A 56,028-nucleotide genomic window follows, 5' to 3' on the forward strand; every position below is an offset into this window, starting at 1 on the left:
GCTCGAGACGCGGGGCCTGCTCGAGCGCCAGCCCGACCCCGGCGACCGGCGTGTCAAAATCCTGGCGATCACGGACACCGGCAGAGAGATGGCCGCAGATCTGCTCGATCGCCTCCGCTTCGCCCGCGAACCGCTCGCGGCCCTCGACGAGAACCAGCGACGCGACCTGCGCGACCTGCTCCAGCTCATGGCCGGCCTCTAAGACGGTGTCCTACGTGGTGAGGCGGACGAGCCGTTTGTAGCAGCACAGGGCTGCGGCGAGGCCGAGAAAGGCCAGGTAGTTGCGGGAGTGGCGTTCGTAGCGGGGGCTGAGGCGGCGGTAGCCGGACAGCCAGGAGATCGTCCGCTCGATCACCCACCTGCGGCGGCCCAAGCGTTCGCTGGACTCGATGCCTTTGCGGGCGATGCGTACGCCGATGCGCTTACTTCGTAACCATTTGCGCAGGTGGGGGATGTCGTATGCCTTGTCGGCGTGCAGGCGCTGAGGCTTGAAGTGGCGGCCGCGGTGGGGGTCGTGTCTCGTTTGGTAACCCTCGGCCATGGGCTTCAGTGCTTCGCTATCGTGGGTGTTGGCGGCCGAGACGCCGACGACCAGGGGTAGTCCGTTCGCGTCCGACAGGACGTGCATCTTGGAACCCGGCTTACCCCGGTCCACGGGGCTCGGACCTGTGAATTCGCCCCCTTTTTAGCCCGCACGTGAGCGGAGTCGAGGACCACGCGCGAGACGTCGATGAGGCCGGCGTCATCGAGTCGGTGCAGCACCGCCTCATGCAGCCGGCCCCACACGGAGCATGGTCGCTCCCTTGCCCAGCTCGGCCCCGAAGCGCTGCCCGCACACCTCCTGTAGATGCCGACCGCGCGTCCTAGGTGATCAGCTCATCCGGGGTACCGGGCGAGATGCCCTGCCGCGCTTTGATCAGGTCGTATCGGTCCTCCATTTCCCTGACGAGCACGGGCAGCAACTCGGCCGCCTGCTCCGGATCGGTCGCCAGAGCCGAAAGCCGGTGAGCGAACGGCGCCAGCTCCACCACGCGCTTGCAGTCGATCCCGAGCAGGACCACCCACTGACGGCCAACCCGACAAGCAGGTTCCGCAGGAACATGGACTTGCCGGACAGCGTGGCCCCGAGCACGAGTTCGTGAGGTACAGCCCGGTAGTCCATGCGGCAGCCCTCGCGGACCTTCCGGCTCGGCGCAACCGCCTCAGGCGAAGGTACGGAGGGCCGGCGTCCAGGTCCGGCCGCGGAAGACGGTGACCGTTCGTACCGAAGAATGCTAACGTTCACTAAAAGAGGAGAAATATAGCGATTTTTACTGTTCATCCATCTCCCTGAGCAGGAGGTGAGCAGTGCGAAATGGCAGCTGGGAAAACCACCTCCGGGGGCTCCTCCGGTCCGCTGACGTCGGGGGATCTCGGGCTTTCGTGGGCCGCTGAGTCCCCTGATGGAGGGCTGCCGGACAGCACCGCGGCCCTGGCTTTGGCTCTGGCCGTCCGGCAGGCGAGGACCTGCCTTGGTGGCCTGGAAGCCTTGGCGCACTGGCGTGAGCCCACTGACGATTGGCTACGGCTGGTGGCTTCCGACGGACTCGCCCCAGCGAGTGCCGAGGCATGGTCGCAGCTGCGCGGAGAGCAGAACGAGGTGCCCGCACGTGCCGTCCGGCGCGGCGGCTACGTGTGGGTGGACGGCGACGCCCTGGGGATCGGGGCATCCGGTGCGGCCGCAGTGCCGTTCCTCGGTGCCGAGGGTCCCATCGGGGCGTTGTCCGTGTTTACGGGCGGGGCCGGCGAGCCGGACGAGATGCAGCGGTCTTTCCTGCGCGCGATCGCGGCGTGGGCTGCGGCGCAGGTGCACGGTGTCCCCCAGCCGTCGGCCCCTGGTCCGGTGGCCATGGTCGAGCGTTCCATCCTGATGGGCGAGCTGACCGCCGCGCTCGCCGAGGCCGTGACTTCCCAGGACGTTGTGCGGGTCGTCGCGGACCGTGTGATGCCCCCGTTCGGAGCCGACGGGCTGCTGGTCCAGGTGCTCAACAAGGACGACCGGTTGTATGCCGTCGGCTCCGCCGGATACCCGCAGGAGTTCACCAGGATGATGGACGGGTTCCCGCTCTCCGACTACGCCACGGTCCACGACGTCGTACGGACCCGTACCCCCCGGTTCATCGAGTCGAAAGCCGAGTACAACCGGCTCTATCCCTCGATGGGCCACGTGAGTGCGAAGTCGCCGAAGGAGGCGTGGGCTTTCCTGCCCATGATCGCTTCCGGCCGGACCATCGGTCTGTGCACGGTGTCCTTCAGCGAGCCGCGCCCCTTCAGAGACGAGGAACGCACTCTGCTGACGGCTCTGAGCGGCCTGGTCGGCCAGGCCCTGGAACGGGCCCGCCTGTACGACATGGAGCACGCCCGCGCCCGGGAATTGCAGCGCGGTCTGCTGCCCAGAGCGCTGCCCCGGCTGCCCGCCGCCTGCGCCGCCGCCCGCTACTTGCCCGCGACCCAGGGTGAAGAGGTGGGCGGTGACTGGTACGACGTGATCCCGCTGTCCGCCGACCGGGTCGCCATCGTGATCGGCGACGTCATGGGACACGGCATCGCGGAGGCGGCCACCATGGGACGGCTGCGCACCGCCGTGAGCACCCTCGCCGACCTGGACATGCCTCCCGACGAGTTGTTCGACCGCCTCAATGACCTGGTCTCCGAGCTGGGCGAGGACTTCTACGCCACCTGCCTGTACGCCGTATTCGACCCGGTCGCTCGCACCTGCTCATACGCCCTGGCCGGCCACCCACGACCGGTCGTCGTCCATTCCGACGGCACCGTCCACAGTCCTGTCCTCGCCGCCGACCCACCGCTGGGCGCCGCACAGCCGCCCTTCGAGACACACCAGCTGCAGCTGCCCGACGAGAGCCTGCTCGTCCTGTGCACGGACGGGCTCATCGAGTCGGCCACCCAGGACGTGGAGCAGGGGCTGGCCCGCCTCCAGCAGGTCCTGACCCAGGTCGCCTCCCCCACCGCGTGCTTCCAGGTCGCGAACGAGGACGACGATGTCCGGCACCTGGAGGAGCTGTGCGACACAGTCGTCTCGGCTCTGCTGCCCGACGGCAGGCAGACCAACGACGACGCCGGCCTGCTGATCGTGCACACCCGGTGCACCGACCCGTGTGACGTCGCCGGCTGCGACCTCCCCGAGGATCCTCGGGCGGCAGGTCACGCCCGCCAATACATCCGCGCACAGCTCGCCGCCTGGGGACTGGCCGACCTTGTGCTCACCACCGAACTGCTGGTGAGCGAGCTGGTCGGCAACGTCATCCGGCACGCCAGAGGCCCGATCCGGCTGCGTCTTCTGCGCAGCCGGACCCTGATCTGCGAGGTCTACGACGGCAGCCTCAACACTCCCCGCATCCGCCATGCCGACTACACGGACGAAGGCGGACGCGGCCTGCAACTCGTCGCAGCCCTCTCCCGGCGCTGGGGTGCCCGGTACCTCCAGGACGGCAAATGCATCTGGACCGAGCAGGAGCTGCCGAACGGTGAGCCTCGGGGTGCGGGATCCGCTTCGCCGCCCACAGGTCGAGATTGGCCGCGTGCACAGTGGCAATGATCACCGTGATCGAGGACACCGCCTACCCGGTTCTCGGGACAATGCGCATGACCAGGTCGGAGGCCACATGACCGGCCGAGCGCACCGTGCAGGTGAAAGAGCCACAACGGACCGATCAGGCCAGGATCGAAGTGCCGCGGCCGAACACGCTGCAGCAGACCGAGGAGTTCCACCTCTGTGAGCGGCCGTGGTGCTGTACAGCCGCGAAGTACAGCAACCACCGCAACCGCAGACAACCTTTAACGGCCGACCGACCAGCCCACCAGACCCCGATGCCCTCCCGGCCGAGCGTTCGGAACGAAGAGGTCGTGCCAGATCCGTGCCAGATCGTACGGGGACCCACGGGGAACAGCAGGGCCTGGTCGAGGACGGCGAGACCCCGGAGGAAGCGGAGGCCCGTGAAGTCCTGGAAGAGACCGGCTGGCGTCCCGGCCCCATCAAGCCTCTGATCTACGCCGAGCCGGCGAACGGGATCACCGACTCGCAGCACCACGTCTTCCGTATCGACGGCGCCACGTACGCCGGTCCGCCCACGGAGAAGAACGAGTCCGACCGCATCGAGTGGATTCCTCTCTCAGAGGTGCGCGGGATGATAGACCGCCGCGAGGTCGTGAGTAGTGGATCTCTTGTCGGCCTGCTCTACCTGCTCATGGACGAAGCGATCCGCTGACCGGCGGGAGGAGTTCCCGTAGTCGCGCCTCGAAGGCAAGGGCTACGGGCTCCTGCCTGTGTGGCGCCAACTGGTCGTAGAACTCCCGGAGATGCCCAGACACTCGCTCCGAAGCCACCGCCGACGCGGGCTCAAGGGCTTGCGTGGCGGTGTGGCACGCCTGGTCGAGCTTGCCCTGGTCCAGCTGCGTACGAGCCAGCCAGAACGAGTGGAACGCGCGGCCTCTCTGGTTGGTGTGGTGCTCCCGCCGCAGAGCATCGGCGATCAAGGGTTCGGCGGTTGCCGCTTCGCCCAGACGGCCGTGGGCGATGCCGTATCCACGATGAGCTTCGGCTCATCGAAGTAGGTCACCCATGAGGGGTCCGGATCGCTCCCCCCGATCTGCTCGAATTGGCTGCGCTTCCCCGATCGCCCGGTGCGTGTCATCACGGTTGCCGAGTGTGGCGTGGGCGAATGCTTCCCGCATGGCCAGCATCGACATAACGCGCGGCGTGCTGCCGAGTGCTGACCGAGCCTGGTCCTGGGCGGCGGTCACGAGTGCCATTGAGTCCGCGGGCTTGTCCTGGTAGGTCGCCTGCAAGCTCATGCAGGCAAGGACATTGGCCATGAACTGTCGGTCGTCGATCTCCTTCGCCAGTTGCAGGGCCTCAGTGAAGTACGCGCAGGCTTGGTTGTACTGGCGGGCGTCGAAGTAGGTCCAGCCAGTCAGGCGGGTCAGCTCGGCCGCGATGCCGTACAGGCCGTTCTGGATCGACGGCAGCCGCGCAATCTGAACCGCTCCTTCGAGGCCCTGTGCGTCCGCGCCGGCGTCCGCAGGGTCCGCTTCCACGACCTGCGCCACACCCTGCGCCTCGCTGCTCCACGAACAGGGCGCCGACGCCCGCATGATCATGGAAGTCCTCGGCCACAGCTCCATCCGAGTGACCATGGACCTCTACACCTTCGTACGGCTCGACTCCCAGCGGTCCGCCTTCGACCGCGTCGGGGACGCACTGAGGGGTGACGGCAACGAGCCGGATGATGACGGCGGCGCGGTCGGTGTCCCGGTAGCCATCTGATCGACTCGCAGAAACGGTTGCCGTCAAACACTGCCGTCAAGACAAAAGCCAGAGGCCCTGTGGAGCGATCCACAGGGCCTCTGGTCTGCTGTGCACTCGGCAGGATTCGAACCTGCAACCTTCTGATCCGTAGTCAGATGCTCTATCCGTTAAGCTACGAGTGCTTGTTCTGTTTTTTCGCCGCTCTCGGGCCTTCCGGCTCGCTCGCGGCGACAGGAAGAACATTACATGACTGCCGCCGCCATGTGAAATCCGTTAGCCGCACCCCTTGTGAGCTGCGAAAACGGCACTTCCGGCCTCCTTCCGGAGGGCAACGACAGCGAAGCCCCGGTCGGGTGACCGGGGCTTCGTGATCGAGTGCGGAGGCGGAGGGATTTGAACCCTCGATGGGCTTTAAGGCCCAAACCGCATTAGCAGTGCGGCGCCATAGACCGGACTAGGCGACGCCTCCAGCATCACTCCCGCGCGAGCGCGAGCGGTGCGTGCCGATGATGACACAGTCGAGCGTGCTGTCACCAATCGACCCCCACGGTACTAGGCGGGAAGGGCGCAGGGCAAAAGCCTTGTCAGGCCCGCGCGGGCCCCCGCTCGCACGGCGGCGCGCAACGTCCCGGCCCGCTTCGCGTTAGTCAGGGCATGTTGCGTACCACTCCCCGGGCCACCGCCCGCCCCGTCCTGCGGCGCCTCCTCGTCGGTGCCGCCGCCTTCGCCGCCGCCGCCGGGTCGCTGACCGCCGTGCCCCCGGCCGCCTACGCCCAGGCCGACGCCATCGACCTGCTGTCCCCGGCCCGGCCCGGCGGCGGCCCTGACCGCGATCACCTCACCGTCACCGTGCGGAACGCCGGCGGCGGGGCCGACGGAACGTTCGAGCTGTACTGCGATCCCGACGGCGGCAGCCACCCCGACCCGGGCGGCGCCTGTACCGCCCTGGAGCGGGACACGCGGTCGGGTCAGGACGTCTTCGCGCCCACGCCGGAAGGCGGCTTCTGCACCATGCAGAACGGCGGGCCCGCCACCGCGCACGTCACCGGCACCTGGGCCGGACGGCCCGTCGACGCCACGTACGACCGTCGCGACGGCTGCCAGATCTCCCGGTGGGACCGGCTCGTTCCGCTGCTGCCGGACATGAAGGCCACGGGGAAGGGCTGACACCGACCGGGAGGGAGGGGGCTCGGTCGTTCCGGGCCCCCTTTGCGCCACACTCCGCCGTCATTCCGCCAGCTCGGGGCGGCTCGGCCGAAAGGTACAGAAACGCCGCTCTCGTAAAGGTCCCGCGAAGGTCCCGCGACGTCGTCGCAGGAGGGCGGGCGGTTGACGGTTACTCGGTCGTCAGTTCGGGGTCACTTCCTCGTGCGACCTCACTCCCATCCGGCGTCGCGAGCGCAACCGCAGCCCTTAGACTCCCTCGCGTGACACGCCGCGGGACGGTTGGCAAGATGGCCCGAGCGGTCGGCAAGGTGCGGTAACAGGGAGGAAGCGTCTCGTGAGCAGCAGGCCATCCCGAGGCGCTGCTCGCCTCGCAGCCATACTGGATGCGCTTCCCGACGCGTTGGTGCTGGTCAACGCCAATGGGACGGTCGTCAACGCCAACACCATCGCCCTGGAGGCCTTCGAGACTCCGGGGACCGCTCTGGTGGGGCGCGGCCTGCTCGATCTGCTGCCGCAGTTCGACTCCAAGCTCATTCCCGGCTCCATGCGACGGCCGGAGCACCTCGATCCGCATGCCCGGACCAAGCCCACCCGGATGATCGCGCGCCGGACCGACGGGACCGAGTTCCCCGTCGAGGTCACCAGTGCGAATCTCGAGAACGGTCAGCAGGCCTACGACGGTTACGGCTACACCGGCGACGAGCTGCTCATGCTCGTCGTGCGCGACCTGTCCGGCACCGTGGACACCGAGGCCGAGCTCGCCCGGTCCCAGCGGCAGACCGAGATGATCCTGCGGGCCGCGGCCGAGGGCGTCGTCGGCACCGACACCGACGGGCGGATCGTGCTCGTCAACCCGGCCGCCGCCCAGATACTGGGATTCCGGGCCAGCGATCTCGGCGGGCGCGAACTGCACGACCTCGTGCTGCACTCGCGCGCCGACGGCTCGCCCTTCCCGTACGACGAGTCGCCGCTCGCCGACACCCTGCGCTCCGGGCGCAAGCACCGGGTGCGCGGCCAGGTGCTGTACGCCAAGGACGGCGGCAAAGTGCCGGTCGACCTGACGACCGCGCCCGTGCGCGACGGCGACCAGCTCGTCGGCGCCGTGATGACCTTCACCGACCGGCGGCCCTACGACGCCGTCGTCGAGGAGAAGGAGGCGGCGGAGAAGCGGCACGCCGGGGAACTGGAGCGGATCGCCGAGGAGCACGCCTCCGAGCTCACCGCGCTGCGCCAGCAGCACGTCACCGAGCTGGAGGAGCTCACCGAGCGGCACGCCGAGGAGCTCGCCGCCAACGAGGAGCGGTACGCCGCCCTCGGGGAGCGGGAGAAGGACCGTTTCGAGGCGCTCGCCGCCCGCCATGAGCAGTTGCTGACCCTGCTCGGCCGGTCGCTGCGCGGCCCGCTGGACGAGCTGCGCCGTGAGCTGGCCGCGCTGGCCGCCGACGACGCCGGGCAGCTGTGGCCCGAGGCCAACCAGGTGCTGCATCACCTGTCGGCGGGCTACGCGCGCATCACGACACTGATCGACAACGTCCTCGGGTACCAGCGGCTCGACGCCGGCAGCGAGGACATCTCCCGCACGAAGGTGATGCTGGACGCCGTCGTCGCCGCCGGGGTCGACGGGGCCGTCGAGCTCATCGGGCCCGGGCGGGTGCAGTTCGCCGTGCACGCGCCGCCCATCGAGGCCGAGGTCGATCCGCGGCTGCTCGCGACCGCCCTCGCGCATCTCGTCGCGGACGTGGCGGGGGTCGACGCGACCGGCAACACGCCCGTGTCGGCGGGCGGTTACCTGGACAACACCGTCGTCGTGGCGGCGGCGCAGCGCGGCGAGGTCGTCCGCATCGAGGTGCGCGGGCCGTACGCCGGTGGTGACACCGTGCACGAGCCCATCGTGCGCGGAATCGTCCGGGCCCACGGCGGTGTGCTGCAGACGCACGACGTGCCGGGGATGAGCGGGAGCGCGTACGTCCTCGAAGTGCCGATCGGCGGCGGGGCCGGGGCGGTCGCCGTCCAGCCGGTGGACGCGTCCGCCGCGCTCGCTCTCGTCGACCCCGCTGCCGTCGACCCCGCTGCCGTCGACCCGGCCGGGCAGACTTCCGGTGGGGGGCGCCGCCGGGCGCGGCGGGCCACCACCGACGCGTTCCTGGACGGAGACGTTCCGGGTGCCGAGGCCGAGGCGGCCGGTGGTCCCGACGCCGACGGGGCCGCGCCCACCGGGCGGCGCAGGCGCCGGGCCGCCGGGGAGCAGGCCGCCCTTCCGGCGCAGGCGTCCGGTGAGGGCGGCGCGTCGGGCGGTACCGGACGGCGGCGCCGCGCGGCCGAGGACGCCGGTGCGGGTGCCGTCGGCAGTGCCGTCCAGGGTGTCGCCGAGGGAGCCGTGGTGACGGCCGCCGAGCACGCGGCGGGAGCCGCCGCCTCGAACACGGGGCTGGGCGGGACCGTGCCGCCGCAGGGTGTGCCCGGCCCGTCCGGGCGGCGGGGCCGGCGCGAATCCGGTGAGCAGGCCGCGCTGCCCCCGGCACTGCCCGCGTCCTCGTCCGGTGGCGAGGCCGCCGGCCCGGCCGACGCGGCTCAGGGGCAGGCCCAGCAGCCGACCGGGCGCCGGCGGCGTGCGCTGGCCGCCGCCAACGAGCGGGCCGCGGCGGCTCAGGAGGCGGCCGGGCCGCGTCCGGTGTTCGCGCTGCCGCCGGCCGAGGCCGATCAGACACCGGCCCCGGCTCCGGTCCCGGTCCCCGTCCGGCAGGAGACTCCGGCCGGACCAGAGCAGCAGGTCGCCGACGGCCCCGTGGGGGTGCCGGGTGTGGTGCCCGCTCAAGGGCACGTGCCCGTTCCGGAGCGGGGTGCCGTAGCGGCCCCCGGTGTGGCCGCCGCCGGTGACGGGGCGGTCGAGGAGGGGCGGCACGACGCCGTCCCGCACGACCAGTCCGCCGATCACACCCCGCCGCAGCCGCACCCGACCAGCGCCCCGACCGGCCGCAGGCGACGGGCCGTCGCAGCGCCGCAGCCTGCCGAGGCGGCCGGAGCGGAGGTGCCGGTGAATGCCGACCAGGCGGGTCCGGTGCCTGCCGGAGCCGTGCCTGTTGGTTCCACACCGACAGGTCCCGTGCCTGCCGGGCCCGGTCAGGCCGGCGTCGCCGTTCCCCCCGTCGCGCCGGGTACGGCGGTGCCGCCGCAGGGCGTGCCGGTTCCCGCGCAGGGGAACGCCCCCCACGTCAACGCCCCGCAGGGCGTGTCCGTCCCCGCGCAGGGCGGGCTCGGACAGAGCGTGCAGGCGGCCCTGCCGGGCCAGGCCGTGCAGCCCCCCGCACCGGCCCAGCCCCTGCCGCAGCAGCCCACCGCCGGGCCGCTCCCCGCGGAGGCCGCCCCCGGGCAGGGCACCCCGCCCCAGGGCACGCCCGCCCAGGGAACCGCTGCCCAGCAGCCCGGTGCCCAGCCCTGGCCCGCCGCCGACGACACGGCGGGGCCCGCTGCCGCGAACCCCGCGCCCCCGAACGGCACGCCGTCCCGGGCCACGCAACAGCACACGCCCGCCCCGGGCACCCCGTTGCCGCCGGAGGGCTCGCCGAGGGCAGCTCAGCCGTTGCCCGCGGAGGCCGCCGCGCCCGCGCCGCCCGTCGACCCGAACTCGACGCAGGGCCGGGCGATCAGCGTGCGGACGCTGGGCCAGGGCGTGCCGTTCAACCGGCAGGCGGTCCAGGTCCAGCAGCCTTCGGCCGTACCCGCCCCGCCATCCGCCCCGTACCCCCAGCAGACGGCGACGCCTCCCCCGCACCAGCCGGGCGGATCGGGACGGCGCCGCAAGCTCGGCACGCCGCCCGACCCGGCGACACGTACGGACCAGGCGACACGTACGGACCAGGCGGCCCGCCCGGAGCAGGGGCAGCCGCGTCCGGAGCAGCAGGCACCCCGTCCGGAGCAGGCCGCGCGGCCGCATCCGACGGCCGAGCACACGCCGCCGCCGGTCGCCGCGCAGGTGCCCGCCCCGGCCACCGCCCCCGTTCCGGCGCAGCCGTCCCTCGCCGGTCAGTCGCGCCTGGCGCAGATGACCGAGGGCGGCGGACGGTCGTACGCCATAGGCGCACCCGACGAGAACGCCGCCGAAGGACCGGAGCCGCTGGACGGGCCCGGCGGGGCCGTCGAGGTGGCCGATCCGCCGCGACCGCAGCCGATGGACGACGAGCTGCCGCCCGAGCCGCTGGACAACCCGCGGCGGCTGCTGGTGTGGCCGGCGCCGGACGTCAGCACCCAGCAGGCGCTGAGCGACCGCGGCTACCGGCCGGTGATCGTGAACTCGCGCGAGGAGGTCGCCGCGCAGATCGCGGCCTTCCCCGCCGCGCTGTTCGTCGACCCGCTGACCGGGCCGATCACGCGGACGGCACTGCAGTCGCTGCGGCAGGCCGCCGTGGCGGCCGAGGTGCCCGTCCTCGTCACGGCCGGGCTCGGGCAGGCGTCGCGGGACGCGGCGTACGGTGCCGATCCCGCCGTGCTGCTGAAGGCGCTGGCGCCGCGCGACAGCGAGCAGCACCCGCCGCGGGTCCTGCTGATCGAGGAGCACGCGGAGATCGCGCTGGCGCTGACGGCGACGCTGGAGCGGCGCGGCATGCAGGTCGCGCGGGCCGCGAGTGACGCGGACGCGGTGACGCTGGCGGGGCAGTTCCGGCCGAACCTGGTGGTGATGGACCTGCTGCAGGTGCACCGGCGGCAGGAGGGATACGCCGGGATCATCGACTGGCTGCGGGCGAACGGGCAGCTCAACCGCACCCCGCTCGTCGTGTACACCGCCGCCGTCGACCAGGCGGACCTGCCGCGGCTGGCCTCCGGGGAAACGGTGCTGTTCCTCGCGGAGCGGTCGACCAGCTCCGAGGTGCAGTCCAGGATCGTCGAGCTGCTCAGCCGGATCGGCACCAACTGAGCAGCGTGCGGTAGTCCTACCGGGCCGTCAGCCGGCGCGCGGCCTCCTTCACCGAGGCCCGCAGGCGGTCCCGTTCGGACTCGCCGTCGCCGACCAGGATGCGCCGCATCTGCGGGACGACGGCGGTCCAGTTGGCCAGGGCGGTCAGCAGGAACAGCAGGTCGGCCGCCGGGACGGCGTCCGTGATGACGCCCCGGTCCTGGCCGTCCTGGACGGCGGCGACCTTGCGGGCGTAGTGCTCCTGGCGGTCGGACTCGTGGGGCAGCTCCGTGCTGCCGTACTCCAGGCCCTCCCAGAAGAGCAGGCGCAGCAGCTCGGGGTGGGCGGCGTGGTAGTCCATCAGGCGGTCGACCCAGCTCTCGATGTCGTCCGGGTCGACGGGGACGGCCTCGGCGAGGTGGAGCATCTTCTTCTCGAGGACGATCGCGAACAGCTCGGCCTTGTTGCCGAAGTAGGCGTAGATGAGCTGTTTGTTGGCCTTCGCCGCGCCGGCGATGCGGTCGATGCGGGCGCCGGCGATGCCGTGCCGGGCGAACTCGGCGACCGCCGCCTCGAAGATCCGGGCCTTGGTGGCCTCGGGGTCCCTTGCTGCCATGGGGGAGAGGGTAGCGCGCCGGGTAACCAACTGTTTGGTTGACAGGGAATGGAGGAGCGGCTCACACTGTTCCCTCATCAGCCAACCAACCAGTTAGTTGTTAGAGCCGACTCCAAGGAGTCCCCTCCCATGCCGTCAGCGACCGCCACCGCCGCCCGGGCCGCGACCCCGGTGCGGCAGGCCCGCACACCCTCCCCCGGCCTCTTCCTGACGCTGCTCGCCGTGTGCAGCGCGGTCACCGCCGCCAATATCTACCTCGCCGCGCCGCTGCTCCCGCTCATGGCCCGCGACTTCGGCTCGGCGCCCTCGGCCATCGCCTGGATCGCCTCGGTCGCCCAGCTCGGCTACGCGGTCGGGCTGCTGTTCTTCGCCCCGCTCGGCGACCGTGCGAACCGGCGCCGGCTGGTCGCCGGGCTCACGCTCGTCACCGCGCTCGCGCTGGGTGCCAGTGCGGCCGCCCCGGGCGCCGCCGCCCTCGCGGCCGCGATGTTCGTCGCCTCGGCGGCGACCGTGATCCCCCAGCTGCTCGTCCCGCTGGTCGCCGAGCGCGCCCCCGCCGAGCGGCGGGCCAGGCATGTCGCCGCGGTCATCGCGGGCCTGTTCACCGGCATCGTCGCGGCCCGGGTCGTGGGCGGGCTGGCCGGGCAGGCGTTCGGCTGGCGGTGGGTGTTCGCGGGCGCGGCCGTGCTCACGCTCGCCCTGGGCCTCGCGACCGCGGTGGTCCTGCCGTCGCGGCGACGCCGGGAGGGCCCGCTGTTCGCGGGGCTCGTCGCAGTGCCGTCGGTGCTGCGGAGCTCGCCGGAGCTGTGGCGGGCGTGCGTGCGGCAGGCCGGGATGTTCGGTGCGTGGAGCGCGCTGTGGACCTCACTCGCGCTGCTGCTGACCGGCCCGGAGTACGGACTGTCCACCGCGACCGCCGGGTTGTTCGGCCTGTTCGGACTGACCGCGAGTGCGGTGGCGCCGCTGGCCGGGGGGCTGGTGGACCGGTTCGGGGCGGCGCGGGTCGTGCGCTCCGCGTATCTGATCGCCGCCGTTTCGGTGCCGCTGTTCTGGCTGGGCGGGCACGTGCTCTGGGCGCTGTTCGCCGCCGCGGTCGCCGTGCACGCGGCCCTGGTCGCCTCCCACGTCGCCAACCAGACCCTGGCCCTGACCGCGACCTCCACCCCCGCCACGGCCAACACCGCCTACGTGGTCGCCGGTTTCGCCGGCGGCGCCGCCGCATCGGCCCTCGCGGGGGCCGCCTTCAGCCACTTCGGGTGGGGCGGGGTGTGCGTCGTCGCGGGGGTGTGGCTGGTACTCGGGTGGGGCGTGACCGCCGTACGACGGTGAGGTGCTGCCGTACAGCGGTCACGCGGGCGGGTCAGAGGCTGGTGACGTCCAGCTCCCCCTCCGCGTACTGCCTGCGCAGCACCTTCTTGTCGAACTTGCCGACGCTCGTCTTCGGGACCGCCTCGACGATCGTCCAGCGCTCCGGGAGCTGCCACTTGGCGATCTTGCCCTCGTCGGCGAGGAAGGTGCGCAGGGTGTCGAAGGTGGCGGTGGAGCCCTCCTTGAGGACGACCGTGGCCAGGGGGCGCTCGCCCCACTTGTCGTCGGGGACGGCCACGACGGCCGCCTCGGCGACGTCCGGGTGGGACATCAGGGCGTTCTCCAGCTCCACCGACGAGATCCACTCGCCGCCGGACTTGATGACGTCCTTGGCCCGGTCGGTGAGGGTGAGGTAGCCGTCGGCGGAGATCGTGCCGACGTCGCCCGTCTTGAGCCAGCCGTCCTCGCTGAACTTGTCGGCGGGACGGAGGGGTTCATCGTCGGGGCCGTTGTAGTAGGCACCGGCGATCCAGGGGCCGCGCACCTCCAGCTCGCCGGCCGACTCCCCGTCCCAGGGGAGGCGTTCGCCGCCGGGGCCGGTCAGACGGCCCTCGACGCCGGCCGGGAAGCGGCCCTGGGTGAGGCGGTAGGCGAACTCCTCGTCCGTGCCGGCCGCCACCCCGGCCGGCGGACGGGCGATCGTGCCGAGCGGGGACGTCTCCGTCATGCCCCAGGCGTGGCAGACCCGCATGCCCAGCTTGTCGAAGGCCTCCATCAGCGAGGGCGGACAGGCCGAGCCGCCGATGGTGACCTGGCCGAGGGAGGAGACGTCGCGCGGGTTCGCGGTCAGCTCGGCGAGCAGGCCCTGCCAGATGGTGGGGACGGCGGCGGCGTGGGTCGGCCGCTCGCTCTCGATCATCGCGGCGAGCGGGGCCGGCTGGAGGAAACGGTCCGGCATCAGCATGTTCACGCCGGTCATGAAGGTCGCGTGCGGCAGGCCCCAGGCGTTCACGTGGAACTGGGGGACCACGACCAGGGAGGTGTCCTCGTCGGTCAGGCCCATCGACTGGGCCATGTTGACCTGCATGGAGTGCAGGTAGACGGAACGGTGGCTGTAGACCACGCCCTTGGGGTCGCCGGTGGTGCCGGAGGTGTAGCACATGGCGGCGGCCTGGCGTTCGTCCAGCTCGGGCCAGTCGTACGAGGTCGGCTTGCCGGCGATCAGGTCCTCGTACTCGTGGACGCGGACGGCCGCGCCGTCGAGGAGCGAGCGGTCTCCGGGGCCCGTGACGACCACGTGCTCGACCGGCTTCAGGTGCGGCAGCAGCGGGGCGAGCAGGGGGAGCAGTGAACCGTTGGCGATGATCACGCGGTCGGCTGCGTGGTTGACGATCCAGGCCAGCTGCTCGGGCGGGAGACGGAGGTTCAGGGTGTGCAGGACCGCGCCCATGGACGGGATCGCGAAGTACGCCTCGACGTGTTCCGCGTTGTTCCAGGCCAGGGTGGCCACCCGCTCGTCGCCGGTGACGCCGAGGTCGTCCCGCAGCGCGTGGGCCAGCTGGGCCGCGCGGGCGCCGATCTCCGCGAAGGAGCGGCGGTGCGGCTCGTCCTCACCGGTCCAGGTGGTCACCTGTGATGTCCCGTGGATCGTCGACCCGTGGGTCAGGATCCTTGAGATCAGCAGCGGTACGTCCTGCATGGTGCTCAGCACGGCGTCCTCCCGGGGGCGACTTTGCCTACGCGGTGGTAAAGGTTGCGCTGATTCTGCGCACATACCGCGTGGTATGTCACTAGGACCGGGCGATCGATCAGATCACGCCATGCCGGAGGGGCAGCTCACAAGCGGGCGGATCACCGCCTCACTGGCGGACAAGTCCCAGCTCAGCGTCCTCGCGGAGCTTGCCGAGCGCCCGGGAGACGGCCGACTTCACCGTGCCGACCGAGACGCCGAGCACCTCGGCCGTCTGGACCTCGCTGAGGTCCTCGTAGTACCTGAGGACCAGCATCGCCCGCTGCCGGGCGGGCAGCCGCATGATCGCCCGCCACATCGCGTCTCGCAGCGCCTGCTGCTCGGCCGGGTCGTCACCGCCGGGCACCGGGTCCGGCTCGGGCAGCTCGTCGCAGGCGAACTCGTCGACCTTGCGCTTGCGCCACTGCGAGGTCCGGGTGTTCAGCAGCGCCCGTCGCACATAGCCGTCGAGGGCGCGGTGGTCCTCGATGCGCTCCCAGGCGACGTACGTCTTGGTGAGGGCGGTCTGCAGCAGGTCCTCCGCGTCGCTCGGGTTGCCGGTGAGCGAGCGGGCGGTACGCAGCAGCACCGGCTGGCGGGCCCTGACGTACGACGAGAACGACGGGTACGGAAGGGTCTGCGCCGCTGGTCCGGCCGCCTTCGAAGCGCTCGTGCAGACGAGTGTGGTCATGGCTCAACGCTATGAGCGGGGCATGCCGAGCGGATCGGCCGCAGGTCCCGAAGCGGGGTCCCCCTCAGGTTGTAGGGGCAGGGCCCGCCGCACCTCCTGTAGGTGGAGCGGTGGACCCGGGGTACTGCGGGTTCACCCCTGAGGGGCGGCGGTCAGTACGAGTCCCGACGTGGGCACGCCCGTCCCCGCCGTCACCAGGACCCGCTGCGCCCCGGGCACCTGGTTCACCGCCGTCCCCCTGATCTGCCGGACGGCCTCCGCGATGCCGTTCATGCCGTGCAGGTACGCCTCCCCCAGCTGGCCGCCGTGCGTGTTGAGCGGCAGGTGCTCCCCGGCCACGAAGTCCGCCGCCTCGCCGGGGCCGCAGAAACCGAACTCCTCCAGCTGCGTCAGCACGAACGGCGTGAAGTGGTCGTAGAGGATCCCCACGTCGATGTCGGCCGGCGTGAGCCCCGAGGCGCGCCACAGCTGCCGGGCGACCACCGCGGCCTCGGGCAGTCCGGTCAGGTCGCCGCGGTAGAAGCCGGTCATCTGCTCCTGGGCGCGTCCGGCGCCCTGGGCGGCCGCGGCGATCACGGCGGGCGGGTGGGGCAGGTCGCGGGCCCGTTCGGCGGAGGTGACGACCAGGGCCTGGCCGCCGTCCGTCTCCTGGCAGCAGTCGAGCAGCCGCAGCGGTTCGACGATCCAGCGCGAGGCGGCGTGCTCGGCCAGGGTGATGGGCCGGCCGTGGAAATGGGCCGCCGGGTTGGTCGCCGCGTACTTCCGGCCGACGACGGCCACGTGCCCGAACGCCTCCGGGGTCAGCCCGTAGGTGTGGAGGTAGCGCCGGGCCGCCATCGCCACCCACGAGGCCGGGGTGAGCAGGCCGAACGGCAGAGACCAGCCGAGGGCCGCGCCCTCCGCCGTCGGTTCGCGGTGCCGCACCCCGGAGCCGAAGCGGCGGCCCGAGCGCTCGTTGAACGCCCGGTAGCAGACGACCACCTCCGCCACGCCCGCGGCGATCGCCAGGGCCGCCTGCTGGACGGTGGCGCAGGCCGCGCCGCCGCCGTAGTGGACGCGGGAGAAGAAGGACAGCTCCCCGATGCCGGCCGCCTGGGCGACGGTGATCTCGGGGCTGGTGTCCATGGTGAAGGTGACCATGCCGTCGACGTCGGCCGGGGTCAGCCCGGCGTCCGCGAGGGCCGCCCGCACCGCCTCGACGGCCAGGCGCAGTTCGCTGCGGCCCGAGTCCTTGGAGAAGGCGGTGGCCCCCACCCCGACGACGGCCGCGCGCCCGCCCAGACCGTCCCCCGCTCGCGGACTCATGCCGGGATCCTCACCGTCACCGTGCCCGTGACGTGCTTGCCGATGCCGTTCGCGCCGGTGACCCGGACGGTCACCATGTCGCCGTCGACCTCCTCGACCGAGCCCGTGAGCACCATCGTGTCGCCGGGGTGGTTGGGCGCGCCGAGCCGGATGGCGACGCGGCGCAGCTCCGCCCGCGGGCCGAAGTGGTCGGTGATGTAGCGGCCGACCAGGCCGTTGGTCGTCAGGATGTTCATGAAGATGTCGGGGGAGCCCTTGCGCCGGGCGAGCTCCGGGTCGTGGTGGACGTCCTGGTAGTCCCGGGAGGCGATCGCCCCGGCGACGATCAGGGTCCGGGTCACGGGGATCTCCAGGGGCGGGAGGCGGTCTCCGGCCTTCACGGGCCCACCCCCTGGAACACCGGCAGCTCCAGCTCCTCGTCGTACCGCCGGAACTCCAGCCGCACCGGCATGCCGATCCGCACCTCGTCGTACGGCACCCCGATCACGTTGCTGACGATCCGCACGCCCTCCGCGAGTTCGATGAGGCCGACCGCGTAGGGCGGCTCGAAGGCCGGGAAGGGCGGGTGGTGCATGACGACGTACGAGTACACGGTGCCCTCGCCGCTCGCCGCCACCGTGTCCCAGTCCGGGGAGCCGCACCCGTTGCACCCGGGCAACCAGGGGAAACGCAGGGTGCGGCAGGCGACGCAGCGCTGGATGAGCAGTTCGTGGCGGGCCACGCCCTCCCAGAAGCCGGCGTTGTCGCGGTTGACGACCGGGCGGGGGCGGCGTTCCACCGGTCGCGAAGGCCGGTGTGCGGGGGCGTACTTGAGGATGCGGAAGCGGTGGGTGCCGGCGGGTTCGCCCCCGGCCCGGACGTCCGTGCGGGTGGTGACGAAGTAGCCGGTGCCGAGTTTCGTGGTCTTGCGGCCGGACACCGACTCGATCACGGAGTCGAAGGTGATCCGGTCGCCGGGGCGCAGCGGGCGCAGGTACTCCTGTTCGCAGTCGGTGGCGACGACGGCGTCGTGGCCCGACTCGTCGAGCAGCGTGAGCAGTTCGTCGTACGCGGCCGTGCGCTCGGGGCGGCGGGTGAGGCCGGCCATGGTCCACGCCTGGAGCATGGTGGGCGGAGCAATGGCGTCCGGTCCCGTGTACGCGGGGCTGGTGTCGCCCATGGCCTCGCACCAGTGCCTGATCATCGGCTCGTTGACCAGGTCGCGGCCGACCCCGGTGGCGGCGGCCGGGAGGCCCTCGTAGGCCTTCAGGCGCGCCTCGAACTCCTCGTGGACCTCCGGCTCACCACTCACGGTTTCTGACTGTCCGTCAGTTCCTGTGCCCCGTCAAGACCCGGCAGACGCGAAAACAAGTCGATGAACCCCTATGCGTCACTTCCGTACCGGACGGGAGCGAAAGGGGGCGTTCGAACCCGGCCGCGGCAAGGGACGAAGCGTTCCGGCACCTTTCCCGGCCGCCGCCTCGCCCCGGCGCGTCACACCCGTTCCCCCTTTCCTTTTTCGAACGTACGTACGAAACTAGAGTCATGGCCACCACCGACCGGCAGGCCACGACGCTGGCCCTCGCACACGCCCTGTCAGCCGCCGAACGCGGACTGGCCGTCCTCCCCCTGTCCCGCTCCAAGCTCCCGGCCCTGCGCTCCCCGCACCGCGACGACCCCGCGCCCACCCCCTGCCACGGCGCGTGCGGCCGCCTCGGACACGGGGTCTACGACGCGTCCAGCGACCCGGACCGCATCCGGGAACTGTTCGCCGCGGCGCCCTGGGCCACCGGCTACGGCATCGCCTGCGGGCTGCCCCCGCACCATCTGATCGGCCTCGACCTGGACGTGAAGACCGGCACGGACTCCTCGGCCGCCCTGCGCGAGCTGGCGCTGCGGCACCTGTTCACCATCCCGCCGACCGTGGTCGTCGTGACGCCGTCCGGCGGGCGGCACCTGTGGCTGAGCGGACCGCCCGAGGTGGTCGTCCCCAACTCGGCGGGCCGGCTCGCCCCCGGCATCGACATCCGGGGCGCGGGGGGCTACCTCGTCGGCCCCGGCTCCCGCACGGGCCAGGGCGTGTACGCCGCCGCCCCGGGCACCGCGCACCTGGCCCCCGCCCCCTGCCCCCGCTCCCTCCTGCGGCTGCTCCTCCCACCGCCCCGCGCCCACCACCCGGCGCCCCCGGCGGCCGGCGGGCACGGCCAGGGCCTGGTCCAGTTCGTCCTGGCCGCGCACGAGGGCCAGCGCAACACCCGCCTGTTCTGGGCGGCCTGCCGTGCCTACGAGGACGGCATCGGCCCGGCGCTCGTCGATCCGCTGGCCGACGCCGCCCGGGCCACCGGCCTGTCCGAAGGGGAGGCCCGGGCAACGATCGCCTCGGCGGCACGGATGACCGGGCACCGGCCCTGACCACGGCCCCGCCCATGACCACCACCGAAAGACCTCGATGCAACTCCACGCGAAAAGGCCGGCCCTGGCGCTCGCCCGCCTCGTCCTGGCCTCCGGCCGCTCGGTGGACCTCGCCGAGCTGCGGTTCTCGTCGACGTACGGCGATCTGCTCGACGGCTACCCCTGCAAGCCGCTGAACGACCTGCGCATCCGCAGCCTCCTGCACGCCGCCGAGCGGTCCCGCCCGGGCACGCCGGTGCACCTCGTCCCGCCCCGGCGCGAGTACCCCGACCAGTACGCGGGCGGTCTCGGGCCGGTCGAGGTGCTGCCCGCCGTGGCCTGCCTCGGCACGTTCCACTCGGCGGCCCTGGACCCGGCCCGCGACCCGGTCGCCTGCCGCTCGCGCCTGACCGTCGTCTGGTTCCAGTCCACACCCCGCCTGCCCTCGGACTGCGACGCCGAGCCCGCGCTGCGCGACCTCGACTGGCCGGTGTTGGCCCGGGACGCCCCGGCGCCCCCGTAGGGTCGGCCGATGAGTGCTTCCCGTACGGAACTGCCGCGCTGGCAGTTCGAGTTCACTTGGTCACTGTTCGAGTACCACCTGGAGCGGCTGGAGCCCGGGGACTTCCTCTGGGAGCCCGCGGAGCTCTGCTGGACGATGCGCCGGGGACCCGACGGCACCTGGGTCCCGGACTGGGCGGACACCGAGCCCGACCCGGTCCCCGTGCCCACCCTCGGGTGGCTGACCTGGCACATCGGATGGTGGTGGAGCGTCACCCTCGACCACGCGCAGGGCCGCCCGCCCCGCGACCGGGCGGACATCGTCTGGCCCGGTGAGGGCGCCCCGGCGGTCGAGTGGCTGCGGGACCTGCGCACCCAGTGGCTGAAGGTCCTGGACGACCTCACCGACCAGGACCTGGACGCCACGGCCCCCTTCCCCTGGCCGAACGATCCCGGGCACACCGTCGAGCACCTGGTGGCCTGGGTGAACGCGGAGCTGATGAAGAACGTGAGCGAGATCGGCCAGCTGCGGCTGCTGCGGGCGGCGTCCGTCTAGGGCCTGCCGTTTTGGATCACGCCGTTCGCGCACGGCGCCTCGATGCTCGCCGGGATGGCCCAGCCGTTCTACGAGGCGTTCGGCCAGGCAGTGTCCCCGGCTCGCGGGGCGCGGCCGCCCGGGGCGTGACATCGTGGGGGCATGAGCATCGACGTTCGCCCGGCCACGGACTTCGAGGACGTCCGTGCCGTGCTCGGGCCGAAGTCGCCCACGGCGAACGTCTGCTGGTGCCTGAGTTACCGGATCCCCTCCCGGCTCAACAACGAACTGCGCGGTCCGGACCGCGGCGCGTACGTCGCCGAGCTGTGCCGCGCGGATCCGCCCCCGGGCGTCCTCGCCTACGACGGTGACGAACCGGTCGGCTGGGCCGCCGTCGCCCCGCGCGCGGACACCTCCTTCGCCCGCAACCGCAAGATCCCGCACGTCGACGACCTGCCGGTGTGGTCGCTCTGGTGCGTCCGGGTCCGCCCCGGCCATCGCAAGCAGGGCATCTCACACGCCCTCATCGCCGGCGCGGTCGAGTTCGCCCGCGACCGGGGCGCACCGGCGATCGAGGCGTACCCCCTGGACAACGGCGACGCGAAGGTCGATCTGACGATGGCGTACGCGGGTCTGCGGAAGAACTTCGAGCGCGCCGGCTTCGCCCACGCGGCGGACACGACCTCGGTCCTGGCCGGTCACCCCCGCGTTGTGATGCGCCTGGACCTGCGCTGAAATAAGGCTCGACCGCTGGCGACGGGGGATGCACCAGCGGTCGAGCTATGGCCAAGGGTAACAAGCGCTTGCCCACCGCGAGCCGACAGCCCGTCAGAAAATCCCGGTTGTGACTGGTATCACTGAACTACCGTGATTCCCCGGCCCGTTGGACGAGACGGCCTCGTCAGTCGTCGCACGGCGGATCGTAGGAAAGCCGGGGCAGGTACTCCCGCCAGGTGTCCGGAGTGAGCACTCCGCGGGTCAGCGAGCAGATGCGGCGGACGGCCGCGTCGACGTCGAGGTCCCAGAGCCGGATCGTGTCCGCGCCGCTCGACACCCCCAGCATGTGGCTGTTCGGGCTGAACGCCAGGAAGGTGCCGGTCTTGGCGTTGGGGCTCATCGACGGGCCGATCGCGGTGGCGTGCGCGGGGTCGGAGACGTTCCACAGCCGGACGGTGCTGTCGTTGCCGCCGCTGGCCAGGGTGCGGCCGTCCCGGCTGAACGTCAGCGACACGACCGCCTCCGTGTGGCCGGTGAGCCGTGCCTGCTCGGAGGCCTCGGCGGGGTCCGTGATGTCCCAGAGGCGGACCGAGTTGTCGTCGCCGGCACTGGCCAGGGTGCGGCCGTCGCGGCTGTGGGCGAGGGCGTTGACCGCTCCGAGGTGGCCGCGCAGAGGCGCCCCGATCAGGGTCACCCGGCCCGGGTCGGTCGCGTTCCACAGCCGGATCGTGCCGTCCGCGCTGCCGCTGGCGAGCCTCCGGCCGTCCGGGCTGAACACGAGGTGGTTGATGTAGCCCTTGTGGCCGGTGAGGGGAGTGCCGAGCGGGCGTGGCCGGGCCGGGTCGCCGATGTTCCACAGCCGGATGGTGCGGTCGTCGTAGGCGGTGGCCAGGATCCTCCCGTCGGGGCTGAAGGCCAGCGGGTCGGCGTACCGGATGCGCAGGGGGACGGGAGAGCCGTGGCGGACGGGGCGTTCCGGGTCCCCGAGGTTCCACAGCTCCACCACCCGGTCGCCCGTCACGACCGCGAGGGTGCGGCCGTCCGGGGAGAACTCCAGGGAGCGCACGTCGCCCCGGCCCGGGTGAAACGGTTCTCCGATCCGGATCGGCCTGCCGGGCGTCCGCACGTCCCACAGCCGGATCCGCCCGTCCCGGGCCGCCGTCGCGAGAAGCCGGCCGTCCGGCCGGAACACTCCGGTGCGGCCGGTCATGTCCGACGTGGGCAGCGACCACAGGCGGACCCTGTTGTCGCCCGCCCCGGTGGCGAGAGTGCGCCCGTCGGGGCTGAAGCCGAGCGCGTACATCTCGCCGCTGCTGCCCGCGAGGGGCCCGCCGACCTGCGAGGCGTGCTCCGGATCGCTGACCTTCCACAGGCTCGCGGTGCTGTCCGCGCTGGCCGCGGCGAGCATGTTGCCGTCCGGGCTGAAGGCCACGGACCAGACCGGCCCGGTATGGCCGGTGAGCGGCGCCCCGGCCGCGGCCGGGCGGCCCGGACCGGCCAAGTTCCACAGATGTACGGTGCCGTCCGCGCTGCCGCTGGCGAGGGTGCGCCCGTCGGGGCTGAAGTCCACGGAGTGCACGGTGGCCGTGTGACCGGTCAGCGGCGCCCCGGCAGGCCGCGGACGCCCCGGGCCGGACATGTCCCACAGCCGGATCGTGCCGTCGTCGCCCCCCGCGGCCAGCGTCCGGCCGTCCGGGCCGAACGCCACCGAACGCACGGCTGCCGCGTGCCCGGTCAGCGGCTCGCCCTGGGCGCGCGGCCGGCTCGTATCGGCCACGTTCCACAACCGGACGGTGCGATCGTCGCCGGCTGAGGCCAGGGTGCGGCCGTCCGGGCTGAAGTCGATCAGGTAGATCGTGCCGTCGTGGCCGGTCAGGGGCTCGCCGAGCGACTTCGGGTGCTCCGGGTCGGTCACGTCCCACAGCCGGATCGTGCCATCGTCGGACGCGCTGGCGAGCGTCCGGCCGTCCGGGCTGAAGACCGCGCTGCTCACCCAGCTCGTGTGACCGGTCAGGGGTCGGCCCAGGGGCTTCGGCCGCTTGGGGTCGGCGACGTTCCACAGCCGTACGGTCCGGTCGTAGCTGGCGGTGGCCAGGACCTGTCCGTCCGGGCTGAAGGTCGTGAGGTAGACGGCGCCCGTGTGGCCGGTGAGGGGGGTGGAGAGCGGGGCGTTCACGATGGAGATCAGACGGCTGTTCGCGCCCTTGTCGCCGGGCCGCAGCCCGTGCGCCACGAGGTCGAGCTGCGCGGACAGCGACGGATCGGTGTGCTGGACGCGGTCCGACTGGGCGAGCACCTGCTCGAAGACGGCCGCGTCCCGCTGCTTCCAGGCGACGACGGCCGACCCGCCGGCCAGCACCGCCAGCACGACCAGCGCCGCCACCGCGCTCCGGCTGATCCAGATGATCCGCCTGCGCAGCCGGACGGACGCGGCCAGGAACTCCACCGCGCTGCGGGTCAGGAACGTGTCCCCGGCGGATCTGGCCCAGCCGTGCGCCTGCTCCAGCCGGGAGCCCCGGTAGAGGAGGGAGGTGTCGCGGTTCGACTCCTCCCAGGCCCGGCCGTCCTCCTCCAGGCGCTGGCGCAGCAGATTGCCCTGCCGGTCCTCGTCAATCCAGTCGCGCAGCCGCGGCCAGGCGTGCAGCAGCGCCTCGTGGGTGATCTCCACGGTCTCCGCGTCGAGCGTCACCAGCCGGGCGCGGACCAGCGCTTCGAGGGACTCCTCGGTCTTGCCCGGGTCCGCCGACTCCTGCGCCAGCTGACGCCGGGTCCCGCGGCGGCGCGTGGCCTGGGTGTCCTCGCCGAGGCGGACCAGGCGGAGCAGGAGCAGCCGGGCCGCCGTGCGCGCGGCCGGGTCGAGGCCGGCCCAGGCCCGTTCGGCGGTGGCCGCGACCGCGCCCTGGATGCCGCCGGAGGCGCGGTAGCCGGCCAGCGTGAGCCGGCCGCCCTTCCTGCGCTGCCAGGTGGCGAGCAGGGCGTGCGAGAGGAGCGGCAGCACTCCGGCGTCGTGCGCCGGGCGCAGGCCGTCGGCACTGACCTCCCGGACGATCAGCTCCGCGAGACCCGGCTCCAGCTCCAGACCGACGGCCTTGGCCGGGCCGGTCACCGCCTCGCGCAGCTCCGCGCTGGTCAGCGGGCCGAGCACCATGTGCCGGTGCTGGAGCGCGTCGGCCAGCTCGGGGTACCTCAGGCAGCGGTAGTAGAAGTCGGCGCGTATGCCCAGCACCACGACCGCCGGAGCCGGTTCACCGGGGCCGGCGGGCGAGCAGGCGGCGTGCAGGACCTCGATGAAGGCGCGCCGGTCCGCCTCGTCGGGGCAGAGCGTGAACGTTTCCTCGAACTGGTCCACGATCACGACCGGAGGGGCCCCGGCGGGCGCCACGCGCCGGGCCCAGGCGGCGACGGCGGCGCGGGCGGAGGCGGGGGAGGGACCGGGGCCTCCTGAGGGGGTCGGACCGAGGCCCTGCGCGGGGGACGCTCCGGGGTCACCGGAGGGAGAGGAACCGGCGATTCCTCCGGGAGCGGCGCCGGTGGCTCCCTGGGGAGAGGCGTCGGATCCGGCCGATTGCGGCCCGGGCGTGGCTTCTCCGGTCGGAGGCGTGTCGGATCCGGCCGATCGCGGCCCGGGCGGAGCTTCCCCGGCCCTGGTCCCGGCCGGAGCCGGGGCTGTCACGACGGGTGCCAGCTCGGGGATGCAGCGACTCAGCTCCGCCAGCGGATCACCCCCCGGCACGAGCTGCACGACATGCCGCGCCCGGCCGCCGCTGCCGTCACCGTCGCCCCCGCCCGGCGCCCCGTCCCGCAGGGCAGGCACCAGACCGGCGTTCAGCAGCGAGGACTTCCCCGCGCCCGACGCGCCCACGAGCATGACCAGGCCGCCCGTCCCCGCGGCGGCCCCGAGCTGGGTGACGAGCGCGTCCGTGCTCCGCTCCCGGCCGAAGAACCACCGGGCGTCCTCCCGGCGGTAGGAGGCGAGCCCCCGGTACGGGCACACCCCGCCGGGCGCGGACGCGGCCCCGTCCGCGGACCGCTCCTCTGCCGTGGACGCCGCGGGGCGCTCACCGACCGGGTCGGCCACCGCGCGCTCCCACAGCCGGTGCCACTGGCCGAGGTCGTACAGGCCGGGGGAGACCGGCGTGGGCCGCGAGCGCCGCGCCTCGGGGATCAGCACGTGCAGCACGGCCGCGAGAGCGGGGAACTGGGCCGGTACGTTCCGGGCCCGCCGCCAGTCACTGATGCGCTGGGCGGACACCCGCACGGGCCGCCCGCGTTCGTCGACCCGCTGGAGCCGGACGACCGCTTCGGACACCCGCTTGAGAGGAGGGTTACCGGCTTCCTTGTACAGCAGTGCGAGGCGTTCCGCGAAGGCGGTGCGTGCCCCTGAGTCGGAACTCAAGGTCTCAGCTCCTTACTTCCCACGCCTGGACGTCCGGACCGGAAAGCTCACTTTATATGGCTGACCTGCGGTAATACCGTCCGCTGGACGCCGGAACCTCCTCCCCGGTGGCCGAAAATGGCAGGATCCGGACCCGACAGCGGGCTCATCCGGTCAGCCGCCGTCCGAGCCGGACGACGACAGCCCCACCGTTCGGTACCGGTCCCCACGAGGGGAGGGACCGGTACCGGACGACGTGGTGATCCTCCCCGGACGACCCCGCCCCGCAACCCGGACGGACCGTGCGATCCGCCCCCGGCCGACCGTGCTTTCGGACCCTGGATAACTGACGACCCGTCAGCTATGGTCCCCTTGCCGTACCGCTTCGGAGCGATGTACAGGGGTGAGCGCAGTGGAGTCACGTCCCGAGAGCCCACGACCGCAGGGTGCTCCGCGTTGGGTCGCGATGTTCTACCGGCCGGGCGCGGGCTCCTGGCGTACGGCGGCACAGTCGCCCCACCGCTCGCCCGTGCTGTACGCCCTCGGCGAGATGACCCGGGCCGTGCGCGCCCGGGGCGACGAGGTGGCGGTCGCCCTGTGGGGACCGAAGGACGGCGCGTGGCACCGGTTCGACGGGTTCGACACCGTGTCACGGCAGACTTCCGTGCACCAGCCGGACCCTCAGCCCTCCCCCGGCGAACCGACCACCCTGGCGGAACGGATGACCGGACGCCGCCACCAGGTCCTCATGGCCGGCCTGATCAAGGCGGGCCTCTACGACCTCTCCCCCGAGGACGACACGACCGTCCAGGCCCTGGTCGAACGGCTCGACGAGGCCGCCGTACGCCGGGTCGCCCACTGGCTGACGACCGCCGGGGGCACGCGGTAGCCGGGCCGGTTCAGCCGACGGCGCACTGGGCAGGCAGACTCCCGACGGCCACCGGCTCCCGATGCCGTCAGGAGGGGGACAAAGCGGCATGAAGGTCTCTGTCGACCGGGATCTCTGCTACGGCTCCGCCGAGTGCGCCCACCGGGCCCCGGCTGTCTTCGACTTCGTCGACGGCTACGGGGTCGTCCGCCCGGGCCGCGAGCAGGCGGGCGAGGCCCCGGAGGTCCTGGAGGCGGTGGAGAAGTGCCCGAGCCAGGCGATCGGCATCACCGAGTCACCGCACTCGACGCCGGACTCGACGCCGGACCGGCCGTAGCGAGGGCCGATGTCGGCGCCGAGCCTGCTCGCGGTCTTCGCCCACCCCGATGACGAGTCCCTGTCGGCGGGCGGCATCCTCGCCCGCCACGCCATCGCGGGCGCGCGCACGGCCGTCGTCACGCCGACCTGGTCGGCGGACACCCCGCGCGCCGCCGAACTGGCAGAGGCACTCCGCATCCTGGGCGCCGGCCCGCCCCGCATGCTGGGCTACGCCGACTCCCGCGTCCCGCGCTCCGCCCCGGGCAGACCGCGCTGGTGCGACGCCCCGCTGGACGAGGCGGTGGGGGAACTGGTGGCGCACCTGCGGGACTTCCGCCCGGAGATCGTCGTCACCCACGACGCCTACGGCGGCCTGACCGGCCACGAGGACCACGTGCACACCCACCGCGTGACCACGCTCGCGGTCCACGCCGCCGGCCTGGAACGCCTCTTCCCGGACGCCGGAGAGCCCTGGCAGCCGAGCGTCCTGTACCTGGCCACACACCCGCACTCGGCCCTCCGGGCATGGGGCGGGCCCTGGGCCTCCACGGGCAAAGCGATGCGCACGGTCCCCGACGAACGCGTCTCCGCCACCCTCGACGTCACCCCCTGGCTGGACCGGAAGATCGCCGCGGTCCTGGCCCACCGCACGGAGGTGGCACGAGGAGCCGCGCCGGGCCTGATCGCCGCCCTCTCCGCGCCGGAGCGGGAACGGCTGCTCGGCACGGAGTGGTACACCTGCCACGACCTGACTCCGACGGCGCCCAGACCGCCAGGCTGATCGTGGCGCGCTCAGTCCTCCCCCGGCCGGCCACCCAGCTCCAGGACGAGGTGATAGCCACCGGCCAGGTCGACACCGGTCCGCTCACGGAGCAGCTTGACCGCGGCGATCTGCTGCCCGTCGTCGAGCAGAGCGGTCAGCTCCCCGACCAGCCCGGCATCGAGTTCACGCAGGGCGGCCAGCCCCTGGGCGGTGCTCGTGGGCAGCGCGTGCCCCCCGGCCAGCAGTTCCACGGCCTCCCGGGCAGGCCCCCGCTTGAGCCAGGAGCCCCTGCGCAACCGCCGCGCGGCCTTGCCCGTACGACCGTCCGCGGCCAGCGCCCTGGCCTCGTCCTGGGCTTCCCGCCCGACGGGGGTGATGAGGGCGGCCGTGCGCGCCTTGGTGTTCGTCATGGCACTCCTGCGTCGTGGGGTCTCAAGGCTGAAGACGGTGGGGAGCCGGTTGCCGTTGCCCAGACGGAAGAGGCACCCAGGAGACGGCCACCACTCGGGCTGAGCGGGCCGTGAGGAGAAGTGTGCCGACCCGTCATACGGGTCACCTGCGCTGTTTAAGCGCCTGCGCCATGCGGAGCAGTTCCTCGTACAGCAGTCGGCCGACCAGCGCCCCGCCGAAGACCACGACGCCCACGCCGACCAGCCAGGACTCGATGACCAGGACGGTTCCGACGGGCCCGTAGCTGACGGCGTTGGACGCGATCAACGGCGAGAAGACGAGCCGGGAGAAGACCCTCAGGCCGAGCAGCCCGATCACGGTGGCCACGGCGCCGGGCAGCAGGGCACGCCAGCGGACCCTCCCGCCGAGCAGCAGGCGCTGGGACCACCACACGAACAACACGGCACTCAGCGATGCGACGGCCCCACCCGCCAGAGGTTCGCGCCGCAGCGTGGTGGTGGCGGACAGATAGAGGTATCCGGTGAGGACGGCGAGCCACACCACATGCCGCCATCGGGCCCACCAGCGAGCCGGCGGCAGGTCCCAGACCTTCTCATAGCCGGTCTGCACCGCCGCCCCGAAGGTCAGGCCGAACACGGCAAGGGCGGCGACACCGAAGGCGGTCGTGGTCCGCAGGGCCTGGCCGGGCCGGATGAACAACTGCTCGACCTGCCGCCTTGAAGCCGTCGACACGCCGAGCCCTTCCCCCAGCCACTGCGCGAACCCCCGCCCGTGCTCGGCGTCGGCAGCGGAGACAATGATCAGCAGCGGTACCAGCGTGAGCAGCCCCAGAGCCGCGAAGCCCAGCGAACGCGACCACAGCTCGGTATCCCTGCTCCGCCTCCGTCCCCGCCCGACTGGCGAACGGCTGATCGCGCGGCGCAGTCGCCCGAACCGAGACGAACGGTCCGCTTCACCGGAAGGCTTCATCGGCATGCCTGCCGACTACCACGTTCGAAACCCTTGCCACGCGAGGGCGCGAAGCGAAGATTCGCGGATAGCCTGAACGAACAAAGGGCCACCGAGGTTCAGCAGGCTGTGACCGCCCGCAGGGCGGCTCGAAACGGCCCGGATCAACGGCTCAGGAGGCAGGCCATGATCCATTCAGCCGATATCCGCGAGTGGCGCAACTGCAGCGTCGTCGACCCGAAGGGCCACAAGATCGGCGTGCTCGAAGCGGTCTACGTGGACACCACCACCGACGAACCGGCCATGGCCACGGTCCGCACCGGACTCCCCACCCGCCACCACCTGGCCTTCGTACCCCTCGACGAGGCAATCCTCGGACCCGGCTACGTCAAGGTCTCCTACGCCAAGACGCTGGTGAAGAGGGCGCCCTCGCTCGGCATGGACGACATCCTGCCCGCCGAGTCGGAGGAGGCGATCTTCCAGCACTACGACATGCCCTACCGGACGGGAGCAGGCGGCGAGCGGCAACTCGCACGCCGCTGACGCCCACGCTCATCCACCCTGGGGAGGGCGTACGGGTCATGGCCTTCTTGCTGCTTCTCGTTCTGATCGCCGTCGTGCTGGGAATCATCGGAGTGGCGGCCGAGGGACTGGGCTACTTGTTGATCATCGGCATCGCGATTCTCGTGACCGCGCTGGCCCTCATCGCCGTCCGCTGGTCCCGGCGCACCGGTCGGCGTCCCATCCGATAACGCCTGTGCGGCCTGCTGTCCGTCCGCGGGCCGGCGCGCTACCTGCAAGCAGGGCTGTCCCACAGGCCACAGCTGGTCCACAAGCACTGATCAACAACGCGACACAGCCGGATCAAGGTGAGACAGAGCCCACGCAGAAGGGGTGCCTCTCAGTGGGAGGCACCCCTTCTGACCTGCAACATCTATGACCTCGGCGGAGGCGGTGGGATTTGAACCCACGGTGACATCGCTGCCACGACGGTTTTCAAGACCGTTCCCTTCGGCCGCTCGGGCACGCCTCCCCGCGCCGGCCGTGATCGGCGGCGCGGGGACAAGGGTAACGGGTCGGTGCGGGCGGGTGGGGGTCAGTTGTCGCCGACGCGGGATCCCAGGGTGACCTCGGCCGTGCGCTGCTTGCCGCCGCGCTCGTAGGTGATCGTGACCTTGTCGCCGGGCTGGTGGGTCCAGATCTCGCCGATGAGGGTGGGGCCGGAGTCGATGACCCGGTCGTCCAGCTTGATGATGACGTCGCCCGGCTTGAGGCCCGCCTTCGCGGCCGGGCCGCCCGGCTCGACCGGTGCCGCTCCGCCCGCGCCCTGGTCGGTGATCTGCGCGCCGTCGGAGCTGTCGTCCAGGGAGACGGACGCGCCGATCTTCGCGTATACCGGCTTGCCGTTCTTGATCAGCTCCTGGGCGACGTACTTGGCCTGGTTGATCGGGATGGCGAAGCCCAGGCCGATCGAACCCGACTGGCCGGTGCCGAAGCCGCCGTTGCCGGTCGACTGGATCGCGGAGTTGATGCCGATGACGTTGCCCCGCGCGTCCAGCAGCGGACCGCCGGAGTTGCCCGGGTTGATCGAGGCGTCGGTCTGCAGGGCGCTCATGTACGACGCCTGGCTGCCGCTGCCGTCGCTGGAGGCCACCGGGCGGTTCTTGGCGCTGATGATGCCCGTCGTCACCGTGTCGGACAGGCCGAACGGGGCGCCGATCGCGATGGTCGAGTCGCCGACGGCGACCTTGTCCGAGTCGCCGAGGGTGAGCGGCTTCAGGTCGGAGGGAGCGTCCTTGAGCTTGATGACCGCCACGTCGTAGCCCTGCGCGTGACCGACCACCTCGGCGTCGTACTTCTTGCCGGTCGGGAAGGTCGCCGTCAGCTTGCCGCCGTCGACCGCGTCCGCCACGACGTGGTTGTTGGTGACGATGTGGCCCTGCTTGTCGAAGACGAAGCCCGTGCCGGTGCCGCCCTCGCCGCTGTTGCTCTCGGCCTCGATCGTGACCGTGCTCGGCAGCGCCTTGGCGGCGACGCCCGCGGTCGTGCCCGGGTCGCGCTTGAGGTCGCCGCCGTTCGCGGAAGCCGAGACCGTCGTGGAACCGGTGCTCTCGTCGTTGTCCTTCGCCAGCACGTAGCCGAGCCCGCCGCCCAGGCCGCCCGCGACCAGCGCGGCCACCAGCACCGCGGCGACCAGACCGCCGCGTCCGCGGCCGGACTTCGGCGCCGGCTGCTGGTACGACGAACCCCAGCCGCCCGGACCGGACCCCGAACCGCCGTCGCCGTAGGGGGCGGTCGGCGGCGGGGGCGGGGGCCAGGACGGGTCGGGGGCGGAAGAGGAGACGCCGGGGTGACCGGCGTCACCGGAGGTGCCCTGCCCCTGAGGAGCCTGCCCCCGGGCGTCCTGCCCGTACGGCCCCTGGGAGGCCTGTGCCTGGGGCTCCGGAGCAGCGGGAGCGTCCACCGGCACGGGGGGTGCGGACGGGGCGGGGGGTACCGCGGTGCCCTCGTTCTCGGTGCTCACAGCTTCTCTCCTAGATCCACGGCTGTTGTCCGGGTCGCACTCGGTCGCGCTTCCTCACGCCGGTCGACGGGTCCGGCGCGACGGAGCGGTGCTTGTCCCTTTGTATGCCGTCAGCTTTTCCCACCGGCCGTCAGAGCACCATAAGCGGTGGCTGTGCGTCCGGGGTCATTCTTTATATAGGCCATTACCAGCGAAAAGGGTGCAATCCCAATGCCTCCGTCCGGACCTGCGCATCCGTCGAGTCCGTCCGACCGGACGCGTACCCGCACTCGGTGGCACCATGACGCGGTGACCCACGCACGACAGCACGTGATTCAAGTCGTCGCCCACCGCGGAGCCTCCGAGGACGCCCCGGAGCACACCCTGGCCGCGTACACCAAGGCGATCGAGGACGGCGCGGACGCCCTCGAATGCGATGTGCGCCTCACCGCCGACGGCCACCTGGTGTGCGTCCACGACCGCCGGATCAACCGTACGTCCAACGGCCGCGGAGCGGTCTCCGCGCTGGAGCTCGCCGACCTCGCCGCTCTGGACTTCGGGTCCTGGAAGACGGGCGAGGCCTGGAGGGGACGCGACGAGGAACCCGACTGGGAGCACCGCCCGGAGGACCGGGAGGCGACCTCCGTCCTCACCCTGGAGCGGCTGCTGGAACTCGTCGCCGACGCCGGGCGCCGCGTTGAACTGGCCATCGAGACCAAGCACCCCACCCGCTGGGCGGGGCAGGTCGAGGACCGGCTGCTGGTCCTGCTGAAGCGGTTCGGCCTCGACGCCCCGGCCTCCGCCGAGGAGTCCCAGGTGCGGGTCATGAGCTTCTCGGCCCGTTCGCTGCACCGCGTGCACGCCGCCTCGCCGACCCTTCCGACGGTCTACCTGACGCAGTTCCTCTCGCCCCGGCTGCGCGACGGACGGCTGCCCCCGGGCGTGCGGATCGCGGGCCCCTCCATCCGGATCGTGCGCAACCACCCCACCTACATCGAGCGCCTGAAGCAGTCCGGGCACCGGGTGCACGTGTGGACCGTGAACGAGCCCGCCGACGTGGATCACTGTGTGGCGCTGGGCGTCGACGCCATCATCACCAACCGCCCGCGCGCGGTGCTGGACCAGCTCGGCCGCTGACGCCCGACACCGGCCGGCGGGGCGCCGCCAACCTCTCAAGTCACACCAGACCCACGCACACCTCTTGACCCCACGCCCCGGCGAACGGGATCCTCCCATCTCGGCCACACCGACGGTTTCCAGCCAGTTGATTACAGGGAGTGCTCCGGCACGTTCGATCCGTATTCGGTCGTGGTGAATGCGTCATGGGACGTGGATTGGCCGGTTTCCGGTACAGGCCAATGGGGCATCCACACCGTGGCGTGGGGCGAAGGAGGTCTCGGGGGTGGCGTTGGTGGTGGCACAGGAGGTGCCCACGTCGTCGAGCATGGCCGTACCCCACGGCCCTGCGGGCGTGGGGGAAGCGAGACACCGGATGCGTACACAGTTGCGCGGAGGTGGAGTCGCGGAATCGGTCATCGACGACGCCGTACTGATCCTTTCCGAACTCTTGAGCAACGCGTGCAAGCACGGCAGGCCCCTGGGCGACGCGCTCTCCGGTGACGGTGACGTCCGTGCCGCCTGGCGCGTGGACCCGGCCGGCCGGCTCATCGTCGAGGTCACGGACGGCGGCGGCCCGACCCGCCCCGCCCCCGCGACCCCGTCGGTCACGGCGCACGGCGGCCGCGGGCTGAACATCATCACCGCGCTCGCCGACGACTGGGGCGTGCGCGACGACATCCGCGGCGAGGTCACCGTGTGGGTCATCGTCCACGAGGACGTCCACGACCCGGACGCGGGCCACCGCCGCGACGACTTCGCGACGCGGGTCGCCGCCCCCGCGGTCTCCCGGATACCCGGGCTGGACTTCGCGGACGCCTTCGACGACATGGACTGATCGCGTACGCCCCGCCGACGGGGACGTTGTCCACAGGACCCCGTGGCCCGGGGCACGAACGGCTAGGCTCGCGACCGTACGAGACGAGCCGTAACCGGGAGACCCATCGATGGCCAAGAAGCGACCCCAGACGAAGGCCAAGCGCCCGCAGACCACGGGCGGGGCCCGCACCGCAGGTGCCGATGGAGACGTTCCGGTCGTCGGCGCCCGCGAGCCCTGCCCCTGCGGCAGCGGCCGCCGCTACAAGGCCTGTCACGGCCGGGCCGCCTCCCACGCCGCGACCGAGCTGGTGCACCGCCCCTTCGAGGGCCTGCCCGGCGAGTGCGACTGGGTGGCCTTGCGCGAACTGGTCCCGGCGGCCACGGTCGAGCTGACCCTCAAGGACGGCCTGCCCGAGGGCGTCCCCGCGGTCACGCTCGCCACGGTCCTGCCGATGGCCTGGCCCGCCCTGCGCCGCGACGACGGCTCGGTCCTGATCGGCCTGCAGAACGACACCTCCTCCGGCGACATCAGCCGCGACCTCGCCGACACCCTCCAGCGCGCCCTGGAAGCCCAGCCCGGCACGCCCGTCCAGGGCCGCCGCGCCCCGGCCGACAGCCCGCGGCTGCAGGATCTGCTCGACCCCGAGGGCGCGTTCGAGCCAGAAGTGCACAGCGGCTTCGAGTTCTGGGTCCCGGACCCGGAGAACGCCACGCCCGACGTGACCGCCTCCCTGGAGCGGGCCAACGCCGCAGCCATCCCGACCGTCAAGCTCCAGGGCGTGGACGCCGCGTACTGGTGCGAGACGCCGGAGAAGAACCATCTGCGGTGGGTCATGCCGCACGCCGAGGAACTGCTTCTGGACGCCCTCGCGCGGCTGCACGCCGCGGGCCGCTCCAGCCTCGGAGAGGGCACCCGCCTGGTGGGCTCCTTCCGCGCTCACGGGCTCACGGTGCCGGTCTGGGACCTGCCCAGCGGGGTCACGGCCGAGGACGTGGAGAAGCCCGCGGCGGAGTTCGCCGAGCGTCTCGCCGCCGCCCTGGCGACGGACGCGCCGCTCACCGCGGACGAGCGCCGCGCCCGTGGCGGCCTCACCAACCGGCAGGTCACGCTCAGCTGACACCGCCCCGGTGGTCCGGCCGGCCGGACCACCGGCCGGCCGGGTCGTCGCGTGCGGGAGGAGCACAACTCCCGTCGCGGACAAGCCAGTCGGTGACCGGAAAGGCGAGTTCGAATTTGCGAACCGCCGATCTCTTGTTACCGTTCCTGTAGCCCGGTTGCTGGTGCATCCCCCGTCGCCAGCAACCGGGTCTTTTCGTTCCGGCTTCCGTTCACGGAACGCAGCCGTTTCTCAACTGCCCTTTCTCTGGGGCTAGTTGCTCCCCGAGCGCAGCAGCAGCGGACCCCGCCCGCCCCGCTCGGCGAATTCCGCGACGGCCGTGTACGCCGCCGGATTCCCGCGTGCGGGCTCCCTCGGCGTCTCACACGTCCCCGGCTCGTCATCCGCTCGCACGGCGCACGTCATCCGCACGTCCCGGTCGTCGGGACCCATCAGGCTCAGTACGGCGTCCAGCGCCTCGCCCGTCGCATTGCGGTAGTAAGTCCGTGCCCAGGTCTTGCCACCCTGCGTCACCACACAGGTCTGCGCCTCGATGCCGTCGGGCGAGGAGAGTCCGGGACCGCAGCGCACGGCGGCCGGCAGGCCCCGGCCGGGCGCGGGGCGGCCGGGGACGGCGGAGGGAGCCCCCGGCTCCTTGCCGTCGGCGCGCGGGGAAGGACGCAGGGCGCCGGAACCGGTCGTCCGGACGTCGGCACCCACCGTCCCCACAGCGCTCTTGGCCCCCGAAGACCCCACGGGCCCCGCGGACGCCACCGCCAGGGGCAGTGCGGCCGCGCACGCCGCCGCGACGCCCGCGAGGGCGAACAGTCTGGTCTTTCGGGGATCCCGGGAGCGGCCCCGGGCATGACGCCGCATGGCTCCGGAACTTAACGCGCCGGGGCGGGCGCCGGGCTCGGCGCGCCCGACAGCCCTAGAACTCGGGCGCGCTCACACCCGTACGAGTGAGGGCCTCGACCACGGCGTCCACCACTGCCTCCACATCGGGCACCCACGGCGAGGCCGAGCCGGGCAACGGCGCGCGCTCCCAGCGGATCTCGCCCTGGCCCGTCTCGGACGGGGGCAGGGCCAGGTAGCCGCCCTCACTGTGGAAACGGAGGGAGCCGGGCACGAAGTCCTTGGCGTAGAGCAGTTCGCCGAGCTGCTCCATGGAGTACGGCTTGACGAGGATCGCCCAGCGGGCGGGGGAGGCGACGACCGGGCCGAGCCGCATGCCCATCTGATCGAGGGCCTTGAGGGCGCGGGCGGCCGGCAGGGCCGGCAGCGAGACCGCGCAGGGGGCGTGGCCACCGGTGGCCAGGACGATCGGCGCCGTCGGCCGGTTGCCCCACCACCAGCGCACCATGCGTTCGTCGGTGGTGGCCGCGAGGAGGCCGGGGTCGAAGGGGTGGGCGCCTGGCACCGTGCAGTCGGGGTCGGGGCAGCTGCAGCGGGAGTGCCCCTGCGGGTCCGCCGCCACACCCGGGAGTACCGGCCACTGCCATTTGGTCGCGTAGGTCAGGGCCGCGCCGATCAGCTCAGGCCTCCCGTCGCTGCGCTGGGACAGGAGCCTGCGTCGCCTTCCGAGGATCTCGCGCATGAGCGCTCGTTCCTTTCCGTTGCACGCCTGGCAACACCGTGGTCCACATCACATCATGTGTCGATCACTTCACTGTGCGTACCTGTTGGCGCATCACACCCCTGCTGGAAGCAAGGGGAACCCCTATGGGTCGAGCTTTGGGCTGCCTCCGCGGCCGTCCCGCCCATACTGCGTATGTCGAAAGCACGGGCGTGGCGTAGGGGTGGCGAAGTATGGCGTTTGCCGTCGCGCGTATTTCTCTCCGCCTCCGCCACGGGAGGATGGGGCACGGTCGTCGGTGGATAGGACGCCCGGTTCCGTCACCAGGTTCCGGGTGGTTCCCAACCACCCCTGGCCTTCACCGAGTACGTACCCATCACGACCGTTGTGACGCTCCGTCGAGCAAGCCCAGTCGACCGCAATAAGCCGTCCCCTGAGGCAGTTTTAAGCCAACTTTGCATTTCCGCAAGAGGAAGGAGAGTTGTTCTCTCGGTCCTCATGGACACCAGGAATCCCGGCAGGACAATGCTGGACATCTCCTCACGAGTGCGTGTACATGTGGAGACACTGCTAGCGACGCAGAATGACATGGGGGTTTGCGATGCTTTTGAGCAGTACGTACCGGTTGGAAGGCCGGACGCCATGAACGCTCCGCACCCTCCGAAAGTGGCTGGAATCGATTCAACGGTTCCGGCGCCCGCACACACTGTCGCGCCCGTGGCGGCAGGTGCGTCCCCGGCCGCTCCCGCGAACCCCCCGCCCCCTCCCGGAGCGGTGCTCCAGGACCGCCTGGCCGGCTGGGTCTCCGACCTCACCACCCTGCACGAGCTCACCGAACGCCTGGCCCGCACGGCCGCACTCGACGAGGCGCTCCAGGAACTGCTGCGGGCCGGCGCCGCCCTCGTGGGCGCCCGGCGCGGCCTCGTCGTCCTGGAACCGGGCGACGGACTCGGCCCCGACACCACCATCGGCCTGGGCCTCGCCCGCGCCGATCTCGGCCACATCGAGACGGTGCCGCGCAGCGCCCTGTCCTACGGCCGGATCCTCGACGGGCTGGCGGGCGGCGAGGGCGGCATCGCCGAACCGGACCTGTTCGCCGTGGAGGGGCTGGACCCCCGCCACCGCGAGGTCGCGGCCCGCCTCGGCTACGCCGCCAGCTACGCCCTCCCCCTGACCGCCGACAGCGCCGGCCGCCTCGGCGTCGCCGTGTGGCTCTACGACGAGCCCGCCGAACCGGGCGAGCGGCAGCGCCATCTCGCCGGCCTCTACACGCGGTACGCCGCCGAACACCTGGCCCGCCTCCTCGAACTGGAACGCACCCGCACGTCGATGGCCACGATGTCGGACGAGCTGCTGCCCGCCCGGCTGCCCCGAGTCGCCGGCGTCCAGCTCGCCGCCCGCCACCGCACGGGCCCGCACGGTGGCGGCGACTGGTACGACGCACTGCCACTGCCCGAAGCCGCCCTCGGCCTGGCCGTCGGGTCCGTCACCGGGTCGGGCCCGAGCGCCGTCGCCGCGATGGGGCGGCTGCGGGCGTCGCTGCGCGCCTACGCCGTGATGGAAGGGGAGGACCCCGTCGCCGTCCTGTCCGACCTGGAGCTGCTGCTGCGGCTGACCGAACCGGCCCGCTCGGCCACCGCCCTGTTCGGCTACTGCGAACCGGCCGCACGCAAGATCACGCTGGCCGGTGCCGGGCACAGCCCGCCGCTGCTGATCGGACCGCGCCGCACCGAGTACGTGGAGACGTCCGTCTCGGCCCCGCTCGGCATGCTCGCCTGCTGGGAGGCGCCCAGCGTGGAGATCCTCGCCGAGCCCGGAGAGACGGTTCTGCTCTACACCGACGGTCTGCTGCACCGCACGGGCGAGGCCACGGACCGCGCCTTCGCCCGGCTGCACGCGGCCGCGGCCGGGGTGCCCCGGGCCCTGCGCGGCGACCCCGGCGCGATCGCAGATCACGTTCTGCGGAGCGTGCTGCCGGACGGGCTGGACGCGGCGGCGGGTGCGGAGGACGTCGTCCTGCTGGCGGTCCGTTTCGAGTAACGCTCCTCGTCATCGCCCCGGGGCCGCTTCCGGGCCGCCGTACAGTGGACGGTGGTCCAGTGCCGTACCGAGGAGGATGACCGTGGCCGAGGAGCTCACACCGGCAGCTTTTGATTCTGCTGCTGACGCAGCGGGCCCGGACGAGAGCGAAGAGCCGATCAAGCAGCGGAAGAACGGACTGTACCCGGGCGTGTCCGACGAGCTGGCCGAGAACATGAAGAGCGGCTGGGCCGACACCGAGCTGCGCGACCTGCAGCCCATCCCCCAGGCCGCCGAGACCGCCGCCCGCCGGGCCGCGCTGTCCGCGCGCTTCCCGGGCGAGCGTCTGGTGATCCCCGCGGGCAACCTGAAGACCCGCTCGAACGACACCGAGTACGCCTTCCGCGCGTCCGTCGAGTACGCCTACCTCACCGGCAACCAGACCGAGGACGGCGTCCTGGTCCTGGAACCCACGGCCGAGGGCCACGAGGCGACGATCTACCTCCTGCCGCGCTCCGACCGCGAGAACGGCGAGTTCTGGCTGGACGGCCAGGGCGAGCTGTGGGTGGGCCGCCGGCACTCCCTCACCGAGGCCGGGACGCTGTACGGCATCCCGGCCTCCGACGTGCGCGAGCTGGCCGGCGCCCTGCGCGAGGCGACCGGGCCGGTGCGGGTCGTGCGCGGTTACGACACCGGCATCGAGGCGGCGCTGACCGACAAGGTCACCGCCGAGCGCGACGAGGAGTTGCGGGTCTTCCTCTCCGAGGCGCGGCTCATCAAGGACGAGTTCGAGATCGGCGAGCTGCAGAAGGCGGTCGACTCGACCGTGCGCGGCTTCGAGGACGTGGTGAAGGTCCTCGACAAGGCCGAGGCGACCTCCGAGCGGTACATCGAGGGCACGTTCTTCCTCCGCGCGCGCGTGGAGGGCAACGACGTCGGCTACGGCACGATCGCCGCCGCCGGGCCGCACGCCTGCACACTGCACTGGGTGCGCAACGACGGGCCCGTGCGGTCGGGCGACCTGCTGCTGCTCGACGCGGGTGTGGAGACGCACACGTACTACACGGCCGACGTGACGCGCACACTGCCGGTCAACGGGCGGTTCGACGCGATCCAGCGCAAGATCTACGACGCCGTCTACGAGGCCCAGGAGGCCGGGATCGCGGCGGTGAAGCCGGGCGCGAAGTACCGCGACTTCCACGACGCCGCCCAGCGGGTGCTGGCCGAGAAGCTCGTCGAGTGGGGGCTCGTCGAAGGGCCGGTCGAGCGGGTGCTGGAGCTCGGGCTGCAGCGGCGCTGGACGCTGCACGGAACGGGGCACATGCTCGGCATGGACGTGCACGACTGCGCTGCCGCGCGGGTCGAGGCGTACGTGGACGGTGTCCTGGAGCCGGGGATGTGTCTGACCGTCGAGCCCGGGCTGTACTTCCAGGCCGATGACCTGACGGTGCCGGAGGAGTACCGCGGCATCGGGGTGCGGATCGAGGACGACATTCTCGTCACCGAGGACGGCAACCGGAACCTCAGTGCGGCGCTGCCTCGGAAGTCCGACGAGGTCGAGGAGTGGATGGCCTCCCTCAAGGGCTGAGTGCTGCCCGCGGGTGCGTGGGGGCGGGTCGCGCACTCGCGGCGGAGCCGCTTCCCGGTGAAGGAGCCGGGGACGTCCGACCGGCCGGTCAAGAAACAGCAGGTCAGCGGTAGTTGACGTATGAGATCATGGCCGACCTTGCCGGGCCGACTCGGGGAACGGGCGCGATCACCATGAAGAACGTTCAGACGGCGCTGACCATGCAGGACGCCATCCTCACCCTGCAGAAGTACTGGAGCGACAACGGCTGCATGATCACGCAGCCGCTGAACACCGAGGTCGGAGCCGGTACGGCCAACCCGGCCACGGCACTGCGGGTGCTCGGTCCCGAGCCGTGGAGCGTCGCCTACGTGGAGCCGAGCGTGCGGCCGGACGACTCGCGCTACGGCGAGAATCCCAACCGGCTCCAGACCCACACCCAGTTCCAGGTGATCCTCAAGCCCGACCCGGGCAACCCGCAGGAGCTGTACCTGGGCAGCCTCCGCGCCCTGGGTGTGGACCTGAACGCCCACGACGTGCGGTTCGTCGAGGACAACTGGGCCTCGCCCGCCCTCGGCGCCTGGGGGCTGGGCTGGGAGGTCTGGCTGGACGGCATGGAGATCACCCAGTTCACCTACTTCCAGCAGGTCGGCGGTGTCGCCCTGGACCCGGTGTCGGTGGAGATCACGTACGGCCTCGAGCGCATCCTGATGAACCTCCAGGGTGTGTCCCACTTCAAGGACATCGCGTACGCGCCGGGCATCACCTACGGCGAGGTGTTCGGGCAGAACGAGTACGAGATGAGCCGCTACTACCTCGACGACGCCGACATCGACACCAACCACCGGCTGTTCGAGTCGTACGCGGCCGAGGCCCGGCGCCTGCTGGACCTGGAACTGCCCGTGCCTGCGTACACGTACGTGCTGAAGTGCAGCCACACCTTCAACGTGCTCGACGCGCGCGGTGCGATCAGCACCACCGAGCGGGCCAAGGCGTTCTCGCTGATGCGTGGCCTGACGCACGAGACGGCCAAGCTGTGGGAGCGGCGGCGGGCCGCGCTGGAGCACCCGCTCGGGCTGGCGGCGGCGCCGGCTCCGGCCGAGCGGGCCCCGCTCCCCAAGGTGCCCGGCGCCGAGACGCTGCTGTTCGAGATCGGCGTGGAGGAACTGCCCTACGCCGACGTCCCCGCCACCACCGAAGCCGTGCGCGAGTCGGTCACCGCCAAGCTCGCCGCGACCCGGCTCGGGCACGGCGCGATCACCGTGATGGCCACGCCGCGCCGGATCGTGATCACGGTCGACGGTGTGCAGCCGCGCGAGCGGGACACCATGCGGACCGTGCGCGGGCCCAAGGTCGCCGCCGCCTACAAGGACGGCGCGCCCACGGCCGCGCTCCTGGGCTTCGCCCGCAGCCAGGGCGCCGAACCGGGCGATGTGCGCGTGGTCGAGGCCAATGGGGTGGAGTACGTGGCGGTCACCCGTCACGAGGAGGGGCGGCCGGCCGTCGAGGTGCTGAGCGACCTGCTGGCCGAGGTCGTCTCCGGGCTGCGGGCCGGGCGCAACATGCGCTGGAGCGATCCCGGGCTGTCGTTCTCGCGTCCCGTGCGCTGGCTGCTCGCCCTGCTGGGCCGTACTCCCCTGCCCGTGGTGGTCTCCTCCCTCTCCGCGAGCGACACGACGCGGGTGCAGCGGCAGGCCCCCTACCCGGAGGTCCGGGTGACCTCCGCCGAGGGCTATCCGCACTTCCTGCACATGCACGGCATCCTGCTGGACCGCGAGGCCCGGCGCGGCGCCGTCGTTCGCGGTGCCCTGGAGGCCGCCGCCGAGGTGGGCGGGCGCATCGACGTGGAGGGCCAGGCCGGGCTGATCGACGAGATCACCGACATCCTGGAGTTCCCGTACGCCGTGCGGGGCTCGTTCGACGAGCGCTACCTCGAACTGCCCGCGAGTGTCCTGACCACCGTGATGCGCAAGCACCAGCGCTATCTGCCGGTGCTGGACGGCGAGCGGCTCATGCCGCACTTCGTGACCTTCGCCAACGCCCTGTGCGACGACGACGTGGTGCGGGCGGGCAACGAGGCGGTGCTGCGGGCCCGTTACGAGGACGCCGCGTTCTTCTGGCGGGCGGACCTGAAGGTGGCGCCGGAGGAGTTCCGGCGGCGGCTGGACAAGCTGACCTTCGAGGACCGCCTCGGCACGGTCGCCGACCGTGCGGTCCGGCTCGCCTCCCTCGCCCAGGACCTGGCCGGACGGGCCGGGCTCCCGGAGGAGTCGGTGGAGGTCGTGCGGCGGGCCGGTGCCCTGGCCAAGTTCGACCTGGCGTCGCAGATGGTGATCGAGTTCTCCGGGCTGGCCGGGGTCATGGCGGAGGAGTACGCCCGCCGGTCCGGCGAGTCCGAGGAGGTCGCCCGGGCGCTGGCCGAGATGGAGCTGCCCCGCTCCGCCGGCGGCGCCCTGCCCGCCGGGGACGCGGGGGCCGTGCTGTCCCTGGCCGACCGGTTCGACCTGGTGACGGGCATGTTCCTCATCGGCGCCGCACCGACCGGGAGCTCCGACCCGTACGGGGTGCGCAGGGCGGCGATCGGGCTGCTCAACGTGCTGCGGAGCCTGCCCGCCGTGGCCGGGGTGCGGGTGAGCGAGGGGCTGCGCGCGGCGGCCGTACGGTATGCCGCGCAGGGGGTCGAGGTGCCCGCCGAGCGGGTCGCCGAGGCAGCCGAGCTCATCACCCGGCGCTATGAGCAGCAGCTCACCGACGCCGGGCATGAGCACCGGCTCGTCCAGGCCGTGCTGGTGTGGGCCGACCGGCCCGCCCACGGCGATCGCACGCTGGCCACGCTGGAGCGGCACATCGGCAGCGAGGCGTTCGAGGCACTCGCCGCCGCGTTCCAGCGGGTGGTGCGCATCCTGCCCGAGGGCGGTGTCGAGGCGGCGGATGTGTCCTTGCTGACCGCACCCGCGGAACTGCGTCTCGCCGAGAGCGCACAGGACGTGCGGCAGACGCTGCAGGGCCGGGAGGACGATCTCGGCGCGCTGATCGAGGTCTCCGCCCCGCTGGTCGAGGCGATCGGCGTCTTCTTCGACAAGGTACTGGTGATGGACCCCGACCCGGCGGTCCGGGCGGCGCGGCTGGCGCTGCTGACGGAGGTGGCGGGGCTGGCGCGTACGACTCTGGACTGGGGGGCGCTGTAGGACGGCCGGTCACGGGCGGTGTTTCACGTGAAACACCGCCCCGCCGGGGAGGTCAGACCGCCATCAGCGGGGCGTCGGAACGCCACTTCAGGACCTTGTCGAAGCTCACCACGGCTCCGCCCCGGCCCGGCTTGTTGCCGATGTGGACGTGGTCGGCGAGCTCCTCGATGAGACACAGCCCCCGGCCGTTCTCCGCGTCGGAGTGCGCGGGACGGACCGGCGGACGGGACCGCCCGGCCGAGGCCGCGGGGAACCCCGGGCCCGCGTCGGCGACCTCGATCCGGCACTTCTCGCCGTCGAGGTACGCGGTGACCCGGTACGCCTCCGAACCGGGGCCGCGCCCCGTGTCCCCGCCGTGCTCCACGGCGTTCGCGCACGCCTCGCTGAGGGCGACGGAGAGGTCGTAGGAGATGTCGGGGTCGACGCCCGCAGTCTCCATCGTGCCGATCAGCAGGCGGCGGGCGAGCGGCACGCTCGCAGCTTCGCGCCGCAGATGGAGTGACCACCAAATGCTCATGCTCCAGCCTCCTGGCTGCGGCTCGACATACCGTTACGTATTGCCCTCACCGCCCCTGTGTAAGCGTGAAGTTGACGTGACGCCGCCCATACGGCGGATGCGCGCTGGTCCTGATCGGTGTATGTGGGGGGCAGACATCGGTGCATCCAGGGGCGCGCGGGGCCAGAGCGTGACGTTCCGGTCGTACGGCATCTTGTGGACCTGCCGCACGGGGCCTGCGGGGCCAGTGCGATGATGAGCCCGCCATGACTGCCCCCCACGCGCGCACGATGCGCTCCGGACACACGCTCCGGATCCTGCGGGCCGCGGTGTTCGCCGCGGTCTGCGTCGTGCTGGCCGGCGCAGGTCACGCGCTCGCCTCCTGCGACGGCATTCCGCTGTGGACGCTGGGCGCCGGGTTCCTCGGGGTGGCCGCGGTGACGGCCCCGCTCGCCGGGCGCGTGCGCTCCCTGGCGGGGATCACCGGGATGCTCGCGGTCGGCCAGACGGTGCTGCACACGCTGTTCGGCCTCGGCCAGCACGGTACGGCCGCCGTCACGTCCTCGGCGCCGGCGGGCGGAAGCGACGCCGCGCTGGTCCAGCAGGCCGCGCGGTTCGTGTGCGGCACGACGGCGGCGGCGATCAGCCCGGCGCAGGCCCACAAGATCCTCACTGAAGCCCGGATCCAGCCGTCCCCCGGGGCGCACACCCATCTGCCCGCGGACGCCGTGTCCGAGTCGGCCTCACTGTGGCCGTCCCTGCCGATGCTGCTCGGTCACGTCCTCGCGGCGCTCGCCGCCGGCTGGCTGCTGCGCCACGGCGACCTGGCTCTGCTGCGGCTCACCGAACTGTCGGCGCAGGGAGTCCGCGAGGGGGCGCTCGTGCGCTCCCTGCGGACCGCTCTCAGGCTGGTACGCGCCCTGCGCGCCGGGCTCCCGGGAGCCCCGGAGGCACGCCCGCGCCCGGCGTGCGCCGCGCGGCCCGCGCCCCCGATGCCTCACACCCTGGCCCTCCAGCACACGGTGATCCGGCGCGGCCCGCCGGCCGCCACGGCTTCCGCAGCCGCACTCGCCCTAGCCGCCTGACGCGACGCGACCACCAGCACTCCGCTCCCGCGGAGGAGGGGCCGCCGTCGTGCGGCACGCGCGTGTGCGCGCATCCCTCCTTCCACATCCAGACCGAATCACAGCGGAGTGCCCCTTCCATGAAGGCTTCCCGTATCGCCGCGGCCGGTGCCGCCGCCGGTATCACCGTCCTCGCCCTGTCCGCCCCTGCCTTCGCGCACGTCAGCGTGCAGCCCGAGGGCACGGCCGCCAAGGGCGGCTACGCGGTCGTGAACTTCAAGGTCCCCAACGAGCGTGACGACGCCTCGACCACCAAGCTCGAGGTCACCTTCCCGTCCGACCACCCGCTGGCCTCCGTCATGCCGGAGCCCATGCCCGGCTGGAAGATCGAGGTCACCAAGTCCAAGCTGGACAAGCCGCTGGAGATGCACGGCGAGAAGATCACCGAGGCCGTCACCAAGGTCACCTGGACCGCCGACGGCAAGGGGATCGAGCCCGGCTACTTCGAGAAGTTCCCGCTCTCCGTCGGCCAGCTGCCCGAGGACACCGACGAGCTGGTCTTCAAGGCCCTGCAGACGTACTCCAACAAGGAGGTCGTCCGCTGGATCGAGGTGCCGCAGAAGGGCCAGGAGGAGCCCGACAACCCGGCCCCGGTGCTGGAGCTGTCCGCCGCCTCCGAGGACGGGCACCACGACTCGGCGGCCGGCGACGACTCCGACGCCAAGTCGGCCGAGAAGGCCTCCGCCGAGACGGCCGCCTCCGACTCCACCTCCTCCGACAGCACCGACACCACCGCCCGCGTACTGGGCATCGTCGGCATCGTGGTCGGCGCGGCCGGTGTCGCCTACGGCGTGCTCGCCGGGCGTAGGCGCACCGGCGCCTGAGGCTCTTCCGTTGACGGCGCGCGCCGGACCCCCGCCTCCGGGCGAGGGCCCCGGTGCGCGCCGGGTCACCGACATCTGGGACATTTTTCTATGCGCACCAAGACCTTCGCCGCGGCCGCACTGCTCGCCGCCGCCTCCCTGACCCTGACCGCCTGCGGCAGCGGCGACGACAGCAACAAGCCCGTCGCCGTGGTGTCGGAGGAGGCCGGAACCGACAAGGCCGCCACCGTCCTCGACAAGCCGTTCGAGAAGCCGGACCTGGTCCTCACCGACACGCAGGGCAAGAAGTACGACCTCCGCAAGGAGACCAAGGGCAAGCCCACGCTGATCTACTTCGGCTACACCCACTGCCCCGACGTCTGCCCGCTGACGATGAACAACATCGCCGTCGCCAAGAAGCAGCTGCCCAAGGCCGAGCAGGACGAACTGCGCGTGGTGTTCGTCACCACCGATCCCAAGCGCGACACCTCGGCCGAACTCGGCAAGTGGCTCAAGGGCATCGATTCCAGCTTCGTCGGCCTCACCGGCGACTTCGCGACCATCCAGGCCGGCGCCCGCACCCTCGGCATCTCCATCGAGCCGACCACGAAGGACAAGAACGGCAAGCTCGTCTCCGAGCACGGCACCCAGGTCATCGCGTTCTCCCCGAAGACCGACGGCGGCTACGTCCTCTACGGCGAGGACGCCACCGTCGACGACTACACCAAGGACCTCCCCAAGATCGTCAAGGGGGAGAAGCCGTGAGGCTCAGGCTCGGCCCGCCCGCCCTCGTCATAGCCGGAGCCCTGGCCCTGGCGGGCTGCGGCGGCTCGGACTCCGGCGGCGACAGCGACTCGGGGAAGCCGGAACTCTCCGTCGGCTCCGCGTACATGCCGCAGCCGGTGTCCGACGACATGGCGGCCGGCTTCCTCACCGTCACCAACAAGGGCGGTGCTGCCGACGACCTGACCTCGGTCACCAGCGATGTCGCCGGGCAGGTCACCGTCCACGAGACCGTCGACGGAGCCATGCAGGAGGTCAAGAGCCTGAAGATCCCCGCGGGCGGCCGGCTGGAGCTGAGGAGCGGCGGCGACCACCTGATGTTCGAGCAGCTCAAGCGCAAGCCGAAGGAAGGCCAGACGGTCTCCGTCGAGCTGCGCTTCGCCCACTCCGCCCCCTTGAAGGTCGAGATGCCGGTGAAGCCGGCGACCTACACCCCGAAGACCGGACACTGAGGGAGGGACCCCTGTGACGCAGACCATCGCCCCCCGCGTCCGGACACTGGTGCTGCTGCTCCTGGCCGCGGCCTGCGCACTCCTCGCCGGAGCCGGCCCGGTCTCCGCGCACGCCGCGGTGACCGGCAGCGACCCCGGCCAGGGGGCGGTGGTCGACAAGGCCCCGGCCCGGATCTCGCTCACCTTCTCCGAACAGGTCGCGTTGTCCGACGACTCGCTGCGTGTACTCGACCCCGAGGGCAAGCGCGTCGACACCGGCAAGCCCTCCAACGTCAGCGGCACGACGTACGCCGTGCCGCTGCACTCGGGCCTGCCCGACGGCACCTACACCGTGGCCTACCAGGTCGTCTCGGCGGACAGCCATCCCGTCGCGGGCGCCTACACCTTCTCCATCGGCGCCCCCTCCAAGACGTCCGTGTCGGTCTCCGGACAGTCGGCCGACGACGGGATCGTGGGCTGGCTGTACGGCTTCGGCCGCTACGTGTCGTACGCCGGGTTCATCGTGATGGCCGGCGGCGCCGCCTTCGTGCTCGCCTGCTGGCGGCACGGTTCCGGGGTGCGGCCGGTGCAGCGGTTCGTCGTCTCCGGGTGGGTCGCGCTCACCGCGGCGACCCTCGCCCTGCTGCTCCTGCGCGGCTCCTTCACGGGCTCCGGGAAGGTCGCCGACATCTTCGACCTGTCCCTGCTCGGGCAGGTGCTCCAGACCAAGACCGGCGCGGCCCTGGTGTCCCGGCTGCTGCTGCTCGCCGCGGCGGCCCTGTTCATCGCCGTACTGTTCGGGGCCTATGACAAGCGGGAGGACGCCCAGGAGAAGCGGGACCTGACCTTCGGGCTCTCGATCGGCGGCGTCGTCGTGGCAGCCGGGCTCGCGGCGAGCTGGGCGATGTCCGAGCACGCCTCGGTCGGCCTCCAGGCGGGCATCGCCATGCCGGTCGACGTGCTCCATCTGCTGGCCGTCGCCGCCTGGCTCGGCGGACTGGGCGCGCTCCTGGTCGCCCTGTACCGCGCGCCCGCCGACACGCCCGTCGACCGGCCGGCCGTACGCCGCTTCTCCCAGGTCGCCTTCGGCAGCGTCCTCGTCCTGATCGCGACCGGCACGTACCAGTCCTGGCGCCAGCTCGGTTCCTGGTCGGCCTTCACCGACACCCGCTACGGCCGGCTCCTGCTGGCCAAGATCGGCCTCGTCGTCGTCATGGTCGGCGTCGCGTGGATCTCGCGCCGGTGGACGGGACGGCTGGCGGAGACGGCGCCGGTGGAGGCAGCGGCGGTACGCGAGAAGGAGCGGGTGGGCGCGGGGACCGAGACGGCTGGTGACGTGGACACCGCTGCCGTCGGCGACGGTGACGCCCCTGCCGAGGGCCAAGGCGAGGGCGACCTCGGCACCGACGAGCACCCCGGCACCGAACGTGCCGCGCAGCTCGCCCGGCAGCAGGCCGCCCGGGACGCCGCACGGCAGAAGCGGATGCGGGACGCGGACCCGAACCGCTTCGGGCTGCGGCGCTCCGTACTGGCCGAGGCAGGCATCGCGGTCGTGCTGCTCGCCGTCACCACCGTGCTGACGCAGACCGAGCCGGGACGCACCGAGCAGGAGGCCAAGGCGGCCTCCTCGTCCGCCGCGTCCGCCTCGTCGGACACGGGCGCGTCCGGGGCGCTGACCCTGGACATGCCGTTCGACACCGGCGGCGAGGACGGCAAGGGCATCGTCACGATCGACCTCGACCCCGCCCGCGTCGGCGACAACGAGATGCACGTCTTCGTGGAGCGGCCCAATGGACGGGCCTTCGACATCCCCGAGGTGAAGGTCGAGTTCACCCTCAAAGCCAAGGACATCGGGCCGCTGCCCGTCGTCCCCGACCACATCGCTACCGGACACTGGTCGGCGAACGGAGTGCAGATCCCCATGGCCGGCGACTGGCAGGTCGACGTGACCGTGCGGACCTCCGACATCGACGAGGTGACCGTCTCCAAGAACGCGCAGATCGGCTGAACGACCATGCCTGACCAGTCCCTTCCCAAGGCCCGTACCCCCGAGGTCACCCCGGGGGAGCGGGAAGCGGCCTCCGCCCACGAGGGCATCTCACGGCGGCGGCTGCTCGGTACCGCCGGTGCCACCGGACTCGTCCTCGGCACGGCGGGCGCCGCCGTGGGATACGCCGCCGCTCCCTCCGAAGCCGCAGCTCCGCTCACCTCCCTCGGTACGGACCGGGCGATGTTTCACGGGAAACATCAGCCCGGCATCACCGACGGCCTCCAGGCACGCGGCCACGTCGTCGCCTTCGACCTGGCGGCGGGCGCCGGGCGCAAGGAGGCCGCCGCACTGCTCCGCCGCTGGTCGGAGACGGCCCGGCGGCTGATGGCGGGCGAGCCGAGCGCCCACGACGACACCGACGTGGCCCGCGACGCCGGACCCTCGTCCCTGACGATCACCTTCGGATTCGGCCACAGCTTCTTCGCCCGGACGGGCCTGGAGGAGCAGCGCCCCACCGCCCTGGACCCGCTGCCCGAGTTCTCCTCCGACCACCTCGACAAGAACCGCAGCAACGGCGATCTCTGGGTGCAGATCGGCGCCAATGACGCCTTGGTCGCCTTCCACGCCCTGCGCGCGATCCAGAAGGACGCGGGCCGGGCCGCCAAGGTGCGCTGGCAGATGAACGGCTTCAACCGCTCCCCAGGCGCCACCTCCCACCCCATGACAGCCCGCAACCTGATGGGCCAGATCGACGGCACCCGCAACCCCAAGCCGAGCGAGGCCGACTTCGACCAGCGCATCTTCGTCCCCGAAAAGGGCGAACCCGCCTGGATGGCGAACGGCTCCTACGCCGTCGTACGCCGGATCCGCATGCTCCTCGACGACTGGGAGAAGCTCTCCGGCAAGGCGCAGGAGGACGTGATCGGGCGCCGCAAGTCCGACGGGGCGGCGCTCTCCGGGGGCGACGAGACGACCGCGATGGACCTGGAGAAGACGGACGCCAAGGGCAACCTGGTCGTCCCGATCAACGCCCACGCCCGCATCACACGGCCCGACCAGAACGGCGGCGCGGCGATGCTCCGCCGCCCGTTCTCCTTCCACGACGGCATCGACAACGACGGGGTGCCCGACGCGGGTCTGCTCTTCATCTGCTGGCAGGCCGATCCGCTGCGCGGCTTCGTGCCGGTGCAGCGCAAGCTCGACCGCGGCGACGCCCTGTCGCAGTTCATCCGGCACGAGTCGAGCGGCCTGTTCGCGGTGCCGGGCGGGGCCGCGGAGGGAGAGTACGTGGGGCAGAAGTTGCTGGAGGGGTGAGAGCCGCGCTCTGTACGGGCTTGTGGGGGATAGCGCTTCCGCGAGCCCATTAGGGTGAGGTCATGCCAGCGAGCTATGCGTATCTCGGCCCCGAGGGCACCTTCACCGAAGTCGCCCTGCGCACGCTTCCCGAGGCCGCCACCCGGGAGCTGATCCCGTACGTGTCCGTCCAGTCCGCACTCGACGCGGTACGCGCCGGCGAGGCCGAGGCCGCGTTCGTGCCGATCGAGAACTCCGTAGAGGGCGGCATCACCACCACCCTGGACGAGCTGGTCGCCGGCGCCCCGCTGATGATCTACCGCGAGGTGCTGCTGTCGATCACCTTCGCTCTGCTGGTCAGGCCCGGCACGAAGCTGTCGGACATCAAGACCGTCTCCGCCCACCCGGCGGCGCAGCCGCAGGTGCGCAACTGGCTGAAGAAGCACCTGCCGGACGCGCACTGGGAGTCGGCCGCCTCGAACGCGGACGCCGCCCGCCTGGTCCAGGAGGGCCAGTACGACGCCGCCTTCGCGGGTGAGTTCGCCGCGGCCCGCTACGGCCTGGAGGCCCTGGAGACCGGGATCCACGACGCGGAGAACGCCCAGACGCGGTTCGTGCTGGTCGGCCGGCCCGCCCGGCCCGCGGCGCCGACCGGCGCGGACAAGACCTCGATCGTGCTGTGGCAGCGCGACGACCACCCCGGCGGTCTGCGCGACCTGCTGGGTGAGTTCGCCACGCGCGGCATCAACCTGATGCTGCTCCAGTCCCGGCCCACCGGCGCGGGCATCGGCAACTACTGCTTCTGCATCGACGCCGAGGGCCACATCTCCGACCGCCGGGTGGCCGACGCCCTGATGGGCCTGAAGCGGATCTGCCTCCAGGTGCGCTACCTCGGCTCCTACCCGCGCGCGGACGTGCGTCCGGGGGACGTGCAGCCACCGCGCCTGGGGACCTCCGACGACGAGTTCATGGCGGCGGCGGACTGGGTCGCGCGGTGCCAGGACGGCCGCTTCTAGCCTGTCGTACCTGCTGATAGTCGTTATCCACAGAAGTTTTCCACAGGTCCGCTTCTCGACCTGGGGACAAGTCGACAACGAAGCATGAGTCAGTCGACAAATCGCCCTACAGGCCCTTGATGCGTCCATCGGCGGGCAGGTCACCCTTCGTCCACCGTTTTCCCTTGCGTAACTCTTAGGGGTGACCCATTTCCACTCGAAAGTGAGGGTAAAGCGGGTTTGCCGAGGGAATTCTGAGGGGTGGCCGAGCCTTCCGGAGTGATCAATTCCGAAGTCCACAGATCTTCCACACAGCCTGTGGATAACTCTGCGGGGGTGTGGATGGCTGTGGACAACTCAAGCCCAAGTCCCGCTCGCCGCAAGGGATTCACGTCAATATGGAGCCCACCAAGTGCCTCGTGCAGGGGACAGGGGACCGTTTTATTGACACTGCACGTAATTCACCCATAACGGTACGTATGCCGCACCCGCAATAGTGAGTCGTAGGCGGTCACCCCACACCGGTAGCCTTGGGCGCGTGATTGACCTTCGCCTGCTCCGTGAGGACCCCGACCGTGTGCGCGCTTCGCAGCGCGCCCGTGGAGAGGACGTCGCGCTCGTCGACGCCCTCCTGTCTGCCGACGAGCGGCGCAGGTCGTCCGGCGTCCGCTTCGACGAGCTGCGCGCCGAGCAGAAGGCACTCGGCAAGCTCATCCCCAAGGCGGCCGGCGACGAGAAGGCCGAGCTGCTGAAGAAGGCGGGCCAGCTCGCCGCCGACGTCAAGGCGGCCGACGCGGACCGCGACGCGGCCGCGACCGAGACGCAGGAGCTGCTCCAGCGGCTCGGCAACCTCGTCCACCCGGACGTGCCCGTGGGCGGCGAGGAGGACTTCGTCACGCTCGAGACGCACGGCACGATCCGCGACTTCGCCGCCGAGGGCTTCGAGCCCAAGGACCACCTGGCGCTCGGCCAGAGCCTCGGCGCGATCGACGTCGAGCGGGGCGCCAAGGTTTCCGGCTCGCGCTTCTACTTCCTGACGGGCGTCGGCGCTCTGCTGGAGCTCGCCCTGGTGAACGCGGCGATGGCGCAGGCCACCGCGGCCGGCTTCACCCCGATGCTCACCCCGGCGCTGGTCCGTCCCCAGTCCATGGCGGGCACGGGCTTCCTCGGCCAGGCCGCGCAGGACGTCTACCACCTCGCCGACGACGACCTCTACCTGGTCGGCACGTCCGAGGTGGCACTCGCGGCGTACCACATGGACGAGATCCTCGACGCCGACCGCCTGCCCCTGCGCTACGCGGGCTTCTCGCCGTGCTTCCGCCGCGAGGCCGGTTCGCACGGCAAGGACACCCGGGGCATCTTCCGGGTGCACCAGTTCGACAAGGTCGAGATGTTCTCCTACGTCGCTCCCGAGGACTCGCAGGCCGAGCACCAGCGCCTGCTGGAGTGGGAGAAGCAGTGGCTGACCTCGCTGGAGCTGCCGTACCGCGTGATCGACGTGGCGAGCGCCGACCTGGGTGCCTCGGCCTCCCGCAAGTTCGACTGCGAGGCGTGGATCCCGACCCAGGGCAAGTACCGCGAGCTGACCTCGACCTCGGACTGCACCGAGTTCCAGTCCCGCCGCCTGTCGATCCGCGTCCGTGAGGGCAAGCAGGTCCGCCCGCTGGCCACGCTCAACGGCACGCTGTGCGCCGTGCCGCGCACGATCGTGGCGATCCTGGAGAACCACCAGCAGGCCGACGGTTCGGTGCGCGTGCCCGAGGTGCTGCGTCCCTACCTGGGCGGCCGGGAGGTCCTGGAGCCGGTGGCCAAGTGAGCGACACGGCTTCCCCGGGCGCCTTCCCCTACCGGCTCGTCGCCACCGATCTCGACGGGACGCTGCTGCGCTCCGACGACACGGTGTCGCAGCGTACGCGTGACGCGCTCGCCGCTGCCACGGCGGCGGGCGCCGCGCACATCGTCGTCACCGGCCGGGCCGTCCCGTGGACCCGGCACATCCTCGACGACCTCGGCTACCAGGGCCTGGCCGTGTGCGGCCAGGGCGCTCAGGTCTACGACGCCGGGGCGCACCGCCTGCTGACGTCGGTGACGCTGGACCGGCAGCTGGCCGGGGTGGCACTGGCCAAGATCGAGGCGGAGGTCGGCCCGCTCCACCTGGCGGCGAGCCGCGACGGCCTGGACGGCGAGGTGCTGGTGGGCCCGGGCTACGCGGTCCAGGGCACCCTGCCCGCCACGCCCTTCACGGACGCGTCCGACCTGTGGACCGCGCCCCTGAACAAGCTGTACATCCAGCACCCGACGCTTTCCGACGACGAGCTCTGCGAGGCGGCGACGCGCACCGCCGGTGGTTTCGTCACCGTCACGATGGCGGGCGCGGGCATCGTGGAGCTTCTCCCCCTCGGTCTGTCCAAGGCGACGGGGCTGTCCCTGGCCGCCCGTCGGCTCGGTCTGAAGGCGGCCGACACGATCGCCTTCGGCGACATGCCCAACGACATTCCGATGTTCGCCTGGGCCTCCTACGGCGTCGCCATGGCGGACGCCCACGAGGAACTGAAGGCGGTGGCCGACGAGGTGACGTCCTCCCACGACGAGGACGGCATCGCGGTGGTGCTGGAGCGGTTGCTGGGCTGAGCCTTCGTAGCGTGTGCGCGGCGGAGGATGCACGGATCGAACGTGCGCGGGCCTTTCGACCCGACCATGGCTTAGCAAGCCAGTGCCTTACCACTCGGCCAATCCTCCGGGTGGGCGGCCTCACGCGATGTGCGATTCGCGTGCTCGAAGCGGCCGCCCCGGGCAGCTCCCCGTGTGGGGCGGGTTCAACGGAGGGGTAGCGACTACTCCGGATCCCGCCGCGGGCTGCCCTGAAGGGAGCTGGACGTACTGCCGTGCATGGACATCGTCCCGCTCCTCTCCCAGACCGTGGCGCCGGGCTCCTCGCCCGGCCGTGACGACATCCACTGTGCCCGCCGGGTGAAGGGGGCGCCACCGATTAAATCGGCGGTCGATCCGTGGTGGTGGTCCGGCTACTTCCTGCGCCATCTGCGCCGCCGGGACTTGCTGAAGAACCAGCCCGCGGGCGGCTCGTCGGAGCGCCAGGGCTGCGGCTCCGGTTCCTCGCGCCGCCACTTGGCGGCGAGCATCCGGGCCCGGGCGGACGGCTCGGAAGTCCCGGCGGAGCGTATGAAGTCCTCATCCAGTACGACGTCCTCGAAGTCGTCCTTCTCGCTCGCCATCCCCGTCCTCCCGGCCGTCCAACTCCCGTTGTGATTCCCCTAGATCCCGTTCGCCCAGTGTGCCCGGACCGAGGTGAAGCCCCGGTCAAGGCCGGGGCACGTCACTCCTCGCCGGCGAGCGTCAGGGAGCGCAGCTTCTGCCCGGCGAACCAGGTGGCCAGCACCGTGACGGCCACCAGCAGCACCGTCGCCGTGGTCAGCCCCACGTCCGAGGAGACCAGGTCACCGCCGGACACCTTCTGGGCCACCGCCAGCGACCACTGCTGGACGCTCAGCGTGCGCGCGCCCGGCACCAGGGAGCCGAACAGGGCCTCCCAGACCAGGGCGTAGACCAGCCCGAACACCACCGCGTGCCGGGAGACCGTGCCGAGCAGCAGGAACAGGGCCGCGTAGGCGATGGACGCGACCAGGGCGGCCACCGTGTAGGCGACGGCGACCTGCTGGCCGTTGCCGTTCAGGATGAAGCCGGCGATGAGCGTCGGCACCGCGGAGAACACCATGGTCACGGCGATCGCGACGATCAGCTTGGTGAAGATGATCGTCGGCCGTTTGATCGGCTTGGACAGCAGGTACACCACCGAGCCGTCGTCGATCTCCGGGCCGATCGCACCGGTTCCGGCGATGACGCCGATGATCGGCACCATCGTGGCGAGGGCGAGCCCGCCCAGCAGATCGGACGCCGTCTGGTCGTCCGCGCCGGCCAGGGCGCGCACCGCCACGGCGATCACGATCAGCAGCATCGGCAGGGCGCCGAGGATGAGGGCCCGGCGCCGGCCGAGCAGGGCCCGGTAGGTGAGCCGGGCGACTGTGGGGTCGTACATCAGGGCCTCCTACGCCGCGACCAGGTACGAGAACACGGACTCGAGGGACTCGTCGGACGGCGAGACCGTGAGCAGCCGGATGCCGTGGTCCCTGGCGACCTTCGGCAGAAGGGCCGTGAAGCGGCCGAAGTCGACGGCCTGGATGCGCAGCGCGCCCTCGGCGACGTCGACCTCGATGCCGGCCGTCGACGGGTCGGCGATCAGCGCGGCCGCGAGGGCACGGTCGTCGCTGGAACGCACCAGGTAGCGGTGCGGCCGGTCGGTCATCAGGCGGCGGATCTTGCGGAAGTCCCCGCTGGCGGCGTGCCGGCCGGCGACGACGACCTCGATGTGCCAGGCGAGTTGCTCGACCTCTTCGAGGATGTGGGACGAGAACAGGACCGTGCGGCCCTCGTCGCCCATGCGGCGCAGCAGGTCCATCAGCTGCATGCGCTGGCGGGGGTCCATGCCGTTGAACGGCTCGTCCAGCAGGAGCAGGGAGGGGTCGTGGACGAGGGCGCTGGCCATCTTCACGCGCTGGCGCATGCCCTTGGAGTACGTCTGGATCTTGCGGTCCTGGGCGTACTCCATCTCGACCGTGGCGAGCGCCTTCTGGGCCGCCTTGGCGCCCAGGCCGTGCAGCTCGGCGTTGGCCAGGACGAATTCCTTGCCGGTGAGGAAGTCGTACATCGCCTCCCGCTCGGGGACGACGCCGATGTGTTTGTAGATCTGCTCGTTGCGCCACACGGCCTGGCCGTCGAGGGTGACGGTGCCGGTGGAGGGGGCCAGGAAGCCGCCCATCATGTTGATGAGGGTGGACTTGCCGGCGCCGTTGGGGCCGAGCAGGCCCGTGACGCCGGGGCCGATGGTCATGGTGATGTCGTTGACGGCGACCACGTTGCCGAACCAGCGGGAGACGTGGTCGATGTTGAGCGTGGTCACAGTCCCACCTTCTTGTAGCGGCGCATCAGGAGGCCGTAGCTCGCCGCGATCAGACCCAGCGCGACGAGGACGTAGACGACGCCCTCGGCGGTGCTCGGGCCCACCCCGCTGGGGGAGGCGGACGTCGCGCCCAGGAACGCGGACTGCACACCGTCGACGATCGTGATCGGCGAGAACAGCCCGATCCACGGCACGGCGTCGCCGCTGCCCTGGGCGTCGGCGATGGCCTGGAGGGTGGAGACCGCGCCGTAGGTGATGGTCAGCACGGCGATCACGGCCGCGATGCCGAAGCCGCGGCGCGGGGTGAAGGACGCGATGACCAGGCCGATTCCGGCGAACAGCAGTGAGAGCAGTGCCACGGAGACGAGTCCCTGTGCGAATCCCTTGGTCTGGTCGGCGAAGTCGAGCTTGGCCAGCAGCGCGCCCACGTAGAGG

47 protein-coding genes, 4 tRNA genes and 4 pseudogenes (1 of these 55 only partly in view) are annotated in these 56,028 nt (G+C 71.9%); 31 read left to right on the plus strand and 24 right to left on the minus strand.

The features are described from left to right. On the plus strand, positions 1 to 202 hold a 202-nt coding region (locus HNR57_RS14460; protein ID WP_376772244.1), incomplete at its 5' end, for a MarR family winged helix-turn-helix transcriptional regulator. Positions 203 to 211: 9 nt separating this feature from the next. Here the strand turns inward: HNR57_RS14460 and HNR57_RS14465 are convergent. Beyond that, positions 212 to 789, minus strand: a pseudogene (locus HNR57_RS14465) (IS5 family transposase); the annotation flags it as partial. After that, positions 785 to 1,288: pseudogene (locus tag HNR57_RS40865) on the minus strand (FtsK/SpoIIIE domain-containing protein); the annotation flags it as partial. The pseudogenes HNR57_RS14465 and HNR57_RS40865, both read right to left, overlap by 5 nt. A gap of 282 nt (positions 1,289 to 1,570) precedes the next feature. On the opposite strand from HNR57_RS40865, the gene HNR57_RS14475 reads away from it, so the two are divergent. Together HNR57_RS14475 and HNR57_RS14480 are read left to right on the plus strand one after the other, a co-directional pair. Further along, on the plus strand, positions 1,571 to 3,595 hold the full coding sequence (locus HNR57_RS14475; protein ID WP_313673703.1) for an ATP-binding SpoIIE family protein phosphatase: 2,025 nt from the start codon (positions 1,571 to 1,573) through the stop codon (positions 3,593 to 3,595). Positions 3,596 to 3,950: 355 nt separating this feature from the next. Further along, positions 3,951 to 4,265, plus strand: a pseudogene (locus HNR57_RS14480) (NUDIX hydrolase); the annotation flags it as partial. Here the strand turns inward: HNR57_RS14480 and HNR57_RS14485 are convergent. After that, positions 4,243 to 5,193 (minus strand): annotated as a pseudogene (locus HNR57_RS14485) (NsdA family TPR-like regulatory protein). The pseudogenes HNR57_RS14480 and HNR57_RS14485 overlap by 23 nt on opposite strands. Here HNR57_RS14485 and HNR57_RS39530 point away from each other — a divergent pair. After that, positions 5,150 to 5,323 (plus strand): hypothetical protein, encoded by a 174-nt coding sequence (locus tag HNR57_RS39530; protein ID WP_246554623.1) that lies wholly within the window; start codon positions 5,150 to 5,152, stop codon positions 5,321 to 5,323. The pseudogene HNR57_RS14485 and the gene HNR57_RS39530 overlap by 44 nt on opposite strands. A gap of 91 nt (positions 5,324 to 5,414) precedes the next feature. On the opposite strand, the gene HNR57_RS14495 is transcribed toward HNR57_RS39530, so the two are convergent. Then, a tRNA-Arg gene (locus tag HNR57_RS14495) sits at positions 5,415 to 5,487 on the minus strand. A 196-nt stretch (positions 5,488 to 5,683) separates the two neighbouring features. Beyond that, positions 5,684 to 5,774: transfer RNA gene (locus HNR57_RS14500), tRNA-Ser, on the minus strand. A gap of 185 nt (positions 5,775 to 5,959) precedes the next feature. On the opposite strand from HNR57_RS14500, the gene HNR57_RS14505 reads away from it, so the two are divergent. Then, positions 5,960 to 6,472 carry an SSI family serine proteinase inhibitor gene (locus HNR57_RS14505; protein WP_184560438.1) on the plus strand — a complete coding sequence of 171 codons (513 nt, stop codon included), beginning with the start codon at positions 5,960 to 5,962 and terminating at the stop codon, positions 6,470 to 6,472. A gap of 334 nt (positions 6,473 to 6,806) precedes the next feature. Further along, positions 6,807 to 11,384 carry a PAS domain-containing protein gene (locus HNR57_RS14510; RefSeq protein WP_184560439.1) on the plus strand — a complete coding sequence of 1,526 codons (4,578 nt, stop codon included), beginning with the start codon at positions 6,807 to 6,809 and terminating at the stop codon, positions 11,382 to 11,384. 16 nt (positions 11,385 to 11,400) lie between these two features. On the opposite strand, the gene HNR57_RS14515 is transcribed toward HNR57_RS14510, so the two are convergent. Continuing rightward, on the minus strand, positions 11,401 to 11,979 hold the full coding sequence (locus HNR57_RS14515; RefSeq protein ID WP_184560440.1) for a TetR/AcrR family transcriptional regulator: 579 nt from the start codon (positions 11,977 to 11,979) through the stop codon (positions 11,401 to 11,403). A gap of 129 nt (positions 11,980 to 12,108) precedes the next feature. On the opposite strand from HNR57_RS14515, the gene HNR57_RS14520 reads away from it, so the two are divergent. After that, positions 12,109 to 13,308 carry an MFS transporter gene (locus HNR57_RS14520; protein WP_184560441.1) on the plus strand — a complete coding sequence of 400 codons (1,200 nt, stop codon included), beginning with the start codon at positions 12,109 to 12,111 and terminating at the stop codon, positions 13,306 to 13,308. Positions 13,309 to 13,339: 31 nt separating this feature from the next. Here the strand turns inward: HNR57_RS14520 and HNR57_RS14525 are convergent, their stop codons facing one another. From HNR57_RS14525 to HNR57_RS14545, 5 genes are all read right to left on the minus strand, one after another. Further along, entirely contained in the window at positions 13,340 to 14,986 is a 1,647-nt protein-coding gene (locus HNR57_RS14525) for a long-chain fatty acid--CoA ligase (RefSeq protein ID WP_184560918.1), read from the minus strand. Between the two features lie 160 nt (positions 14,987 to 15,146). Continuing rightward, positions 15,147 to 15,707 carry a SigE family RNA polymerase sigma factor gene (locus HNR57_RS14530; RefSeq protein ID WP_184560442.1) on the minus strand — a complete coding sequence of 187 codons (561 nt, stop codon included), beginning with the start codon at positions 15,705 to 15,707 and terminating at the stop codon, positions 15,147 to 15,149. A 132-nt stretch (positions 15,708 to 15,839) separates the two neighbouring features. Then, positions 15,840 to 17,012 (minus strand): lipid-transfer protein, encoded by a 1,173-nt coding sequence (locus HNR57_RS14535; protein ID WP_184560443.1) that lies wholly within the window; start codon positions 17,010 to 17,012, stop codon positions 15,840 to 15,842. Next, on the minus strand, positions 17,009 to 17,392 hold the full coding sequence (locus tag HNR57_RS14540; protein WP_184560444.1) for a MaoC family dehydratase: 384 nt from the start codon (positions 17,390 to 17,392) through the stop codon (positions 17,009 to 17,011). The genes HNR57_RS14535 and HNR57_RS14540 overlap by 4 nt, the downstream gene beginning before the upstream one ends. Beyond that, positions 17,389 to 18,303, minus strand: a complete 915-nt coding sequence (locus HNR57_RS14545) for a bifunctional MaoC family dehydratase N-terminal/OB-fold nucleic acid binding domain-containing protein (RefSeq protein ID WP_184560445.1) — start codon at positions 18,301 to 18,303, stop codon at positions 17,389 to 17,391. The genes HNR57_RS14540 and HNR57_RS14545 overlap by 4 nt, the downstream gene beginning before the upstream one ends. Before the next feature lie 233 nt (positions 18,304 to 18,536). On the opposite strand from HNR57_RS14545, the gene HNR57_RS14550 reads away from it, so the two are divergent. The 4 genes from HNR57_RS14550 to HNR57_RS14565 all read left to right on the plus strand — a co-directional run bounded on the left by HNR57_RS14550 (position 18,537) and on the right by HNR57_RS14565 (position 21,153). After that, complete coding sequence (locus HNR57_RS14550; RefSeq protein WP_184560446.1) at positions 18,537 to 19,403, plus strand: bifunctional DNA primase/polymerase; 867 nt, start codon at positions 18,537 to 18,539, stop codon at positions 19,401 to 19,403. Positions 19,404 to 19,440: 37 nt separating this feature from the next. Further along, the gene (locus HNR57_RS14555) at positions 19,441 to 19,905 is read left to right on the plus strand and encodes a hypothetical protein (RefSeq protein ID WP_184560447.1); all 465 of its coding nucleotides are present in this window, start codon (positions 19,441 to 19,443) and stop codon (positions 19,903 to 19,905) included. A gap of 9 nt (positions 19,906 to 19,914) precedes the next feature. Continuing rightward, the gene (locus HNR57_RS14560) at positions 19,915 to 20,439 is read left to right on the plus strand and encodes a DinB family protein (protein ID WP_184560448.1); all 525 of its coding nucleotides are present in this window, start codon (positions 19,915 to 19,917) and stop codon (positions 20,437 to 20,439) included. A gap of 141 nt (positions 20,440 to 20,580) precedes the next feature. Beyond that, positions 20,581 to 21,153, plus strand: coding sequence for a GNAT family N-acetyltransferase (locus HNR57_RS14565; RefSeq protein WP_184560449.1), 573 nt, complete (start codon positions 20,581 to 20,583; stop codon positions 21,151 to 21,153). A 166-nt stretch (positions 21,154 to 21,319) separates the two neighbouring features. On the opposite strand, the gene HNR57_RS14570 is transcribed toward HNR57_RS14565, so the two are convergent. Beyond that, positions 21,320 to 25,531: an NACHT and WD repeat domain-containing protein gene (locus HNR57_RS14570; protein ID WP_184560450.1), complete on the minus strand. Its 4,212-nt coding sequence runs from the start codon at positions 25,529 to 25,531 to the stop codon at positions 21,320 to 21,322. Between the two features lie 445 nt (positions 25,532 to 25,976). Here HNR57_RS14570 and HNR57_RS14575 point away from each other — a divergent pair, with 445 nt between their 5' ends. The 3 genes from HNR57_RS14575 (at position 25,977) to HNR57_RS14585 (ending at position 27,477) form a co-directional block, all read left to right on the plus strand. After that, positions 25,977 to 26,399, plus strand: coding sequence for a hypothetical protein (locus tag HNR57_RS14575; protein ID WP_221342552.1), 423 nt, complete (start codon positions 25,977 to 25,979; stop codon positions 26,397 to 26,399). Positions 26,400 to 26,487: 88 nt separating this feature from the next. Then, complete coding sequence (locus HNR57_RS14580; RefSeq protein ID WP_184560452.1) at positions 26,488 to 26,715, plus strand: ferredoxin; 228 nt, start codon at positions 26,488 to 26,490, stop codon at positions 26,713 to 26,715. A gap of 9 nt (positions 26,716 to 26,724) precedes the next feature. After that, on the plus strand, positions 26,725 to 27,477 hold the full coding sequence (locus tag HNR57_RS14585; protein ID WP_184560453.1) for a PIG-L deacetylase family protein: 753 nt from the start codon (positions 26,725 to 26,727) through the stop codon (positions 27,475 to 27,477). Between the two features lie 11 nt (positions 27,478 to 27,488). On the opposite strand, the gene HNR57_RS14590 is transcribed toward HNR57_RS14585, so the two are convergent. Together HNR57_RS14590 and HNR57_RS14595 are read right to left on the minus strand one after the other, a co-directional pair. Further along, entirely contained in the window at positions 27,489 to 27,869 is a 381-nt protein-coding gene (locus tag HNR57_RS14590) for a hypothetical protein (RefSeq protein WP_184560454.1), read from the minus strand. A gap of 142 nt (positions 27,870 to 28,011) precedes the next feature. Then, complete coding sequence (locus HNR57_RS14595; protein WP_184560455.1) at positions 28,012 to 28,845, minus strand: YhjD/YihY/BrkB family envelope integrity protein; 834 nt, start codon at positions 28,843 to 28,845, stop codon at positions 28,012 to 28,014. Between the two features lie 159 nt (positions 28,846 to 29,004). Between HNR57_RS14595 and HNR57_RS14600 the strand changes: the two genes are divergently transcribed. Together HNR57_RS14600 and HNR57_RS14605 are read left to right on the plus strand one after the other, a co-directional pair. After that, the gene (locus tag HNR57_RS14600; RefSeq protein ID WP_184560456.1) at positions 29,005 to 29,361 is read left to right on the plus strand and encodes a PRC-barrel domain-containing protein; all 357 of its coding nucleotides are present in this window, start codon (positions 29,005 to 29,007) and stop codon (positions 29,359 to 29,361) included. 38 nt (positions 29,362 to 29,399) lie between these two features. Then, entirely contained in the window at positions 29,400 to 29,570 is a 171-nt protein-coding gene (locus HNR57_RS14605) for a hypothetical protein (RefSeq protein WP_184560457.1), read from the plus strand. A gap of 194 nt (positions 29,571 to 29,764) precedes the next feature. On the opposite strand, the gene HNR57_RS14610 is transcribed toward HNR57_RS14605, so the two are convergent. Beyond that, positions 29,765 to 29,851: transfer RNA gene (locus HNR57_RS14610), tRNA-Ser, on the minus strand. 63 nt (positions 29,852 to 29,914) lie between these two features. Beyond that, positions 29,915 to 31,342, minus strand: a complete 1,428-nt coding sequence (locus tag HNR57_RS14615) for a S1C family serine protease (protein WP_184560458.1) — start codon at positions 31,340 to 31,342, stop codon at positions 29,915 to 29,917. A 288-nt stretch (positions 31,343 to 31,630) separates the two neighbouring features. On the opposite strand from HNR57_RS14615, the gene HNR57_RS14620 reads away from it, so the two are divergent. The 3 genes from HNR57_RS14620 to HNR57_RS14630 all read left to right on the plus strand — a co-directional run bounded on the left by HNR57_RS14620 (position 31,631) and on the right by HNR57_RS14630 (position 34,374). Continuing rightward, the gene (locus tag HNR57_RS14620; protein ID WP_184560459.1) at positions 31,631 to 32,458 is read left to right on the plus strand and encodes a glycerophosphodiester phosphodiesterase; all 828 of its coding nucleotides are present in this window, start codon (positions 31,631 to 31,633) and stop codon (positions 32,456 to 32,458) included. Positions 32,459 to 32,636: 178 nt separating this feature from the next. Next, positions 32,637 to 33,275, plus strand: coding sequence for an ATP-binding protein (locus tag HNR57_RS14625; protein ID WP_033309828.1), 639 nt, complete (start codon positions 32,637 to 32,639; stop codon positions 33,273 to 33,275). A gap of 109 nt (positions 33,276 to 33,384) precedes the next feature. Continuing rightward, the gene (locus tag HNR57_RS14630) at positions 33,385 to 34,374 is read left to right on the plus strand and encodes a DUF5926 family protein (RefSeq protein WP_184560460.1); all 990 of its coding nucleotides are present in this window, start codon (positions 33,385 to 33,387) and stop codon (positions 34,372 to 34,374) included. A 252-nt stretch (positions 34,375 to 34,626) separates the two neighbouring features. On the opposite strand, the gene HNR57_RS14635 is transcribed toward HNR57_RS14630, so the two are convergent. After that, positions 34,627 to 35,229 (minus strand): hypothetical protein, encoded by a 603-nt coding sequence (locus HNR57_RS14635; protein ID WP_184560461.1) that lies wholly within the window; start codon positions 35,227 to 35,229, stop codon positions 34,627 to 34,629. 55 nt (positions 35,230 to 35,284) lie between these two features. Further along, on the minus strand, positions 35,285 to 35,950 hold the full coding sequence (locus HNR57_RS14640) for a bifunctional DNA primase/polymerase (RefSeq protein ID WP_184560462.1): 666 nt from the start codon (positions 35,948 to 35,950) through the stop codon (positions 35,285 to 35,287). Between the two features lie 504 nt (positions 35,951 to 36,454). Here HNR57_RS14640 and HNR57_RS14645 point away from each other — a divergent pair. From HNR57_RS14645 to HNR57_RS14655, 3 genes are all read left to right on the plus strand, one after another. Further along, positions 36,455 to 37,969, plus strand: a complete 1,515-nt coding sequence (locus HNR57_RS14645) for a PP2C family protein-serine/threonine phosphatase (protein WP_184560919.1) — start codon at positions 36,455 to 36,457, stop codon at positions 37,967 to 37,969. Between the two features lie 82 nt (positions 37,970 to 38,051). Then, positions 38,052 to 39,536, plus strand: coding sequence for an aminopeptidase P family protein (locus tag HNR57_RS14650; protein ID WP_184560463.1), 1,485 nt, complete (start codon positions 38,052 to 38,054; stop codon positions 39,534 to 39,536). Between the two features lie 173 nt (positions 39,537 to 39,709). After that, a complete protein-coding gene (locus tag HNR57_RS14655) occupies positions 39,710 to 42,703 on the plus strand; it encodes a glycine--tRNA ligase (protein WP_184560464.1) in 2,994 nt (997 codons plus the stop codon). A gap of 52 nt (positions 42,704 to 42,755) precedes the next feature. Here the strand turns inward: HNR57_RS14655 and HNR57_RS14660 are convergent, their stop codons facing one another. Further along, a complete protein-coding gene (locus HNR57_RS14660) occupies positions 42,756 to 43,220 on the minus strand; it encodes an ATP-binding protein (protein WP_184560465.1) in 465 nt (154 codons plus the stop codon). 245 nt (positions 43,221 to 43,465) lie between these two features. Between HNR57_RS14660 and HNR57_RS14665 the strand changes: the two genes are divergently transcribed. From HNR57_RS14665 to HNR57_RS14705, 9 genes are all read left to right on the plus strand, one after another. Then, positions 43,466 to 44,284, plus strand: coding sequence for a hypothetical protein (locus HNR57_RS14665; protein WP_184560466.1), 819 nt, complete (start codon positions 43,466 to 43,468; stop codon positions 44,282 to 44,284). A gap of 119 nt (positions 44,285 to 44,403) precedes the next feature. Further along, on the plus strand, positions 44,404 to 45,147 hold the full coding sequence (locus HNR57_RS14670) for a YcnI family copper-binding membrane protein (RefSeq protein ID WP_184560467.1): 744 nt from the start codon (positions 44,404 to 44,406) through the stop codon (positions 45,145 to 45,147). Positions 45,148 to 45,237: 90 nt separating this feature from the next. Next, entirely contained in the window at positions 45,238 to 45,891 is a 654-nt protein-coding gene (locus tag HNR57_RS14675) for an SCO family protein (RefSeq protein ID WP_184560468.1), read from the plus strand. Next, positions 45,888 to 46,361, plus strand: a complete 474-nt coding sequence (locus HNR57_RS14680; protein WP_184560469.1) for a copper chaperone PCu(A)C — start codon at positions 45,888 to 45,890, stop codon at positions 46,359 to 46,361. The genes HNR57_RS14675 and HNR57_RS14680 overlap by 4 nt, the downstream gene beginning before the upstream one ends. 13 nt (positions 46,362 to 46,374) lie before the next feature. After that, a complete protein-coding gene (locus HNR57_RS14685; protein ID WP_184560470.1) occupies positions 46,375 to 48,348 on the plus strand; it encodes a copper resistance CopC/CopD family protein in 1,974 nt (657 codons plus the stop codon). Positions 48,349 to 48,354: 6 nt separating this feature from the next. Then, positions 48,355 to 49,644, plus strand: a complete 1,290-nt coding sequence (gene efeB / locus HNR57_RS14690) for an iron uptake transporter deferrochelatase/peroxidase subunit (protein ID WP_184560471.1) — start codon at positions 48,355 to 48,357, stop codon at positions 49,642 to 49,644. A 62-nt stretch (positions 49,645 to 49,706) separates the two neighbouring features. Continuing rightward, on the plus strand, positions 49,707 to 50,639 hold the full coding sequence (gene pheA / locus HNR57_RS14695; RefSeq protein ID WP_184560472.1) for a prephenate dehydratase: 933 nt from the start codon (positions 49,707 to 49,709) through the stop codon (positions 50,637 to 50,639). Positions 50,640 to 51,156: 517 nt separating this feature from the next. Next, positions 51,157 to 52,434, plus strand: coding sequence for a serine--tRNA ligase (gene serS / locus HNR57_RS14700; protein ID WP_184560473.1), 1,278 nt, complete (start codon positions 51,157 to 51,159; stop codon positions 52,432 to 52,434). Continuing rightward, entirely contained in the window at positions 52,431 to 53,249 is an 819-nt protein-coding gene (locus tag HNR57_RS14705) for an HAD family hydrolase (protein ID WP_184560474.1), read from the plus strand. Before serS ends, HNR57_RS14705 begins: the two co-directional genes overlap by 4 nt. 21 nt (positions 53,250 to 53,270) lie before the next feature. Here HNR57_RS14705 and HNR57_RS14710 read toward each other — a convergent pair. From HNR57_RS14710 to HNR57_RS14730, 5 genes are all read right to left on the minus strand, one after another. After that, a tRNA-Ser gene (locus HNR57_RS14710) sits at positions 53,271 to 53,357 on the minus strand. Positions 53,358 to 53,641: 284 nt separating this feature from the next. Beyond that, a complete protein-coding gene (locus HNR57_RS14715; protein ID WP_184560475.1) occupies positions 53,642 to 53,851 on the minus strand; it encodes an SGM_3592 family protein in 210 nt (69 codons plus the stop codon). A gap of 101 nt (positions 53,852 to 53,952) precedes the next feature. Further along, on the minus strand, positions 53,953 to 54,672 hold the full coding sequence (locus tag HNR57_RS14720) for an ABC transporter permease (protein WP_104779072.1): 720 nt from the start codon (positions 54,670 to 54,672) through the stop codon (positions 53,953 to 53,955). A 9-nt stretch (positions 54,673 to 54,681) separates the two neighbouring features. Next, positions 54,682 to 55,593, minus strand: a complete 912-nt coding sequence (locus HNR57_RS14725) for an ABC transporter ATP-binding protein (RefSeq protein ID WP_184560476.1) — start codon at positions 55,591 to 55,593, stop codon at positions 54,682 to 54,684. After that, a protein-coding gene (locus HNR57_RS14730; protein ID WP_184560477.1) for an ABC transporter permease crosses the window boundary here: on the minus strand, positions 55,590 to 56,028 show its end. Its footprint extends 479 nt past the window's final position; 439 of the gene's 918 nt are visible here — the last part of the coding sequence; its start codon lies off the right edge, out of view — the gene reads right to left on this strand; the stop codon is at positions 55,590 to 55,592. The genes HNR57_RS14725 and HNR57_RS14730 overlap by 4 nt, the downstream gene beginning before the upstream one ends.

This window comes from Streptomyces paradoxus (assembly GCF_014202475.1).
Classification (GTDB): domain Bacteria; phylum Actinomycetota; class Actinomycetes; order Streptomycetales; family Streptomycetaceae; genus Streptomyces; species Streptomyces paradoxus.

What these genes read in the sequence shown, in the direction of transcription:
- HNR57_RS14560 (WP_184560448.1), top strand. Translation starts at nt 19,915, where the DNA reads ATGAGTGCTTCCCGTACGGAACTGCCGCGCTGGCAGTTCGAGTTCACT.
- HNR57_RS14505 (WP_184560438.1), top strand. Translation starts at nt 5,960, where the DNA reads ATGTTGCGTACCACTCCCCGGGCCACCGCCCGCCCCGTCCTGCGGCGC.
- HNR57_RS14645 (WP_184560919.1), top strand. Translation starts at nt 36,455, where the DNA reads ATGCTGGACATCTCCTCACGAGTGCGTGTACATGTGGAGACACTGCTA.
- HNR57_RS14575 (WP_221342552.1), top strand. Translation starts at nt 25,977, where the DNA reads ATGTTCTACCGGCCGGGCGCGGGCTCCTGGCGTACGGCGGCACAGTCG.
- HNR57_RS14635 (WP_184560461.1), bottom strand. Translation starts at nt 35,229, where the DNA reads ATGCGGCGTCATGCCCGGGGCCGCTCCCGGGATCCCCGAAAGACCAGA.
- HNR57_RS14520 (WP_184560441.1), top strand. Translation starts at nt 12,109, where the DNA reads ATGCCGTCAGCGACCGCCACCGCCGCCCGGGCCGCGACCCCGGTGCGG.
- HNR57_RS14630 (WP_184560460.1), top strand. Translation starts at nt 33,385, where the DNA reads ATGGCCAAGAAGCGACCCCAGACGAAGGCCAAGCGCCCGCAGACCACG.
- HNR57_RS14580 (WP_184560452.1), top strand. Translation starts at nt 26,488, where the DNA reads ATGAAGGTCTCTGTCGACCGGGATCTCTGCTACGGCTCCGCCGAGTGC.
- HNR57_RS14550 (WP_184560446.1), top strand. Translation starts at nt 18,537, where the DNA reads ATGGCCACCACCGACCGGCAGGCCACGACGCTGGCCCTCGCACACGCC.
- HNR57_RS14605 (WP_184560457.1), top strand. Translation starts at nt 29,400, where the DNA reads ATGGCCTTCTTGCTGCTTCTCGTTCTGATCGCCGTCGTGCTGGGAATC.
- HNR57_RS39530 (WP_246554623.1), top strand. Translation starts at nt 5,150, where the DNA reads ATGATCATGGAAGTCCTCGGCCACAGCTCCATCCGAGTGACCATGGAC.
- HNR57_RS14600 (WP_184560456.1), top strand. Translation starts at nt 29,005, where the DNA reads ATGATCCATTCAGCCGATATCCGCGAGTGGCGCAACTGCAGCGTCGTC.
- HNR57_RS14675 (WP_184560468.1), top strand. Translation starts at nt 45,238, where the DNA reads ATGCGCACCAAGACCTTCGCCGCGGCCGCACTGCTCGCCGCCGCCTCC.
- HNR57_RS14715 (WP_184560475.1), bottom strand. Translation starts at nt 53,851, where the DNA reads ATGGCGAGCGAGAAGGACGACTTCGAGGACGTCGTACTGGATGAGGAC.
- HNR57_RS14535 (WP_184560443.1), bottom strand. Translation starts at nt 17,012, where the DNA reads ATGAGTCCGCGAGCGGGGGACGGTCTGGGCGGGCGCGCGGCCGTCGTC.
- HNR57_RS14565 (WP_184560449.1), top strand. Translation starts at nt 20,581, where the DNA reads ATGAGCATCGACGTTCGCCCGGCCACGGACTTCGAGGACGTCCGTGCC.
- efeB (WP_184560471.1), top strand. Translation starts at nt 48,355, where the DNA reads ATGCCTGACCAGTCCCTTCCCAAGGCCCGTACCCCCGAGGTCACCCCG.
- HNR57_RS14585 (WP_184560453.1), top strand. Translation starts at nt 26,725, where the DNA reads ATGTCGGCGCCGAGCCTGCTCGCGGTCTTCGCCCACCCCGATGACGAG.
- HNR57_RS14625 (WP_033309828.1), top strand. Translation starts at nt 32,637, where the DNA reads ATGCGTCATGGGACGTGGATTGGCCGGTTTCCGGTACAGGCCAATGGG.
- HNR57_RS14655 (WP_184560464.1), top strand. Translation starts at nt 39,710, where the DNA reads ATGAAGAACGTTCAGACGGCGCTGACCATGCAGGACGCCATCCTCACC.
- HNR57_RS14595 (WP_184560455.1), bottom strand. Translation starts at nt 28,845, where the DNA reads ATGCCGATGAAGCCTTCCGGTGAAGCGGACCGTTCGTCTCGGTTCGGG.
- HNR57_RS14515 (WP_184560440.1), bottom strand. Translation starts at nt 11,979, where the DNA reads ATGGCAGCAAGGGACCCCGAGGCCACCAAGGCCCGGATCTTCGAGGCG.
- HNR57_RS14525 (WP_184560918.1), bottom strand. Translation starts at nt 14,986, where the DNA reads ATGCAGGACGTACCGCTGCTGATCTCAAGGATCCTGACCCACGGGTCG.
- HNR57_RS14555 (WP_184560447.1), top strand. Translation starts at nt 19,441, where the DNA reads ATGCAACTCCACGCGAAAAGGCCGGCCCTGGCGCTCGCCCGCCTCGTC.
- HNR57_RS14670 (WP_184560467.1), top strand. Translation starts at nt 44,404, where the DNA reads ATGAAGGCTTCCCGTATCGCCGCGGCCGGTGCCGCCGCCGGTATCACC.
- pheA (WP_184560472.1), top strand. Translation starts at nt 49,707, where the DNA reads ATGCCAGCGAGCTATGCGTATCTCGGCCCCGAGGGCACCTTCACCGAA.
- HNR57_RS14530 (WP_184560442.1), bottom strand. Translation starts at nt 15,707, where the DNA reads ATGACCACACTCGTCTGCACGAGCGCTTCGAAGGCGGCCGGACCAGCG.
- HNR57_RS14720 (WP_104779072.1), bottom strand. Translation starts at nt 54,672, where the DNA reads ATGTACGACCCCACAGTCGCCCGGCTCACCTACCGGGCCCTGCTCGGC.
- HNR57_RS14590 (WP_184560454.1), bottom strand. Translation starts at nt 27,869, where the DNA reads ATGACGAACACCAAGGCGCGCACGGCCGCCCTCATCACCCCCGTCGGG.
- HNR57_RS14660 (WP_184560465.1), bottom strand. Translation starts at nt 43,220, where the DNA reads ATGAGCATTTGGTGGTCACTCCATCTGCGGCGCGAAGCTGCGAGCGTG.
- HNR57_RS14665 (WP_184560466.1), top strand. Translation starts at nt 43,466, where the DNA reads ATGACTGCCCCCCACGCGCGCACGATGCGCTCCGGACACACGCTCCGG.
- HNR57_RS14640 (WP_184560462.1), bottom strand. Translation starts at nt 35,950, where the DNA reads ATGCGCGAGATCCTCGGAAGGCGACGCAGGCTCCTGTCCCAGCGCAGC.